Source organism: Mesorhizobium album (genome assembly GCF_033977205.1).
Taxonomy (GTDB): domain Bacteria; phylum Pseudomonadota; class Alphaproteobacteria; order Rhizobiales; family Rhizobiaceae; genus Mesorhizobium; species Mesorhizobium album.
Genome location: NZ_JAVIIW010000001.1, coordinates 339,764 through 381,941, shown reverse-complemented (window position 1 = coordinate 381,941; position 42,178 = coordinate 339,764). Strand labels below are relative to the sequence as shown.

Annotated in this window: 39 protein-coding genes and 1 pseudogene (1 of these 40 only partly in view); 24 read left to right on the top strand and 16 right to left on the bottom strand. The window is 62.8% G+C overall.

The features are described from left to right. From RFN28_RS01775 to RFN28_RS01765, 3 genes are all read left to right on the top strand, one after another. On the top strand, positions 1 to 1,075 hold a 1,075-nt coding region (locus RFN28_RS01775; RefSeq protein ID WP_320285632.1), incomplete at its 5' end, for an aldehyde dehydrogenase family protein. Positions 1,076 to 1,108: 33 nt separating this feature from the next. Continuing rightward, positions 1,109 to 1,669 (top strand): DUF1349 domain-containing protein, encoded by a 561-nt coding sequence (locus tag RFN28_RS01770; protein ID WP_320285631.1) that lies wholly within the window; start codon positions 1,109 to 1,111, stop codon positions 1,667 to 1,669. A 350-nt stretch (positions 1,670 to 2,019) separates the two neighbouring features. Then, positions 2,020 to 3,303: an O-antigen ligase family protein gene (locus RFN28_RS01765; RefSeq protein WP_320285630.1), complete on the top strand. Its 1,284-nt coding sequence runs from the start codon at positions 2,020 to 2,022 to the stop codon at positions 3,301 to 3,303. A gap of 161 nt (positions 3,304 to 3,464) precedes the next feature. Here RFN28_RS01765 and RFN28_RS01760 read toward each other — a convergent pair whose 3' ends face one another. From RFN28_RS01760 to RFN28_RS01750, 3 genes are all read right to left on the bottom strand, one after another. Then, complete coding sequence (locus RFN28_RS01760) at positions 3,465 to 4,559, bottom strand: acyltransferase family protein (protein ID WP_320285629.1); 1,095 nt, start codon at positions 4,557 to 4,559, stop codon at positions 3,465 to 3,467. Between the two features lie 114 nt (positions 4,560 to 4,673). Then, the gene (locus RFN28_RS01755; RefSeq protein WP_320285655.1) at positions 4,674 to 5,852 is read right to left on the bottom strand and encodes a polysaccharide biosynthesis/export family protein; all 1,179 of its coding nucleotides are present in this window, start codon (positions 5,850 to 5,852) and stop codon (positions 4,674 to 4,676) included. A gap of 182 nt (positions 5,853 to 6,034) precedes the next feature. Next, positions 6,035 to 6,712 (bottom strand): sugar transferase, encoded by a 678-nt coding sequence (locus RFN28_RS01750; protein ID WP_320285628.1) that lies wholly within the window; start codon positions 6,710 to 6,712, stop codon positions 6,035 to 6,037. A gap of 608 nt (positions 6,713 to 7,320) precedes the next feature. Here RFN28_RS01750 and RFN28_RS01745 point away from each other — a divergent pair. Next, positions 7,321 to 7,587: an exopolysaccharide production repressor protein gene (locus tag RFN28_RS01745; RefSeq protein ID WP_320285627.1), complete on the top strand. Its 267-nt coding sequence runs from the start codon at positions 7,321 to 7,323 to the stop codon at positions 7,585 to 7,587. Here the strand turns inward: RFN28_RS01745 and RFN28_RS01740 are convergent. From RFN28_RS01740 to RFN28_RS01715, 6 genes are all read right to left on the bottom strand, one after another. Continuing rightward, positions 7,558 to 9,459, bottom strand: a complete 1,902-nt coding sequence (locus RFN28_RS01740) for an ABC transporter ATP-binding protein (RefSeq protein WP_320285626.1) — start codon at positions 9,457 to 9,459, stop codon at positions 7,558 to 7,560. The genes RFN28_RS01745 and RFN28_RS01740 overlap by 30 nt on opposite strands. Positions 9,460 to 9,467: 8 nt before the next feature. Further along, positions 9,468 to 10,457 (bottom strand): phosphoenolpyruvate carboxykinase (ATP), encoded by a 990-nt coding sequence (locus RFN28_RS01735; protein ID WP_320285625.1) that lies wholly within the window; start codon positions 10,455 to 10,457, stop codon positions 9,468 to 9,470. After that, positions 10,454 to 12,376 carry a lasso peptide isopeptide bond-forming cyclase gene (locus RFN28_RS01730; protein ID WP_320285624.1) on the bottom strand — a complete coding sequence of 641 codons (1,923 nt, stop codon included), beginning with the start codon at positions 12,374 to 12,376 and terminating at the stop codon, positions 10,454 to 10,456. The genes RFN28_RS01735 and RFN28_RS01730 overlap by 4 nt, the downstream gene beginning before the upstream one ends. Positions 12,377 to 12,379: 3 nt before the next feature. Next, positions 12,380 to 12,796 (bottom strand): lasso peptide biosynthesis B2 protein, encoded by a 417-nt coding sequence (locus RFN28_RS01725; RefSeq protein WP_320285623.1) that lies wholly within the window; start codon positions 12,794 to 12,796, stop codon positions 12,380 to 12,382. Continuing rightward, positions 12,780 to 13,079 (bottom strand): PqqD family protein, encoded by a 300-nt coding sequence (locus RFN28_RS01720; protein ID WP_320285622.1) that lies wholly within the window; start codon positions 13,077 to 13,079, stop codon positions 12,780 to 12,782. Before RFN28_RS01720 ends, RFN28_RS01725 begins: the two co-directional genes overlap by 17 nt. A 157-nt stretch (positions 13,080 to 13,236) precedes the next feature. Beyond that, positions 13,237 to 13,389, bottom strand: coding sequence for a lasso peptide (locus RFN28_RS01715; RefSeq protein ID WP_320285621.1), 153 nt, complete (start codon positions 13,387 to 13,389; stop codon positions 13,237 to 13,239). Positions 13,390 to 13,886: 497 nt separating this feature from the next. On the opposite strand from RFN28_RS01715, the gene RFN28_RS01710 reads away from it, so the two are divergent. The 9 genes from RFN28_RS01710 to RFN28_RS01670 all read left to right on the top strand — a co-directional run bounded on the left by RFN28_RS01710 (position 13,887) and on the right by RFN28_RS01670 (position 24,579). Further along, on the top strand, positions 13,887 to 15,044 hold the full coding sequence (locus tag RFN28_RS01710) for a nucleotidyltransferase family protein (protein WP_320285620.1): 1,158 nt from the start codon (positions 13,887 to 13,889) through the stop codon (positions 15,042 to 15,044). A gap of 67 nt (positions 15,045 to 15,111) precedes the next feature. Then, positions 15,112 to 16,128 carry a glycosyltransferase family 2 protein gene (locus RFN28_RS01705; protein ID WP_320285619.1) on the top strand — a complete coding sequence of 339 codons (1,017 nt, stop codon included), beginning with the start codon at positions 15,112 to 15,114 and terminating at the stop codon, positions 16,126 to 16,128. A gap of 125 nt (positions 16,129 to 16,253) precedes the next feature. Next, positions 16,254 to 16,646 carry a hypothetical protein gene (locus RFN28_RS01700; RefSeq protein WP_320285618.1) on the top strand — a complete coding sequence of 131 codons (393 nt, stop codon included), beginning with the start codon at positions 16,254 to 16,256 and terminating at the stop codon, positions 16,644 to 16,646. Positions 16,647 to 16,780: 134 nt separating this feature from the next. Continuing rightward, the gene (gene exoK, locus RFN28_RS01695) at positions 16,781 to 17,650 is read left to right on the top strand and encodes an endo-1,3-1,4-beta-glycanase ExoK (RefSeq protein ID WP_430676978.1); all 870 of its coding nucleotides are present in this window, start codon (positions 16,781 to 16,783) and stop codon (positions 17,648 to 17,650) included. 132 nt (positions 17,651 to 17,782) lie between these two features. After that, positions 17,783 to 19,114, top strand: a complete 1,332-nt coding sequence (locus RFN28_RS01690; RefSeq protein ID WP_320285617.1) for a UDP-glucose dehydrogenase family protein — start codon at positions 17,783 to 17,785, stop codon at positions 19,112 to 19,114. 40 nt (positions 19,115 to 19,154) lie between these two features. Continuing rightward, entirely contained in the window at positions 19,155 to 20,237 is a 1,083-nt protein-coding gene (locus RFN28_RS01685; protein WP_320285616.1) for a glycosyltransferase, read from the top strand. A 174-nt stretch (positions 20,238 to 20,411) separates the two neighbouring features. Then, the gene (locus RFN28_RS01680) at positions 20,412 to 21,653 is read left to right on the top strand and encodes a glycosyltransferase (protein WP_320285615.1); all 1,242 of its coding nucleotides are present in this window, start codon (positions 20,412 to 20,414) and stop codon (positions 21,651 to 21,653) included. A 197-nt stretch (positions 21,654 to 21,850) separates the two neighbouring features. Continuing rightward, positions 21,851 to 23,116: a glycosyltransferase gene (locus tag RFN28_RS01675; RefSeq protein ID WP_320285614.1), complete on the top strand. Its 1,266-nt coding sequence runs from the start codon at positions 21,851 to 21,853 to the stop codon at positions 23,114 to 23,116. Further along, on the top strand, positions 23,113 to 24,579 hold the full coding sequence (locus tag RFN28_RS01670) for a lipopolysaccharide biosynthesis protein (protein ID WP_320285613.1): 1,467 nt from the start codon (positions 23,113 to 23,115) through the stop codon (positions 24,577 to 24,579). Before RFN28_RS01675 ends, RFN28_RS01670 begins: the two co-directional genes overlap by 4 nt. On the opposite strand, the gene RFN28_RS01665 is transcribed toward RFN28_RS01670, so the two are convergent. Beyond that, positions 24,475 to 25,860, bottom strand: coding sequence for a polysaccharide pyruvyl transferase family protein (locus RFN28_RS01665; protein ID WP_320285612.1), 1,386 nt, complete (start codon positions 25,858 to 25,860; stop codon positions 24,475 to 24,477). The genes RFN28_RS01670 and RFN28_RS01665 overlap by 105 nt on opposite strands. 275 nt (positions 25,861 to 26,135) lie before the next feature. Between RFN28_RS01665 and RFN28_RS01660 the strand changes: the two genes are divergently transcribed. From RFN28_RS01660 to RFN28_RS01635, 6 genes are all read left to right on the top strand, one after another. After that, entirely contained in the window at positions 26,136 to 27,308 is a 1,173-nt protein-coding gene (locus RFN28_RS01660; protein WP_320285611.1) for a glycosyltransferase family protein, read from the top strand. Between the two features lie 25 nt (positions 27,309 to 27,333). Beyond that, positions 27,334 to 28,323 (top strand): glycosyltransferase family 2 protein, encoded by a 990-nt coding sequence (locus RFN28_RS01655; protein WP_320285610.1) that lies wholly within the window; start codon positions 27,334 to 27,336, stop codon positions 28,321 to 28,323. Further along, complete coding sequence (locus tag RFN28_RS01650) at positions 28,320 to 29,258, top strand: glycosyltransferase family 2 protein (protein ID WP_320285609.1); 939 nt, start codon at positions 28,320 to 28,322, stop codon at positions 29,256 to 29,258. Before RFN28_RS01655 ends, RFN28_RS01650 begins: the two co-directional genes overlap by 4 nt. After that, positions 29,248 to 30,198 (top strand): glycosyltransferase family 2 protein, encoded by a 951-nt coding sequence (locus RFN28_RS01645; protein WP_320285608.1) that lies wholly within the window; start codon positions 29,248 to 29,250, stop codon positions 30,196 to 30,198. The genes RFN28_RS01650 and RFN28_RS01645 overlap by 11 nt, the downstream gene beginning before the upstream one ends. Positions 30,199 to 30,273: 75 nt before the next feature. Next, positions 30,274 to 31,170 carry a UTP--glucose-1-phosphate uridylyltransferase GalU gene (gene galU, locus RFN28_RS01640; RefSeq protein WP_127857925.1) on the top strand — a complete coding sequence of 299 codons (897 nt, stop codon included), beginning with the start codon at positions 30,274 to 30,276 and terminating at the stop codon, positions 31,168 to 31,170. Between the two features lie 167 nt (positions 31,171 to 31,337). Then, positions 31,338 to 33,722: a polysaccharide biosynthesis tyrosine autokinase gene (locus RFN28_RS01635; protein WP_320285607.1), complete on the top strand. Its 2,385-nt coding sequence runs from the start codon at positions 31,338 to 31,340 to the stop codon at positions 33,720 to 33,722. Between the two features lie 99 nt (positions 33,723 to 33,821). On the opposite strand, the gene RFN28_RS01630 is transcribed toward RFN28_RS01635, so the two are convergent. Further along, the gene (locus RFN28_RS01630; RefSeq protein WP_320285606.1) at positions 33,822 to 34,739 is read right to left on the bottom strand and encodes a LysR family transcriptional regulator; all 918 of its coding nucleotides are present in this window, start codon (positions 34,737 to 34,739) and stop codon (positions 33,822 to 33,824) included. A 167-nt stretch (positions 34,740 to 34,906) separates the two neighbouring features. Here RFN28_RS01630 and RFN28_RS01625 point away from each other — a divergent pair, with 167 nt between their 5' ends. Further along, positions 34,907 to 35,899, top strand: a complete 993-nt coding sequence (locus tag RFN28_RS01625; protein WP_320285605.1) for an NmrA/HSCARG family protein — start codon at positions 34,907 to 34,909, stop codon at positions 35,897 to 35,899. Positions 35,900 to 35,994: 95 nt separating this feature from the next. On the opposite strand, the gene RFN28_RS01620 is transcribed toward RFN28_RS01625, so the two are convergent. The 4 genes and pseudogenes from RFN28_RS01620 to RFN28_RS34810 all read right to left on the bottom strand — a co-directional run. Next, positions 35,995 to 36,729, bottom strand: coding sequence for a metallophosphoesterase family protein (locus RFN28_RS01620; RefSeq protein WP_320285604.1), 735 nt, complete (start codon positions 36,727 to 36,729; stop codon positions 35,995 to 35,997). A gap of 97 nt (positions 36,730 to 36,826) precedes the next feature. Then, positions 36,827 to 37,069: a hypothetical protein gene (locus RFN28_RS01615; protein ID WP_320285603.1), complete on the bottom strand. Its 243-nt coding sequence runs from the start codon at positions 37,067 to 37,069 to the stop codon at positions 36,827 to 36,829. Positions 37,070 to 37,251: 182 nt separating this feature from the next. Continuing rightward, complete coding sequence (locus tag RFN28_RS01610) at positions 37,252 to 38,970, bottom strand: AMP-binding protein (protein ID WP_430676995.1); 1,719 nt, start codon at positions 38,968 to 38,970, stop codon at positions 37,252 to 37,254. A 72-nt stretch (positions 38,971 to 39,042) separates the two neighbouring features. Next, positions 39,043 to 39,087: pseudogene (locus tag RFN28_RS34810) on the bottom strand (hypothetical protein); the annotation flags it as partial. Between the two features lie 436 nt (positions 39,088 to 39,523). On the opposite strand from RFN28_RS34810, the gene RFN28_RS01605 reads away from it, so the two are divergent. The 4 genes from RFN28_RS01605 to RFN28_RS01590 are packed head-to-tail and all read left to right on the top strand — an operon-like array spanning position 39,524 to position 41,545. Further along, entirely contained in the window at positions 39,524 to 39,805 is a 282-nt protein-coding gene (locus RFN28_RS01605) for a hypothetical protein (protein WP_320285601.1), read from the top strand. 32 nt (positions 39,806 to 39,837) lie between these two features. Then, positions 39,838 to 40,125: a PqqD family protein gene (locus tag RFN28_RS01600; protein WP_320285600.1), complete on the top strand. Its 288-nt coding sequence runs from the start codon at positions 39,838 to 39,840 to the stop codon at positions 40,123 to 40,125. After that, positions 40,125 to 40,559: a lasso peptide biosynthesis B2 protein gene (locus RFN28_RS01595; RefSeq protein WP_320285599.1), complete on the top strand. Its 435-nt coding sequence runs from the start codon at positions 40,125 to 40,127 to the stop codon at positions 40,557 to 40,559. Before RFN28_RS01600 ends, RFN28_RS01595 begins: the two co-directional genes overlap by 1 nt. Continuing rightward, on the top strand, positions 40,556 to 41,545 hold the full coding sequence (locus RFN28_RS01590) for a serine kinase (protein WP_320285598.1): 990 nt from the start codon (positions 40,556 to 40,558) through the stop codon (positions 41,543 to 41,545). The genes RFN28_RS01595 and RFN28_RS01590 overlap by 4 nt, the downstream gene beginning before the upstream one ends. A gap of 132 nt (positions 41,546 to 41,677) precedes the next feature. Here the strand turns inward: RFN28_RS01590 and RFN28_RS01585 are convergent, their stop codons facing one another. Next, positions 41,678 to 42,178: the 3' portion of a nucleotidyltransferase family protein gene (locus tag RFN28_RS01585; RefSeq protein WP_320285597.1), read on the bottom strand. Its footprint extends 525 nt past the window's final position; the window shows 501 of its 1,026 coding nt (coding positions 526-1,026); its start codon lies off the right edge, out of view; it ends in the stop codon at positions 41,678 to 41,680.

Here is a 42,178-nt window from a genome sequence, read left to right as displayed (position 1 = left end):
GGTGCCGAGTGTGCGGCCGGGTGTCGGCGTCGAGATGACCCGCGAAGGGGTCGGCGTCGTCGGCATCATCACGCCATGGAATTTCCCGATCGCCATCCCCGCCTGGAAGATTGCGCCTGCGCTCGCCTACGGCAACACCATCGTCTTCAAGCCGGCGGAGCTGGTCCCCGAAAGCGCCTGGACCATCGTGGACATCCTGCATCGCGCCGGATTGCCGAAAGGCGTGCTCAACCTGGTCATGGGCAAGGGATCGATCGTCGGCCAGGCCATGCTCGACAGCCCCGACGTCAACGCCATCTCCTTCACCGGCTCGGTCGGCACGGGAAAGCGCGTCGCCGCAGCAAGTGTGGAGCATATGCGCAAGTTTCAGCTTGAGATGGGCGGCAAGAACCCCCTCGTCGTGCTCGATGACGCGGACCTGGCCGTTGCTGTCGACTGCGCCATCAACGGCGCCTATTTCTCGACCGGTCAGCGCTGCACGGCGTCCTCGCGCCTGATCGTCACCGAAGGTATCCACGACCGCTTCGTCGATGCCATGAAGGAGCGCCTGGACAAGCTCGTCATCGGCGACGCGCTGGGTGCCAAGACGCAGATCGGTCCGGTCGTCGACCAGACGCAGCTGAAGCAGGATGAGGATTATATCGCCATCGGCCGCCAGGAAGGCGCCGAGCTCGCCTTCGGCGGCGAGCGGCTGGAGCGCGAGACGCCCGGATTCTATCTGAGGCCGGCGCTGTTCCTCGGCGCCACCAACGCCATGCGCATCTCGCGCGAGGAGATTTTTGGCCCTGTCGCCAACGTCATCCGCGTTAAGGACTATGACGAGGCGCTGGCAGTCGCCAACGACACACCGTTCGGCCTGACCTCCGGCATCTGCACGACGAGCCTCAAGCACGCGACGCATTTCAAGCGCAATTCCGAAGCCGGCATGGTGATGGTCAACCTGCCGACGGCCGGCGTCGATTTCCATGTGCCGTTCGGCGGCCGCAAGGGCTCGAGCTATGGCCCGCGCGAGCAGGGCCGCTACGCCATGGAGTTCTACACCACGGTGAAGACGGCCTATACATTCGCTGGCTAACTGGCTGGCACAACGATGTCGGACTTCGCCGGAATGGCCTGGCTCAACCCGCCGCCGCACCACGCGTTCGGCGACGGGACGCTCCATGTCCGCACCGGCAAGGAGACCGACTTCTGGCGCGAGACCTTCTACGGTTTCCGGCGCGACAACGGCCACTTCCTCTATCGGCCGGTCGCGGGCGACTTCAGTGCCGAGGTCACGGTCAAGGGCGACTACAGGGTGCTTTACGATCAGGCCGGGCTGATGCTGCGGCTGAGCGAAACGCACTGGATCAAAGCCGGCATCGAATATACGGACGGCCTCGCTTATTTCTCCGTCGTCGTTACCAACGACAGGTCCGACTGGTCGCTGGTCGGCATTTCCGCGGACCCGAACGGCGTCCGCATCCGCCTGACCCGTCACGCCGAGGCGCTCCGCATCCAGTATCTGGATGCCGCGGATGGCCACTGGAAGCCGGTACGACTGGCCTATTTCCCGGTCTCGCGGAGCGTCGATGTCGGGGTGATATGCTGCTCGCCGCAGCGCGAAGGTTTTGAGGTGACCTTCTCCGACTTTTCGGTCGGTCCGCCGATTTCCAGGCAATTGCACGACTGACCCGGGCAAAGTGGACTGTCCTTCCCGTTTCGACGGGAGCGTAAGACGGCACATCGCCTGACGCTCGGGGCCCGGCGGCTCGGCGGGATGCGCTGCTTGTTCTGGTTCTGCCAACGCTGAACTGCTTTAACGCCGCCGCCCCATTCCGGCCTTTTCGCAGTGCGATAAGCCTCCGATGGCCGTCTCTTTTGCCCGCGGCAACATTTTGGGTTGAGCCGCCGGCGCTGGAGCGATAGGTTATGCTGCAGTGCACAATGAGTTCCGGCCGGGCCGAACATTGGCTTGCGCCGGCGTTTGGCAATTCTACCGGACGCTGAACCGCTCCAGGGCTTAACGGACAAAAATCCGGCATGAAGATTCCGAAATCCATTCTGCTCGATCCGGAAGGCAACAAGGCCTATGGCGCCTTTGCCGTCATGGTTTCCGTCATTGCCTTTGCCTATTCCAGCAATTTCGGCCAGATCCTGATCCTCGCCTACTACGCGGTCTGGCTGCCGCTGCTCTTTGTCGACTATCGGCGCTTCACCTGGAAATTGTCGAGCGCCTGGCTGCCGTTGCTCTTCGCCGCCTATGTCTGCTTTTCGGTGTTCTGGTCGCAGGCTGCCGGCATCAGCGCGCGGGCGGCGGTGCAATATTCCTCGCATATCGTCTGCGCTTATGTCGCCGCGCGCACCATCAGCGTCCGAACGCTGGTGCTGGGCTCGCTGATTGGCATCTTCCTCGTCCTGCTCTATTCACTGAAAGTCAACGCTTACGCGTTGGACATAATCGACGGCACCGTCAATTTCGTCGGCGCTTTCTCCTCCAAGAACCAGGTCGGTTTCTTCTCCTCGCTCGGCATCTTCTTCTCCCTCATCTTCCTGGGGTTCTACCGGCGCAACTGGCTGAGCTTCTTCTGGACCGCACCGATCATCCTCTTGTCGGCATATATGCTGGCGATCGCCCACTCGGCGACCTCCGTCGCCTCGCTGCCGGCCGTGCTCGGCATCGTGGCGCTGCTAACCATGAGCAAGGTCCTGTCGCGCCGCTATCGCCGCGTGCTGTTCATTGTCGGCGGCGGCGCGCTGGTGGCCAGCGTGGTGGCTGCGCTGAACCTTGGCCTGCTGGACGTCGTGCTCGGCATCTTCGGCAAGGATTCGACGCTGACTGGCCGTACCTATCTCTGGCAGCAGGGTTGGGAGGCGGCGCAGCAACATCTGCTGCTTGGCTACGGCTATGCCGCCTACTGGGTGCAGGGCTTCGCCGACCCGGAACGCTTGTGGGCGGAGTTCTACATCACGACCCGCACCGGCTTCCATTTCCACAACACTTATATCGAGACCTTGGTCGAGACCGGCTTCGTCGGCGTCACCATGCTGGCGCTGATCATCCTGCGCGCCTTCTACGGCCATATCTCGAAGGTGGTGTTCGGCGCCTGGAAGGCCGATTCGGTTGTGCTTGCCGGCGCGGTCGGGCTGATGCTGATCCGCTCCTTCTTCGAGGTCGAGACACTCGGCCCCTATTTCATGGCCTCCTTCATCGTCTATTATGGCCTGTTCAAGCTGAGCCCGATGCCGGTTGCCCGGCGGCGGCGGGTCACCGTTCCGGTGGCGGATCAGAAGCCTGCGAACGGCCGCATGCCGGCTCCGATCTGATCGGCCGGGGCTATTGCAGGAATGTTGAGCAGGTTGCCGCTGGAATCGCGGAGAAGGTCCTGGAGCATTCCAGGAAAAGCGTGAAACGGTTTTCCGTCCGGAATTGCGTCAAAACAAGAGAGATAGAGCGGTTCTGCGGTTCCGTGAAACGGTGGACCGCTCTAGGCTACCGCGCGTGAGCGTTGCATTTGCCGCTGCAGGAAGCGGCGCAAGGGCTCGTCGTAGATGCGCGTGGCGATGTCGGCGATGACGATGACCGCGACGGCCATCACGACGCCGAACCAGGGATGGTGCGCGAACGGGTCGACCGATACGGCCTTGCCGGCGCCGGCGATGATCATCAGCATCGGCGTGTGGATGATGTAGATCGGATAGGAAATCCGCCCCAGCCAGCCGTAGAAGCCTGCCAGCGACGGAGCGGTCGGCGCCACGGCGCCGGTCACCACCATGATCGGGAAGACGATGGCGACGGAGGCGAGATCGTAGGCTACGCGCCCGCCGGCATTCGCGGGCGCGATAGCGAAGACGACCAGCGTGAAGAGGATCGCGGCCTCGACCCAAAAGCCGCGTCGCAGGAGGCCGAGGCTGCCCTGGTAGCGCGCCATCGACCGGCACAGCAGCACGCCCAGGAAGAAGGAGAACGATACGCGCGGCAGGCCGCTAATGATGGTCTTGCCGGTCATGCCGAAGTCGAGCGTGCCGGCGATCACCGAGGCGACGACCAGCAGCACGAGGCTGACCGCGACCAGCACCGTCAGCACGCGCCGCGACAGGAGGAAGAAGACGGCGACATAGGCGATGTTGACGATCAGCTCGAAGAACAGCGACCACGAGGCGGGGTTGAGCGGAAAGATGGTGTGGTAGGCATCGCCGACCAGCGGGATGAAGAACATGCCCGTCGTCAGCAGCGTGCCGATCTCGGCCATCGGCGTGTGTTCCGCTGGCATCAGCCTGTTCTTGATCAGCAGGTAGAAGCAGCCGAGCAGCGTGCCGGCGAGGTAGAGCGGATAGAGGCGTATCAGGCGGACGGCCAGGAAGCTGCCGAAGCCCATGCCGTTCTCGATCTTGCGGTCGTAGGCGTGGGCGATGACGAAGCCGCTGAGCAGGAAGAACAGGTCGACCGCGAGATAGCTCGACGGCAGCACCTTGCCGTCGGCAAGGAAGGGCGAGAAGTGATAGAGCATCACGCTGATCGCCGCCACGCCGCGGATGGCGTCGAGGTTGAGGTAGACGTGACGCGGAGCGACGGCTTTCATTTGATGCCTTCAAGCGGTTCAAACAGATCGCCCGCCCGCACCTTGGCGCGAACGAGCTTGTTCCTCCCGCCTCCGTCGCGCGGGCCGCCATGACGTGGCCCGGCGCGTGGAATTCTACTGGCTGGCCATCGGCGGGCCGGCCGTCGGCGCCAGCTTCACCTTGATCACGTCGCCTGGCAGCACCGGCGTGTCGTCCTTGGCGTCGACCTCGCTCGTTTTGCCGTCGACGACGCGCACCAGCGAGTAGAGGAGGTTCGGTTGTTGGCCGGTTGTGATCGCAGCTGCCGTGGCGGGATCCGACGCCTGGGCGATCAGTCCCTTCTGCATGCCCACTCTCAACGATGCCTCGTTCAGGTCGGCTTCGGTCTGCTGCCGATCGGCGGCGAGGCTCGAGCTCAGCTTATTGCGGGCATCGATGGCGTCCTGGGTCGCCTTGCTGATCGACTGTTTGGCTGTGAGGATGGCCGTTTCATAATCGAGGATCTTGCCCTGCAGGTCGGCCACCGACTGTTTCGAGTCGAACAGTCGGGCGTTGGCGATCAGACCCTTCTGCGCCAGCGGACCGATGCTGGCGAGTTGCTGCTGCGCCAGATCGACCTGCTGCTGCTGGTTGACGATCTTCTTCTGCAGCGATTCGATCTCGCCCTGCAGAACCCCTTTCAGGTCATCCAGCGCATCCAGCTTTAGCTTCAGCGCTTTCTGGTCGGACTGCAGGATCTGCATTTCGTCGGCAACGATGGCCTGCAGTCTCGGATCGCCCTCGACCTCCTTCGGAACGTCGAAGCTCGCCTTGCCGGCGAGGTCCGCATCGATGCGGGCGCGCTTGACGAGCAGCCGCACCCGCTGGTCGTCGTAGATATCGAAATTGCCCTTGGCGGTGATCAGGTCCTTGCCGAGTTGAGGACCGAAGTCGGCGCCGCGCCGGATACCGCCCGCGATGCTCACCGCCTTCAGCACGGTGAGGTCGGGCACATAAGGAAACTGGCCGGGATTCTGAACTTCGCCCGAAATGTAGAATGGCCGGAACTGCGCCATTTCGACGGAGGCTTCAGGCTTGTCGGGCAGCGCCAGCTTGCGCTGCAGGGCAAGCCCGATTGCCGCTGCGACCTCCGACGTCGTCTTGCCAGCCGCCTGCATCTCGCCGACAAACGGCACCGAGAGCGTGCCGGCCGGGCCGACCGAATAGTCACCGTTGATTGCCGACCAGTCGCGGAACGTGCCGTCGACCGTCTGCCATTCGGCGACGCGAATGTTGAGCTTGTCTTGCGGCCCGAGACGATAGTCTTCGGCCATCGCCGTGGTCGGGGCTGCTAGAGACAGGGCAAGCGCCACGGCCGCAAACCGGCTGGGCGCCTTGGAAAAGAGTCCGAAGGGGTGCTTTTTCAATGAACGTTTCCGATCCGCTTTGGCCCCATCCGCCCGATGAGATCACTGCCGGATGCCTGCCCTGGGGTTCGGCGGGCCAGGCATGGCGGTCAATAGCTGCCGCGCGACATCCACACGGCAGGCACGGTTTTGACGATGATGCGAATGTCCTCGACCATCGACCAGTTCTCGACATAGTGGCGATCGAAGGCGACGCGCGTGTCGTAGGACACGTCGTTGCGACCGCTCACCTGCCACAGCCCGGTGAGACCGGGGCGCGACTTCAGATAATAGACGGCGGCGCTGCCGTAGATCTCGAGCTCGTCGCGCACGACCGGGCGCGGTCCGACGAGGCTCATGTCGCCCTGCAGGATGTTGATGATCTGCGGCAGCTCGTCGAGGCTGAGCTTGCGCAGAACAGCGCCGACCCGCGTCACACGCGGATCGTTCTTCAGCTTACGCGTCGCGGCCCATTCGGCCGCGGCGTCCGGATTGGCGGCGAGGTGCGCGGCCAGCACCCGCTCGCCGTCCTGAACCATGGTGCGGAATTTGAGGCAGGCGAATATCCTTCCACCGCGACCGATTCGCTTGTGGCCATAGAAGATCGAACCGCCGTCGGAAAGCTTGACCAGCAGGGCGACCATCAGGAAGAGCGGGCTGAGCAGAACCAAGCCAGCCAGGGAACCGACGATATCGAAACTGCGTTTGAGCAGACCGCCGATGGGGGGTGGAAAATCAACGCCGGCCTGCGAAAAACCCGCATTAACCGACTTGGCGACGTCCCTCATGCAGAAGCTCCATACGTTGAACGAATGGTTTATGGCACGATACCAAAAAAATGCTGCAGCGCAACACACAATTTCCCATTCGCATGAAATGTTCGCGTCATGAATTGACCAAATAATAAACCTACCGTGCCCAAATTTTGGCCTTTGTGGCATGTTTATGACAAGGTGATGGGAATTTCGGGAAATGTAGTGCAGCTTTTGGGCTGTTTTTGGGCAGAGCATTCTTTGCTGCAGACAAACGGCGGTTGCAATCGGTCAGAATCACTCGCCTCGGTAAGTTGTTCGCGTAAAATACTAATTAATATTTTGGGTTCTACTATCGGGGATTTGGCCGTCGTGAATAGGTGGCGATGCTGCAGTGTGCGTCGCAGCATGGCAGAGTCGATCCCGCAAATTCATTGGATATCACCTGCGATCGGCATTGCCGCAAAGGTCTCGCCTTAATAGAGTCGCAAACTGTTTCTGTCATAGTCTGGATGGGTCGGAAAGGCCGGTAAGCAACCGGCCGAATTGGGCAGCCAGAAATAACTCTTTGGCGAAACGGGGAGTTACGCGGGTGGGTAAGTCGCAGCCTTTGCGTGCTCGTGTCGGATGAAGGACCGACGAGCATGTCTTTGCCAAAATTCATCGTCGGGATGATCTTCGCGCTCTCGATCGTTGCCGGCTGGTCTTATGTCGACGGCGCATCGCTTGGCACCATTCTCATGCGTGCCGTCATTTGCGCCGTCATCATCCAGGTAGGTTATTTCCTTCTGGTCTTTGCCATGATTGCAAGAAGCACGCCGACGCCCGCCGACAAGATCCGCGAGGCCGACCGCGGCATCAAGGTGGCCGAAGGCGAAAAGCTAACCGCCAGGCGCGGCAGCCTCCGCTGACCGTTCAGCCGGCGCCGGGAGCGGCGCACCGTCGGCCGGTGTTGCAGTTTCCCGTTCGGCTCGTTCGCCGGACAGCATCCTGGCCAGCCGGCTGCCGGACCTTGCTTTCAGTTGCCGATATTGCCCGACCTCGACGACGCGGCCGTTTTCGAGGGCCACGACCCAGTCGGCGAAAGCGATCATCGACGGCCGGTGCGCGATGGTGAGGATGGTCATCTCTCCCCGCAGCACGTCGATCGATTGGGCGACCAGCGACTGATTCTGCCAGTCGAGCGCGCTCGTCGCCTCGTCGAGGATGAGCAGCGAGGGCTTGCGCAGCAGCGCCCGCGCCAGCGCGACGCGCTGGCGTTCGCCGCCCGAGAGCCGGACGCCGCGGTCGCCCACCACCGTTTCCAGCCTGAGGTCGAGCCGCTCGACGAAATCGGCCGCATTCGCCTTCTTGAGCGCCGCCCAAAGCTCCTCATCGCCGGCCTGGGGCGCGGCAAGGCGCAGATTGGCGGCAACGGTATCGTGCAGCAGGAACACATCCTGCGGCACATAGGCCACCTGATCGCGCCAAGCCCTGCGGTTCTTGGTGGTGATCTCGACGCCGTCGGCCAGGATCCTGCCTTCGGTCGGCTCGAGCAGCCCAAGCAGCATGTCGGCTATCGTGCTCTTGCCCGAGCCGGACGGGCCGATCAGCGCCGTCACCTTGCCGGCGGGAAGCCCGAAGGTGATGCTGCTGACCACCGGCCGTCCATCGCTGTTGTTGCCATAGGCGAAGGACAAGTCGCGGATGTCGAGGCCGGTTTTGAGCGACAGCCCGCCGTCCTGCCCGCCATCGCCCGGCTCCATCTCGCGCTCGGCGTCGAAGCGCGCCTGCAGGGCCTGCATGGCGCCATAGGCCGGCAGGTTGATCAGCACCTGCTGCGCCTGCGTCTGCATCTCCATGAAGCGGGGCGCGACCCGCATGAAGACCAGAAGCAGCACGACGATCTCGGCGAGCGACAGATGGAAGCGCACCAGCGCGATATAGATGAACAGGCTGAGCCCGATCACGCTCGCCACCTGGAACAGCGCGGTGCCGATCGTGCTGTTGCGGACATAGGCGATGTTGTCGGCCTTCATCGTCTCCAGCGTCGCGCGGAGCTGCGCGAAATAGCTGGCCTCGACATTCAGGCTCTTGGCCACCTTGATACCGCCCAGGAACTCCGAGACCGTGCGGTACTGCTCCTGGCGGCGGCTGGTCAGCACGCGACCGTATGCGGTGGCGCGCGCCCGGAATGGCTGCAGCGCGATGAACAAAAGCACGCCGATGAGGATGGCGAAGTATGTCATCACCGGCGAGATGAACAGCGAGACCGCGAGATAGCCTGCGAGCAGGAGCGTCGTCTGGGCGAGCATCAGCAGCGAGAAGGCGGCAGCCTGCACCCGGTCGATATCGCCGGTCAGCGCATGGTCGAGATCGGAGCTGCGCATGCGGGTGAAGACGCCCCAGCGCGCCTTGCCGATGCTCTCGAACAGGTTCATGCGCACGCGGTTGACGAAGTCGTAGAGCAGCCGCGCCATGTAGAGCGATTTGAAGCGGTTGAACATTGCTTGCAGCGCCACCAGTCCGACGAGCAGGCAGAGCACCGTGGCCAGCGACAGCGTTCCGCCGGGCGCAAGCCAGCGAAGCGCGCCCGGCACCCGCACGGCAAAATCCTGGTCGGCATTGCCGATCAGATGCAGGAGCGGGATGAGCAACAGGATCGAGAGGCCTTCGGTCAGGCTTCCCAGAATCAGGAAGGCCAGCGCCGTGACTGTGCGCCGTCCGCCGATTTGCGCCATCACGCCGCCGAAGCCGGCGACGTCCCGCAAAAGCGGCAGGCGAAGTTTTGTGGACCAGGCCATGCCTCTGCTCACCTCGCCTGCGCGCCGGTTGCCAGATCGCGCTCGACCAGGGCAACGGCTTCATCGATCCGCTCCAGGCCGTCCGGCACTTCGAGACGGCGGACGCCGATCCCGGCGGCAAGCTGCGCGCATTGACTGAGATGCGTGGACGCGCGATCGCCCACCAGCGCCTGCCGGCCGAACCGGGTGACATAGGAGAATTTGATGATCGCCGGCAGGGCGGCGGCACCCGGCAGCGGCGCGATAGCCGCCCGCTCGCCGCGCTCCAGCACGTAGGTTCGGGCCGCCGGCACGGCTCCACCGGAGAATCCTTCGCACAGGCGATGCTGCGCCTTTTCGATTTGCGGATGAACCTGAGGGCGCACTTCCGCTTGTTCAATTCTGATGGCGTCGGTGGCATCCGTTGCGAGCTTGAGCTGCGGGAAACCGGGCAGGATCAACGGCCGGGAGGAGTTGGACAGGTCCAGCGCGACCACATCGTCGGTAAGCAGAAGGTGACCGGCGCGGATCATCGCGCCCGCGGTGGTCGACTTGCCGGCACCCTTGTCGCCCATGAAGATCACGCTTTGGCCGCCCACGGCGGTCGCGCTGGCATGGAGGATGAGCAGGCCGCGCTGATGCAGAAGCAGTGCCAGCACAGGTCCCAGAAGCGGGAAGGCGAGCAGCGGATCGTCGATGTCCGGCTCCGGATCGACATCGATCCTGGAAGCATCGCTGATCAGGAAGGTGCCGACGGCTTGCCAGGAGAGATACTGGCGCGTCGGTTCGAAACGAAAGGCGGTTCCTCCCTCCGCCGCGGGTCTGGGAAAGTCGATCGGCCCGACTGCGATCACGATGTCGGGCTCCGCGGGCATCGCCGGTTGCAGCTCCGGCAGCGCCACCTCCGAACTGATCGTCAGACCATAGGCCTTGTAGAAGCGGCGAACGCGCCCGCTCCGGCCTTCGGCGCCGATATCGGGTTCCGGCCGGGTGGCGAGGGGAGCGATTGAAACATTCATGCGAGGCTCCCCGTCGGCTGGACCTGCCGCAGCCAGAGCGACAGCGAGATCGAGCGCCAGACATATTGGACGTCGAGCAGCGCGGCTTCGTCAGGCTTGTTGAGCAGCCTCGCATAGGCGGCGTTGACCTCGCCCAGATCGACATAGGGCGCGATGCGGTCGCCTTCCGACACCAGCATCTTGTCCATGAGGTCGCGATGGTTGCGGAGCATGCCTTTGACCAGGATGGCGGTGAAATCGATCTTGTCCCGCCGCCACTGCACTGCCGGCGGCAGCACGCCTTCCATGGCGCGGCGCAGCACAAGGCGGCCGAAGCCGTAATGCAGCTTTTCCTCGCCGGGCAGCGCCAGGCAGAACTCGACCAGCGGCTTGTCCCAGAACGGATAGCGCGGCTCGACGCCGAAATTGGCCGCCGCCTTGTCGAGCACTTCGAAAGCATGCGGCACCAGCCCGGTCGAGAGCACCCAGCGATGGGTTAGCGCCTCGCTGGCGCTGACGCTGGAGGGCATGTAGCCGGCCCGGTGGAAGCGCTCGACCAGGTCGGTTCGCCTGGCAAGCTCGGCGTTGACCAGGCCGCCCCAGGCCGGTCCGCGTGCAGGCGCTGCGGGCTCCAGCCGTAACCGGGAAAGAAGCCGGTTCATCCGGCTTCTCCATCTCGCGATCCGACATGCGGGTCCGTAGATGGCCAGGAACCGGAAATACATGGCGAGCATGCCTACGCCGTAGGTGTCGGCGGCGCCGTGAAGCTCGCGCCAAAGCGCCAGCCATCGGCCCTCATTGGCAAGCTCATGCAGCAGCCCATATCCATGTGAAACAACCTCGTCGCCACCATGGCCGTCGAGCAGCACCTTTACCCCGTTGGTGCCGGCGGTCCGGTAGATGCTGCGTGTCAGCGACAGGCCGGGCGCCAGGAACGTTCCTTCCTGCTCCTCCAGGATGCGCTCGAACTCGGCGAAGGGCGCATAGTTGCCGACAGCGATCAGCGTGCTGTCGAGCTGGTGCTGACCCAGCACCACATCGATGAAGGGCTTCTCATCCATCGCCGAGCCCGTCTCGAAGACCAGCGAAAAGGTTTTCAGCTTCGGCCTGCGCTCCGCAGCCGCGTGCTGGCCGGCGACGGAGACGATCGAGGATGAATCGAGGCCGCCGCTCAGCATCGCGCCCACGGCCGATGTGTCACGCATCCGGTTCCGCACCGACTGGGAGAAGAGATGCCTGAATTCCTCGGCCGCGTCCGAGCGCAGCGGCCTTGGCGAAGGCTCGATCTGCCAGTAGGGGCGAAGGATCACCTGACTGTCCGTCACCGTAAGGGTGTGGCGGGCCGGCAAGCGGAAGATTGCGGCATAATGGGTCGACTGCGGATCGTCGGGCAATCCGGCAAGGAAGCCGGAGATCTGATGCTCGCTGATGCGCGTGCCGACCCCATCTAGGGCCAGCAGAGGGCCAATCTCCGAGGCAAACGCGAAGCGTTTGGCGGTCGCGTGATAATAGAATGGCTTGATGCCGAAATGGTCGCGCGCGCAGAACAGCGCCCGGCGCTCGGCATCCCAGATCGCGAAGGCGAAATCGCCCTGCAGATAGGTCGCACAGGTCTCGCCCCATCTGAGATAGGCGCCCATAAAAAGCGTCGCGTCGGCGACTGACCGGTCGTGTATGCCGAGCCGCGCCAAGAGCTCGTCGCGGTTGTCCAGCCGGCAATCGGCCGTGATGGCGAGGTTGCCACCGGCCATCGTCAGCGGGCCCGGTCCGCTCTCGCCGGTCGTGTCGAGCCAGGCATGGCCAAGCACCGCGTTCCTATCCGTCCACCACGAGCTGCCGTCGCGGGCGCGGTGGCGCATGCGCGAAAGCATTTGCTGGATGTCGGCTGATCCGGGGGGCTTGCCGTCTTGCCTCAGCAGAATTCCGGCGATGCCGCTCATGGCCTATTGCCCGTGATCGACGAGATGGGCGAAGCCGTTGATCGAGCCGCCGAGCACGATGTGGTCGCCACTGATCAGCCACGCATGCGCGTTGAGTTCGGCGCCGCTGTTGCGCTCGATGCCGATACAGATCTTCGAGGCATTGCCCTGACGAGCAAGCAGATAGTGTCCCGCGAGGGCCTGGGTGAGGCAGCTTGCGCCAGGCACGAAACGGGCGGCGGCGGCAACACCCCAAGCGACGCGCCGCAGATCGGCGATATCAGCGTCATTCCTCGCATCCAGCCGCGTCACCAGGCTGCGGATGCGGTTATAGGAGGAGAGCGTCAGCCCGAGCCGCACGGCGCCGACCACTGCCAGGCAGCGTGCCAGAAACAGCATCTGAGGGCCGCTGAGCGAGCGGAGCCTAAACCAGTTCCTCATGATGGAGCCTCGCAAGTCCGGCTTCGATCAGCCCCTTGAGCAGGCCTTCGACATCGGCATTGCAGCGCTCGGCATCGACATCGTAGCGCGCCAGCATGGCGCTTCTGATGTCGAGGATCGATCGGGGCTCCTGGATCAGCTCCCAAATGTAGGCGCCGACGCCGTTCAGGCTATAGTAGATGTTGGATTTGAGATGGAGCAGCGCCAGTCCGTCGCCGAATTCGCAGGCCACCGCATCGCCGGTTGCGACTACGCGGTCATGGTCCGATGGGTTCCGGTGCATCCTAAAACCTCGCTGTGAACGCCACGCGTCTTGTGACCTGGACCGGGACCGGTTGCCTGCGATCGCCCGGCCAGGAAGCCGGGGGACATGTCCCCCGGCTCACCGTTAAAGGGGCGTCCGGGGCCCCGACAACGACAAGCTCCGGGCGCCAGCAAGCTCAGGAGAAGGTGAGCTGGTCGAACGGCGTGCCCGCCGGGAAAGACGCATCGAGCGACGTCGTACCACCACCGCCCTGCGTGATCGTTTCGATCGAACCATGAACCGTCAGGCTGGGGGTCTCGTACTCTTGCTTCTCAACATTCTGTTCCATTCTACTCTCCAACTAAGACTGGAAGCGGCTTGAGAATGCCGCCAGCATATTGCTATGCCGCAAAGCGATTGCTGCATGGCAACATTTATGAGTCAAGCCTGATTTACCGCGTATTCATCAATTGTCGGTTGTGTTCGACTTTGTCGGTGATGAAGCGGCAGGCATTTTCATTTCGGGCGGACGCCATCGGAAAGTTCAGCGTTGCGTCTTTGCTGACTAAATAAGCGCATGTTTTAACTACGGTAATTTCATTTGGCCACATGCGCATCTCGCAACTGCGAAGAAGATGCTGCAGAAAATATCGGGTTGTCGGCTTCCCCAACAGCTATCCGAACTGTCTCCAAAAGTGATCAGTTATGCGACGAATCTAACGCATCGGTTGCGGGGCCGAGGTGACTTCGGAGCTCGCCGGGCGGCCGTTCCGATTTTTGGCGATGCTTTTCTTCGCAGTTGCGGTATAAACGCCGCGGGCGGTTTTGCGGAGAACAACATCGGGCATGGCCGTGCATGATGCTTCCTACGACAGGCTGCGCGCGGCCGGCTGCTCCGACGAAGTCGCCTATGTGCAAGCCTGCCTGCGGCTGTTCTTCAATCCGGCCGCGTGCGCTGCCGACCACGGCGCCATACCGGCTCCGGCAATCTCCGTCGCCAACGTTGCCGACATTGCCAGGTTGAACAAGGTCGCAGTCTTCGTGCTCAAGGCTCTGGCGCGCGGGGCGACCGGCACCGTGCCGCCCGAGCTGCACGCATGGCTCGATGGCTATCGCCGCCGCACCATGTCGATGAACGCCGCCTGCATCGGCGACACGATCGCCATCCATCAGGTGTTGCAGGGCAGGCAGATCGAGTTCGTCTTCCTCAAGGGGCCGCTCCAGCAGCGCCTGCTCTACGGCGACCATTTCATCAAGCCGTCCGGCGATGTCGACATATTAGTTTCGCCGGCCGGTTTCTCCGCCGCTCGCGAAGCCCTCCGCTCGGCAGGCTACGAGGTCGCGGGCAAGTCCCGCTCGGTCTGGTGGGTGCGCTTCCTCGGCGAGCAGCATATGGTGCGCGACGATGGGGCGCGGGCCGCCACGGTCGACCTCCATCATCGGCTGCAGCAGCCGGGTTCGCCGAGCCCCCGCGATGTCGACGGCTTCCTGCGCCGCAAGCGCGAGATCGAGCTTGCCGGAACCGCCATGCCCCTGATTTCGGCGCCCGACACCTTGCTCTTGTCCTGCATCAGCGTTGCCAAGGCCTTCTTCAATCGCGAGCCTTGCGCCGGCTATGTCTGCGACGTCAGGGCCGCCGCCAGCCGGCTGAGCGAGGCCGAGCAGCAGATGGCGCTCGACCACGCCGCCGAACAGGGCCTGGCAGACACCCTGCTGCTTGGCCTGCGCGCGGCCGATGTTCTGCTTGGCGGCACCGCCACGCTGCTTTCGGATCGCGCCGCCCGCATCCTGGCGCGCATTGGCAATGCCGACCTCGTCCACATGGTGATCGCGCCTTGGCTGTCGTCGCTGCGCTGGCCGCAACGGCGCACGGTGCTGTGGGAGCTTTGCGGCCGCGAACCCGTGCGCTATCTGGCCGAAGCCGGCTGGGCAGCCTCCGCCGATCTCAGCCGGCGCATCTTCGAGCGGCCGGACGCCGTCGCGCCCGTGCGGAGCAACGGATGAGACAGGTTTCGCATTCGACATCTCGGGCAGGGGATTGGCTGGCACTCATGCAATCGAAAGGTGAATCATGCCCGTGACGACCCCAAGGGTCTGCGTCATCATCGCCGCCCGCAACGCGGCGCGCACCATACCGGTCGCCATCGCCTCGGCTTTGCGCGAGGCGGAGGTGGCGGAAGTCGTTGTGGTCGACGACGCCTCCACCGATGACACGCAGCACGTGGCGCGCGCCGCCGACGATGGCAGCGGCCGGCTCAAGGTGATGCGTCTCGATGTAAATCAGGGTCCGTCCTTTGCCCGCAACGCGGCGATCAAGGCGTCCACGTCGCCCTTCATCAGCATCCTCGATGCCGACGATTTCTTCCTCGAGGGCCGCTTCCGCCGGCTGTTCGCCGGCCCCGACTGGGATTTCGCTGCCGACAACATCATGCTGATCAGGGACAATGCCGTGACCGATCCTGCCAAGGTCGCGGCTCCGTCCTTTGCGCCCGAACCGCAATTCCTCGATTTCGAGCGTTTCGTCGAAGGCAACATTTCCCGCCGCCGCGTCCTGCGCGGCGAGCTTGGCTTCCTCAAGCCGGTGATCAGCAGGGCGTTCCTCGATCGTCACGGGCTGCGCTACGACGAGAATCTGCGGCTCGGCGAGGATTACGAGCTCTATGCGCGCGCAGTCGCCTGCGGGGCGCGTTTCAAGGTCATCAAGTCCTGCGGCTACGGCGCGATCGTTCGCGCCGATTCGCTGAGCGGCCGCCACAGGACGCAGGATCTGAAGCGCCTCGCCGACGCCGACCTGGCGCTGCTGGCGCTCAAAAATCTGCCGGAAGGCTCGAAGGCCGCGTTGCGGCGCCACGAGCGCCATGTGCGCGACAAATACCGGCTGCGCAATTTCCTCGACGTGAAGGCGGAGCGCGGCCTGGTATCGGCCGCTGCCTATGCCTTTGCCAGCCAGTCCAATCTGATCCCCATCGTTCGCGGCGTAGCCGCCGACAAGCTGGAGGCGTTGTTCCGACGCGCCGGCATTGCTGCAAAGCAGCAAGTGCCGACGACGCGCTTCCTGATGTCGGCGACAAGTGCCGCAAAAGAGTAATCCCGACGAAGGCCCGGCGCTGGGGTCGTTCCCAAAAAAATCCGCTTTCCGAAACTACGAGGTTGCCTACATGTCTCGACAATGGCACTCTATGTTGCGGTGCACAATTTCGAAAGGCCGATCGGATGGCTTCGATTTTTGGCTTCAGATCCAGGGATCCGGCCCGTGACCGGCAGACTGATCTCCAGCGGTTCGACCGTCTGGCGAAGCTGTTCGACCAGATCGGTGCGGAGATCGAGGCGGAGAAGACCGGGCTCGAGAATCGCTATCGCTCGACGGCGGCCAATGCGGCCTTCCTGGTCGAGGCAATGGAGAACGGCTCCGCCTCGACAGATAAGTCGTCGGACGTGAGCGCGATGACCGGCGCGATCCTGAATTACGAGCGGCGCATCGCCGAGCTCGCTCGCCAGAAAGGCTTGATGAAGGAACTGCGTCATTCGCTCGACGCGATTGTCGACGATGGTGACGGTCGGTCCGGTTCGCAGGCCGGGCAGGCGATGCCTGCGGGAAGAAGCTGACGTCGCAGCCAAAGCGGCGCCGTCATCGGTACGAGACACTGAAGGAGTTCTGAAGGGCGGAGGATCAAAGCGGCTCGCTGGAAGCGACCGGGAGTGACTTTGGGTTGGGGCGGACAACACAAGGTGAGTTTGTTATGAACGCAGTTCCAAATACTACCGCCGCGGCGGCCAACGGCATGTCGCGCGCGCACTCGAATGGGCCGGCGAGCCTTTGGCTAAGTCTGGCCGGCGCGCTGTTGGCGGTCGCGGCCGCTTTTGTGGCGGCCCCGCATTCGGCGCATGCGCAGGACATGCAGAGCGCGCCGTCATTCGTCGACAATTTCTCGAATTTTGACCGTTCGCGCTGGTATGTCTCCGACGGCTGGAGCAACGGCGCCCACCAGAACTGCATCTGGTCGAAGGATCTGGTCCGGCTTTCCGACGGCGTGCTTTCGCTCAGCTTCGAAAAGCGCAAGTTTAAGGACCGCGAGTTCGCCTGCGCCGAGATCCAGACCAAGCAGCGCTACGGCTACGGCGTCTATGAGGCGCGGATGAAGACCGATAGCGGTTCCGGCCTCAACGCGGCCTTCTTCACCTATATCGGACCGCAGGACAAGAAGCCCTGGGATGAGATCGACTTCGAGGTGCTGACCAAGGATCCGTCGAAGGTCCAGGTCAACAGCTACATCCAGGGCAAGCCGAAGAACGGCAAGCTGGTCGATGTCGAAGGCGGCGCCGACAAGGGCTTCAACGACTACGGCTTCGTCTGGGAAAAGGACCGGCTGCGCTGGTACGTCAACGGCAAGCTGGTCAATGAAGTGACCAATCCGGACGAATTGCCGACCAATCCGCAGAAGATATTCTTCAGCCTGTGGGGCAGCGACAAGCTGACCAACTGGATGGGCGCCTTCGCCGATCCCGGCCGCAAGGTGACCATGCAGGTCAAGCGCATCGCTTTCACAGCTCTCGGCCAGCCGTGCCAGTTCCCGGAATCGCTGGCATGCACCATAACTAACAGCAACTAGGCATGATCCCAGAACCGGGAACCGGTTTTTGGGATAAGATCATGCAGAACATCTAGGCCCATGGAGGGCCTGGGGACCATCCGAACCGGCCGGGCCGTTTTGCGGCCCGGCCTTGAACAGGAAAAGAACCGAATGAACTTGACGGTGTTTGGAATTGGCTATGTCGGTCTCGTCCAGGCCGCGGTGCTCGCCGAGGTCGGGCACGAGGTGATGTGCGTCGATATCGACGAAGCGAAGGTGGAGCGGCTCAACCAGGGCCTCATCCCGATTTTCGAACCCGGGCTGGAAGCCCTCGTCAAGGAGAACCATGCCGCCGGCCGCATCCGCTTCACCACCGATGCGGCCGCGGCGGTCAAGCACGGCCAGATCCAGATGATCGCTGTCGGCACGCCGCCCGGCGAGGACGGCTCGGCCGACCTGAAATATGTGCTCGCCGTCGCCGAGGCCATCGGCCGCGAGATGGACGAACCCAAGATCATCGTCGGCAAATCGACCGTGCCGGTCGGCACCTGCGAGAAGATCAAGGGCAAGGTCGCCGAGACGCTCAAGGCGCGCGGCCGCGAGGACCTGAAATTCGATGTCGCATCGAACCCGGAGTTCCTTAAGGAGGGTTCGGCCGTCGCCGATTGCATGAAGCCGGACCGCATCATCGTCGGAACGTCCAGCGAGGACACCGAGGCGGTGATGCGCGAGCTCTACGCGCCGTTCAACCGCAACCACGAAAAGATGATCGTGATGGACGTGCGCAGCGCCGAGTTCACCAAATATGCGGCCAACTGCATGCTGGCGACCAAGATCAGCTTCATGAACGAGATGGCCAACCTCGCCGAACAGCTCGGCGCCGACATTGAAGAAGTGCGCAAGGGCATCGGCAGCGATCCGCGCATCGGCTATCACTTCATCTATCCCGGCCTCGGCTACGGCGGCTCCTGCTTTCCCAAGGACGTGCGCGCGCTGATCAAGACCGCCGAGGGCGTCAAGTTCGACGCCAAGCTGCTGCGCGCCGTCGAGGAGCGCAACAACGCGCAGAAATCGGTGCTGTTCGAGAAGGTCAACCGCTACTTCCAGGGCAATCTCAGGGGCAAGACGTTTGCGCTGTGGGGCTTGGCTTTCAAGCCGAACACCGACGACATGCGCGAGGCTCCGTCGCGTACCCTGATGGAGGCGCTGTGGACGGCCGGCGCCAAGGTACAGGCCTACGACCCGGAGGCCATGCAGGAATGCCAGGCCATCTACGGCCTGCGCGAGGACCTCCTGCTCTGCGGTACCAAGGAAGCGGCCGTGCGCGGCGCCGACGCGCTTCTGATCTGCACGGAATGGAAGAACTTTAGGGCTCCTTCCTTCGACGCGCTCAAGGACGCGCTGACCACGCCGGTCATCTTCGACGGCCGCAACCTCTACGACCCGAGGGTCATCGCGCGCTACGGCATCGAATACCACTCGATCGGCAGGATGGCGGCATGACGGCCTGGCTACGGGGCCGGCACAAGAAGGAGCCTGAATCATGAAAGTTCTGTTCGCGGGTGGTACCGGCTACACGCCACAATTCAGCGGCGGTGTTCAGTCGAGCACGCATCATCTGGTCGAGCAGTTGCGCGAGCATGGTCATGAAGCCTCGGTGCTGGCGGCTTTGTTTGGAGACGGCATCTTCGGCTTCAAGGCGCGCGCCAAGATGAAGCTGCTCCGCCAGCGCGCGGTGATCGACACGTTTCCGGGGTACCCGGTGGTGCGTGCATGGTTTCCCTGGGAAGCGGCAGGCTTCGCTGTCAAGCGATTGCAGCCCGATGTCGCGGTTGTTCAGTGCCACAACTCCGTGCCAATCGGCAAAGAACTGCAGGCCCTTGGCGTACCATTGGTCGTGTACCTGCGGAACGTCGAATTCCACGAATTGGCCGGAGATCTGCGCGAATTGCGATCCGCGCTCTACATTGCCAATTCCGAGTTCACCGCCCGCGCGTACCAGGAGAAGTTCGGCATCGAATCGACGGTAATTCCACCCACGATCAACCCCGCATTCTACAGCACGCCGACGACCGGTGAATTTGTGACGATGATCAACCCTTACAACGAGAAGGGTTTCGAACTGGCCGTCCAAATTGCCCGCGAATGCGATGAAATACCGTTTCTGTTTGTCGAAAGCTGGATGCTCGATGACGAGCACCGCGCCGAGATCGAACGGATACTCGCCCCGCTCGGCAACGCCAAATTGGAGAGCCGTACCAACGATATGAAGACTGTTTATGGCCGTACGAGGATCCTTCTTGCTCCCAGCAAATGGGAAGAGGCCTGGGGCAGGGTCGCGTCCGAGGCACATTGCAGCGGCATTCCCGTCGTCGGATCCCGGCGAGGCGGCCTTCCGGAAGCGATCGGCGACGGCGGGGTGGTGCTGGATTACGATGCGCCGCTGGCGGACTGGGTGGCCGCGGTTCGGCGGTTGTGGAGCGACAAGGTCGAGTACGAAAGAGCGTCGTCAGCGGCGCGCCTGTTTTCGGAGCGGCCGCAGCTGAATCCCGACCGCCAGTTTGCTACGTTCATGGACGTCTTGAACAGCGCTGCGCAAAGGCAGGGTCTGCGCAAAGCCTCGTGAGCTGACACCTGGTCCCAATCGCGTGAAATTGATGCTGCAGCGCGCAGAAAGTCCATGCTGCAGTGCAATAATTTTGTAGCGCTTTGTTAGCCCTCGTGTATCTTATAGCTCTCCAGGCAACACTGGCTCGGCGGGACTGAAAGTTCAGCCGACCCGATTCCGTGCAGGCGGCTTATGCGCGTTGGTTTTATCGTCGGCGAGTTTCCGCTGCTCTCCGAAACATTCGTCATAGACCAGATGGCCGGTCTGGTTGAGCGCGGGTTTGAAATAGAGGTCCTGTGCAACAGGGTGAGGCGTGATGACCGCATCGATCGGCAGAGCGAGCCGATGGTCACACTGCTTGGAGCTACGCGTCGCTGGTGGGGTTGGGCCGCTGGCCTCAGCGGACTGGTCGCTCGCCTGCCAGCGCGGCTGCGATACAAGGTTTCAACTGTGCTCGACATGCTTTTCGCGCGTCGGCTGAACCGCTGCGATGTTATTGTCGCGCATTTCGGACAGAATGGAGAAAGAGCAGCCTCGCTCAAGAAATGGCGGGTCCTTAGACCACCTGTCATAACCATCTTCCATGGTGCCGACGTAGCCATCCCGTCCCACAACTCATTGCTCGCATCTCAGTACGCGGGGCTTATCAGGCATGGGGCCTTGAACCTCACGGTCAACGAGCTCTTTCGCGATATGCTTCTGGCTGCGGGCGCTTCCCAGTCGAGCACCGCGGTCCATCATATGGGAATCAGCCCTCACGAGATCAGCTACGACTGGCAATCCTGGGAAGGCACCCAGCCAGTCGTGACGACCGTTTGTCGCTTGGTGGAAAAAAAGGGCGTCGAGTTTGCTTTACGCGCCCTTGCTGCCTTGGAGGCTTCCCGTCCAGAGATAGACTGGCGCTATCATATCATCGGCGACGGTCCGTTGCGGACAAGTCTGGAACGGCTTGCCTCGGAACTGGGCCTGGCACACCGAGTGACATTCATGGGTAGCCTGCCGCATCGTGAGGTCAAGCGCCACCTTCGATCGGCGCACCTATTCCTGCTGCCAAGTGTGACCGCGGGCGACGGGGATATGGAAGGCATTCCGGTTGCCCTCATGGAAGCGATGGCCGCAGGCTTGATTGCGGTCAGCACCTATCATTCCGGCATTCCCGAACTGATCGAAGACGGAGCGACCGGTTTTCTCGCGCCCGAGAGGGACGCCGAAGCGCTCGCCGCCAAGCTCGCCTGGGTGTTCGACCATCCACGAGAATGCGAGGACGTGGCGCTCGCCGCACGTCGCAAGGTGGAGGATCAGTTCAACGCCGATGTGTTGAACGGTCGTTTCGCACAGATCTTGGCCCAAGCGGCTATGCAAGCGCCCACACGGACATCCGGCCCCCCAATCGGCATCGCCGAGCCGTCGGGAAGTAATCCCGGCACCGCCTGAACAGCTGGCAATCGGCCTGAGCTACGATCGAGAGAATGCTCAGCCGAAAAATGTTGCAGTGCAGCAATGCCTGTACTAGAAATGCGGACGGGTGGGCCAACAGCGGTCGAGTTTATGCTGCATGCTCTGTGCCTCAGGCACGACTTCCACCCCGTTACCGCCGCCACTGACTTTTTCAGGACGGCCAAAACCGTCGCTTGCAACCTGACAACCAGGTTCTGATGGCCTGGAGAGAGCTAGCCTCTGTTGACGATGGGTTGTCCGATCAGCTTCGGCGTGAGCACGGACTGCCTGTGAGGATCTGCTTCGTTGTCGACAAGTTTCCCTCCCTCTCTGAGACTTTTGTCCTCGACCAGATAGCAGGATGTCTCGAGCATGGCATGGAAGTCGGGGTCGTCTGCAACCAGACGACCTTCGGCAAGGACGCCCATGTCGACGATCAACGCTGGCGAGATTTGCCCGGAAGGGTCGTGTGCTGGTGGGGCGGGCTCGGGCGTTACAGGCCCTTGCTCAGGAAATGGTCAGGCAAGTTTTGGGACAAGCTCTCGACTGCAATCGATCTGTTTCATGCACGTAAATTGCGGAAGGCCGACGTTATCGTCGCGCATTTCGGGACCAACGGCTTGCGGGTGGCCCGCGTCATCAAGCGTGGCCGCATTGCCGCGCCGCTGGTGACAATCTTCCACGGCAACGACGTTGGCGGGCCGATGCACGACAACACTCTCGGGCGCTACAAAACGGTGTTCGAAAACGGCGTTCTCCAGATGCCGGTGAATGCCTTCTTTCGCGACGCGCTGATCGGCACCGGTGCCTCGCCTGCGCAGGTCTTGGTGCACCATATGGGCGTCCGGCCTGGCGAGATAGAGTACCGGTGGCGATCTTGGGAAAGCGAGCCGCTGTCGTTCATTTCGGTCTGCCGCCTGACCGAAAAGAAGGGCATCGAATATGCGCTTCGCGCGCTGGCCAGGCTGCCCCGCCGTGACTGGAATTATTCGGTGATTGGCGCCGGCGAACTGCTGAAGCAACTGAAACGGCTGGCCAACGAGCTCGGAATCGCCGAGCGCGTAAATTTCCTCGGTGCCAGGCCGCACGTAGAGGTCAAGCAACGGTTGCGGGATGCCCATGTTTTCGTGTTGCCCAGTGTGGGCGCTTACGACGGCGATCTCGAAGGCATACCAGTCGCTCTGATGGAAGCAATGGCCGCCGGACTGACGGTCGTCAGCAGCTATCATTCGGGAATACCCGAACTGATCGAGGACCAGAAAACAGGTTTCCTCGCGCCGGAACGCGATGTTGCAGCGCTGGCCGCCAAACTCGCCTGGATCGCCGACAATCCCAAGCCATGCGAGCCGATCGCGATCGCGGCCCGACGGAAGATAGAAGCGGATTTCAACGCGGATGTGCTGAACCAGCGCTTCGCACGGATCGCGACGGAACTGGCCGGAATGAAAGCACCCCGATGAACGCAAACCCCCCTCTTCCCCAGTTCGGACGCGTCGCCCTGCGTGGTGGGCTGGTTACAGCCGGCGCGCAAGGCTTCAAGATGGTGATCCAATTCCTGTCGGTCATCATCCTGGCTCGTCTGCTGCTGCCGGAAGATTTCGGCCTTGTGGCGTCGGTCGGACCGATCGTCGCTTTCGTCGGGCTGCTGCAGAATCTCGGACTGCAGCAGGCCCTTGTCCAGCGCAAGGACATCAGCGACAAGCAGCTCAACCAGGTATTCTGGATCAGCGCGCTGGTCGGATTGGGCAGTGCCGTGGTGGTGGCGGCGTTGGCGCCGGCAATCGCGGCGTTCTACGGCGACCAGCGCATGCTTGGCATCACCATCGCGTCTGCCTTGCCGCTGCTTCTCGGCAGCATCGCGGCGGTTCCGCTCGCGCTCATGAACCGCCATCTCCAGTTTGGACAGCTTGCATTCAATGATGTGATAACGGCGGCTGCCGGGCTGGTGGCCGCGGCCGTCGCGGCCTGGGCGGGAATGGGATACTGGTCGCTGGTACTGGGGCCGGCAGTAGCGGCGGTAGTTGCCCTCGGAGCCGCATGGCAGGTGGCGCGCTGGACGCCATCGCGTCCGGATTTCAGGGTCGATGGCGAAATCTTGTCGTTCGGCGCCAATCTGACCGGATTCAATCTCGTCAACTTCTTTTCGCGCAATCTCGACAATATTCTGATCGGAAAATATTCCGGCGCGGTCGAACTCGGCTATTACGACAGAGCCTACAAGCTGCTCCTGTTTCCGCTCCAGAACATCACCCAGCCGCTGACGCGCGTGATGGTGCCGCTGCTCAGCCGCATTCATGAAGACAAACCTCGGTTTCGCGACCTCTACGTGCGGACTAATTGGATGCTGGCAGCGGTGACCATGCCTGGCATCGCGGCACTGACATTGACCTCCGAACAAGTGGTCGCGCTCCTCTTCGGACCGCGCTGGGCCGCCGTTGCGCCGATCTTCGCATGGCTGGGCATAGCCAGCCTGATGCAATCCGTCTCAAGCACAACCGGTTGGATTTTCATTTGCCAGGGCAAGACCAAGGCAATGTTCCAATGGGGTATATACTCATCGCTCACGACGGTGGCCTCTTTCATTGTTGGCCTGCATTGGGGTGCCGTCGGCGTCGCTGCCGCCTATGCGATCAGCGGCTACGTTCTGCGCGTTCCGGTGCTGGCGGTATTGGTGCACCGCGTCGGGCCGGTGACGGCCGCCGACTTCTTGCTCATGCAGGGCCTCTTCCTTGCGTCGTCGCTGCTGGCCTGGCTCGCCTATATGGTCCTTCCGGCATCGCTTGTCGGCCAGTCGGACCTTCTCGCCGTGATCCTGGCTCTAGGCCTCAATTACGCGCTTGCTTTCATCCTCATGATTCTCTTCCCTCAGTCGCGGAGGATTCTGCTCGCCACGCTTGCCAACGTTGTTCGCAACGTGCGCTGAGACGTTTTCCAAAACAGGCTTCAACAGAGCCGCGGCCGACATCGCCGAAGCATGCTCTTCGAGCACGGCCTTGAGGGTCGTGCGGCGATAATGGTCGAGCTTGCCGGCAAACCTGCCGAGCTTTTCGGCGGCCTCCGGGGGAGTGACAGTGTCGATATCGAGCACCAGGTCGGCTACCCCGATGCGCTTGGCAACTTCCTTCGTTTTGAATTCGTAGGCAATCGGAAGCACCGGCGTTCCCACGCAGAGCGACATGATCATCATGTGCATGCGGGTGGCCACGACGAAATCGAAGCCCTTGACCAACGCCATCAGCTGTTCGGGGGTGTGGAACGAAGCGTCCACGCTGACATGTCTCGCAATCGCGGGGTCGAGGCCGGCGATAATCGCGCGCGCAGTCTTGGAATCGTCATGGGCGTATTCCGGCACGCCCTGGCAGGTGGAGACAAAAGTCACCTCCTTGCCTTGGTCCCGGACCAGGATGGTTGCGATCTCGCGTACTGACTCGATGTAGCGGCGCATGCCGCCTTCGCCATCGTTCACGTAGTTCCAATGACGCACGGAGATGCCGACCCGCCCAGTCTCGGCCGGAGGTTCAGGGGAAGCCAGCTTCCTTGCGATGCCGTCGCTGTCGGCAAGCGCGAACACGGCGTCGGCCACGACGTGGCATTTGCGCGGCTCTTTGACCATATCCACTATGTGGTTTTTGGAGCGCTCGTCGCGCAGCAGGATGAGCGGGCTCCGATCGAAGATTGGGCTCAGTTCGCGCCGATTGTAAGTGTTCTTGAACGGACCGAGGGACTGCGTGAAGAACACAGGGTCTTTGCCGAGGATCGCATCGAAGCGAAACTGGTTCAGGCGCCGTTCAAGATTATAGTTCTCGACCAGATAGGTGCCGCCTGTCGTGATCACGAGATCGGCTTCTTGATAGATATCCAGACTGCGTCGATCGGATGAGCTGAAGAAGACGCGCCCGAGAGCGCTGTTTGGGCCAAATTGCCGCAGTACCGTGCGAACGATCCGGTTGTAGAGCGGCTTGAGCCGGTCTTTCAATCCGCTCCCCGAGGGATAGCGGAAGAGTGATTCAGACAGGAGCTTGTTAAATTCCAGATCCGCATAGTCGTTCTTTGGATATAGCCTTGACGCGACTTCGGGCTGGCTGTCGAAGACGAAGAGCTTTAAGCCGTCGCCGGCAACGGTCCTCAGGATGTGGCGAATCGCCAGCAGGATCGCTGCGTCTCCTGTATTCAGGCAGACCGTGTTCTCGACGATGATCTTCATCGCATCTCCTCATCTTTGGGCAGGTTGCTGTAAGGTGGCGGCCCCTTGTCGCCCAAAATGCCGGTACATGGATCCGTTCTGACTGGCTGGCGCGCCTATGCGGCACCTATGACCAACTGATCGCCGACGGTCTTCAAGGCGCCAGATTAGCGTACGATTTTTGCAGCGCAACAAAAAGTGGCGCTTACCTTGCTACGCCGCACCAAAAATGTTGCGATGCAGCAAAAGCTGTACTAGCATTCTTATGGGTGGCGGGCCCAACGCGGTCTAGTTTCATGCTGCATGTCTTGTACCTTGTGCATGACATATCCGACCCGGCAGTTCGTCGCAGGGTCAAAATGCTCAAGGCAGGCGGCGCCGGGATCACCCTGGCGGGTTTCCGTCGCACTAGCGGTCCGATCGCCGAGATCGAGGGCCTCGAGCCGGTCGACCTCGGCCCGACGCGTGATGGCCGATTCGCGCAGCGTATCGGCGCGGTGGCAAAGGCCGCGGTCTCGATCGGCGCCAAGCTTGGTGCCGTGCCACAGCCCGATCTCATCATCGCGCGCAACCTCGAAATGCTGGCACTGGCCCGCCGCGCGAGACACGCTTTCGGCGCAAGCGTGCCGATCGTCTACGAATGCCTGGACATCCATCGGCTGGTGCTGCGCAACGACCTGATCGGCAAGACGCTGCGCGGCGCCGAACGCCATCTCGCCCGCGACGTGAAGCTTTTGGTGACCAGTTCCCCTGCCTTCATTGCCAACTATTTCGAGCCATTCGGGCAAATCGCCGCACCGGTCGAGCTGATCGAGAACAAGTATTTCGACACCCTGCCGGTGCCGGTGGATCATCGGCGCGAGGATGACGGCCCGGCGGCGCCGCCCTGGCGCATCGGCTGGTTCGGCGCGCTCAGATGCCGCCGTTCGCTGGAGCTTCTGGCCGAGTTCACCCGCCGGCAGAACGGACGCTTCGAAGTGGTGCTCAGGGGCCGCCCGGCGCTGTCCGAATTCCCGGACTTCCACGCCTTCGTCGAGGCTGAGCCCTGGCTGTCCTTTCGCGGTCCCTATCGCAATCCGGAGGACATGGCTGCGATCTACCGGGAGGTGCATTTCTCCTGGGCGATCGATTTTTTCGAGCAGGGCCAGAATTCCGAATGGCTGCTCCCCAACCGCCTCTACGAAGGCTGCCGTTTCGGCGCCGTGCCGGTTTCGATGGCGAGCACCGAAACCGGCCGTTTCCTCAAGCGGCAGGACATCGGGGTGCTCCTGTCCGAGGCCACGCCCGAAGGGCTCGAGGCCGAGCTGGGCCGGATGGGTCAGGAGCGCTTTGGCGGGCTGAAGTCCCGTGTGCTGGCCCGCAATCCGAGAACCTGGAGCTACGATCGCAGCGACTGTCTGGCATTCGTCGACAAGCTGCGCGATCTGGCCGCCACCCCTGGCGCCTTCGCAGCAGGGGCGCTCGCATAGCATGGCGAAGGGAATGCAAACACCGATGACACCGACCGCGGCATCGAGCCTGATCGTCATTCCGTGCCTCAACGAGGCCGTCCATATCGGCGCGCTGCTCGAGCAATTGCGGCCGGCGGCGGCAAGGCTCGGCGCGCGCATCGTTGTCGCCGACGGCGGCAGCACGGACGGCACCCAAGACATCGTCGAAGAGGCCGCGGCCGAGGATCCGCGGGTCATCCTGCTTGCCAATCCAAAGCGCATCCAGAGCGCCGCCATCAACCTTGCCGTGGCGACGTTTGGCGACGGTGCCGACTATCTCATCCGCATCGACGCGCATGGCGGCTATCCCGCCGACTACTGCGACAGGTTGGTCGAGGAAGCGCTTGCCACAGACGCCGATTCGGTCGTGGTGTCGATGCTGACCAGCGGCACCGGCGCGGTGCAGAAAGCGGTTGCCGCGGCGCAGAATTCCAAGCTTGGCACCGGCGGCTCGAAGCACCGCCACATGTCGGCCGGCGAATGGGTTGACCACGGCCATCATGCGCTGATGCGCATCGCCGCCTTCAAGGCTGTCGGCGGCTATGACGAGAGCTTCAGCCACAACGAGGACGCCGAGCTGGACCATCGGCTCCGCCTGGCCGGCTACCGCATCTGGATGAGCGGCAGGACGCAGATGGTCTACTATCCGCGCGCCACGCTTAAGGGGCTCTTTTTCCAGTATCTTGGCTATGGCCGCGGCCGCGCCAAGAACGTGTTGAAGCACCGCATGGTGCCGAAGCTGCGGCAAATGATCCCGCTGCTGGTCGCGCCGGTCGTTCTCCTGGCGTTCTTCTCCCTCTTCCACTGGCTGGCGGCCGTGCCATTCCTGCTTTGGGCTGCCGTGTGCCTTGGCTATGGCGCCGTGACCGCCATCCGCCAGCGCAATTCGGGCATAGCGCTGGCCGGCGTTTCGGCGATGGTCATGCATCTCGGCTGGTCCCTCGGCTTCTGGCAGCAGCTTCTCACGCCGCGATCGCAGCGGAAGGCGGCATGATGGCCGGCCGCTCGATCGACATCTGCATCTGCACCTTCCGCCGGCCGGAGCTTGCCGACACGCTGCGCTCCATTGCCGCGCTGGAGAAGCCGGCCGGCTTCGAGATCGGCGTCGTCGTCGCCGACAACGATGAGGAGCCGAGCGCGCAACCGTTAGTGAAGGCATTGGCTGAGCAGCTTAAGCTGCCGATCCGCTATCGCCACGCGCCGGCCCGCAACATTTCGATCGCCCGCAATGCCTGCCTCGATGCCAGCGTTTCGGACTTCGTCGCCTTCATTGACGACGACGAGACGGCTTCGCCGGGCTGGCTCGTCGAGCTGATGGCGACGGCCGACGCCACGCGCGCCACCACCGTGCTCGGGCCGGTTCGCGCGAACTATCTTGCGGATGCGCCCGACTGGATGCGCAAGGGTGATTTCCATTCGACCTTGCCCGTCTGGGTGCGTGGCGAGATCCGCACCGGCTATACCTGCAACGTCCTGCTCAGGATGACCGATGAGAGCCTGCGCTACCGGCGCTTCAGCCTGGCGCGCGGCCAGACCGGCGGCGAGGACACCGAATTCTTCGATTCGGTGGTCAAGACCGGTGGACGCATCGCCTTTGCCCCGCAGGCCTTTGTCGACGAGGTGGTGCCGCGCTCGAGAGCCGCTTTCGACTGGCTGCGCCGCCGCCGCTTCCGCTTCGGGCAGACACATGGCCATCTCATCGGGCGCAACACCGCCGGCCTGCGCCGCGCCGGCCAGGTCGGTCTCGCCTCCGCCAAGGCTGCCTATTGCTTTGGCATGGCGCTTTTGACGGCGACAAGTCCGGTGCGACGGAACCGCAGCATGCTGCGCGGCATTATGCATGTCGGCGTCGTCAGCGGCTTGGTCGGCGTTCGCGAGATCCGCCAGTACGGCCTAAACCCACAGGAAGGGGACAAGCGTGCAGCCTGACGTGAGCTTCGTCATCGCCGCTTACAATGCCGAGGCGACCCTCGACCGGGCGATTGCCGGCGCGATGGCGCAGCACGGGGTTTCCGTCGAGGTCATCGTCGTCGACGACCGGTCGGGCGACCGCACGCTCGATGTCGCGCGCGCCTATCCCGAAGATATTGTGCGAGTGGTCGCGCTTCCCGCCAACCGAGGGCCCGGCGGCGCCAGGAATGTCGGGCTCGATCTGGCCCGCGGGCGCTGGGTGGCGGTGCTCGATTCCGACGATGCCGTCCTGCCCGGCAGGCTGGCGGCCATGATCGTGCGGGCGGAGAAGGCGGGTGCCGAGATCGCGGTAGACAATGTCCAGGTCGTGCGCGAGGACGGCACGCCCGACGACATCATGTTCCCGACCGGGTATCTCGAGGAACTCGGCGAGATATCGCTTGCCGACTACATCGCCGGCAACGTCGTCTTCGAGTCGCGCTTCAATCTCGGTTATCTGAAGCCGATCTTCCAGCGTCGTTTCCTCGACGAAAACCGGCTTCGCTACGACGAGAAGCTGCGCATCGGCGAAGACTACATTCTGCTGGCAAGCGCGCTGGCCAAGGGCGGCCGCTGCGTGGTCGAGCCGGCCACCGGTTATGTCTACCACATCCGCACCGGTTCGATCTCGCGGGTGCTCGAATTGCATCATGTCGAGGCGATGGCAAAAGCGGATGCAGCCTTCGCCGCTGCGCACTTCATGGACGAGCCCGCCAAGACGGCCTTCGCGAGGCGCAGCCGCAGTCTGCGCAAGGCGGCCTCGTTCCTGTCATTGGTCCAGCACATCAAGGCGCGTGCGCCGCTCAAGGCGATACGCACGGCGCTCAGCGATCCGGCCGCGGTCAGGCATATCAGCATGCCGATCGCGGTCCGGCTGAGAAGGGTTGCGGCACAGTTTGCCGTGGGGGCGGGGAGGTGAAGCATGCGGGCGAATGGAATAAATTTTCATAGCCGGCGATAGGTTTGAGATCGATCTCCTCAGAAGGAATATGCGATGCAGAAAGTCAGGAAGGCAGTCATACCAGTGGCAGGGCTCGGAACGCGGTTCCTGCCGGCAACCAAGTCGATGCCCAAGGAAATGCTGCCCGTCGTCGACAAGCCTGTCGTGCAATATGCGGTGGACGAGGCGTTCGAGGCCGGCATCGAGCACATCGTCTTCGTCACCGGCCGCAACAAGGCGGTCATCGAGGATTATTTCGACCTGCACCCTGAACTGATCGGGACGCTCGAGCAGACCGGCAAGAAGGCGCAGCTCCAATCGCTGGAAAGCCTGCTGCCCGTGGCCGGCGCCACCAGCTTCATCCGCCAGCAGTCGCCGCACGGTCTCGGCCATGCCGTATGGTGCGCCCGCGACGTGATCGGCAACGAGCCCTTCGCCCTGCTGCTCCCCGACATGGTGTCGTTTGGCGCGCCGGGCTGCCTCGCCGAAACCGTCGACCTCTATCAGCGAACCGGCGGCAACGTCATCGCCGTCGAACGCTGCGATCCTTCGGAAACCGGCAAATACGGCATCGTCGGCCGCGGCGCCGAGGTGGCCTCAGGCTTCGAAGTGACCGCCATGGTCGAGAAGCCGGCTCCCGCCAACGCGCCGTCGAACTTCTACATCAACGGCCGCTATATCCTGCAGCCGGAGATATTCGCCCTGCTCGGCACCCAACAGCGCGGCGCCGGCAACGAGATCCAGCTCACCGACGCCATGGTTCGACTGGCCGAGAGCCAGCCGTTCTATGCCCAGCCCTTCAACGGCCGCATGTTCGATTGCGGCTCCAAGGAGGGCTTCATCGAGGCCACCATCGCCTTTGCTCTGGCGCGCGACGACATGAAGGGACCGGTCTTCGAAATGCTGCAGCAATTCGTCCGGTCGCACGAGCGCCGGGAAGTAGCCGCATAATGCCCAAATTTTGGGTGCATATGCGCAATCGCGATGGCGCAACATCCGCGCAAGCGCCTGGCCTTTCCGGCCGGGCGCCCCGTGGCACGAATGTTGCGTGGTCTTTTCTGGTAACGACGCCACTCTTCGAAGGCCGGTAGCGCCTGCAACCTGGAATTGGACCGAAGATGAATTATGCCAATTTTCCTCTCGACAAGAGGATACCATTGCCCAGCACCGAAGCGGAAAAGGGCGAAGACTTCATCGATGTCGAGCGTCTGCTTGGCATGGCGGCCCGGCAGGCCAAGGTGGTGGCGGTCTGCGCCGTCATCGGCCTGTTCCTGGGCGTGATCTATCTGCAGACCACGCCTAAGCAATTCACGTCGGTCGCGAGCGTGCTGATCGACGAAGGCCTGAACAAGGTCGTGGACGACATATCGGCGGCCAGTGCAACGCAGCAGACAGACGCGACAATCCTCAGCCAGATAGAGATTCTCAACTCGGCGCGGCTGGCGTCGGTGGTGGTCGACAAGCTGAAACTCGACCAGAACGACGAGTTCATGTACCCGCCGCAATCGGCCCTTGCGAAGGGTATCGGTTTTCTGCGCGGCGTGGTTGCCTATTTTCGCGGCGGCTCCAGCACGGATGACATTCCCGGGATCCAGAATGTCGACGCCGCCACACGCCAGGCAATGATCGCCGTCGCGCGGCATGATTATGCGGTTCTCAAGCTGCAGACCGAGTTGACGGCGGATCGCAACGGCCGCAGCAACGTCATTACCTTGGGCTATCAGTCGACAAATCCGGCTCTCGCCACCGCCATCACCAAGGCCTATGCCGATGCCTATCTCGCCGATCAGCTCAATGCCAGCTTCGACGCCACCGAGCGCGCGGCCGTCTGGTTGCAGGGCAGGCTGAACGAGCTCCGCCAAAGCTCGCAACAGGCCGCCATGGAGGTCGAGAAATTCAGGGCCGAGCACGGGCTGTCCGCCAACAGCGACGGCCAGTTGCTGAGCGGCAAGCAGTTGTCCGACCTCAATGCCCAGCTCATTGTCGCGCAGGCCGATACGGCGCGCGCCAGCGCGCGCTACCAGCAATACAAGGCGATCGTCGACAGCGGCTCCGAGAATGCTTTCAACGATTCGGCGATTGCGTCAGATCAGCCGAGCAGCTCGGTCATCATAGCGCTGAAGACCCGTTATCTCGCCATCTCCAAGCGGCTGCAGGATGTCGAGGCGAATTACGGCAAGGACCATCCCCAGGCCGTGGCGCTCACCAAGGAGAAGGCCGATGTGTCGGCGCAGATCTTCGGGCAGCTGAAGCAGATCACCGAAAGCTACCGCAACGACTTCCAGGTGGCGCAGGCGCGCGAGACCGAGCTGAAACAGAAGATCGCGACCGCCGCCGGCCAGAGCTCGGCCGACAATGAATCGCAGGTGAGGCTCAGAGAGCTCGACCAGCAGGCGCAGGCGCTCTCCACGCTCTACCAGACTTTCCTCAGCCGCTATCAGGAGGCCTCGCAGCAGCAATCCTTCCCGGTCGGCAAGGTCCGCATCATCTCGGATGCGAACATGCCGCTTGCCGCGTCAAGTCCGCGCACCCTCAGGGTCATGGCGCTCTCGCTGGTGCTTGGCCTTATGCTCGGCGCCGGCTTCGGCGGCCTCAACGAATTCAACGAGCGCTTCTTCCGCACCGGCGAGGATGTTCGCGACCGCGTCGGCCTGAAGTTCCTCGGCTATCTGCCGACGATCGGCGGCGGCAAAGCCAAGGACACGAAGCCGGACGATTTGCCGGCCGACGGCAAGGTCACCAGCCTGTCGGCCGCCGAGAGACGGGCGCGCATGCGGGTGAGCCTCGACGCGCCGGCCTCGATGTTCGCCGAGACGCTCCGCAACGCCAAGATCGCTTTCGATGTGGTGATGGAGGACAAGGGCAGCCGGGTGGTCGGCGTCATCTCCATCCTGCCAGGCGAAGGCAAATCGACGGTGGCGGCAAATCTTGCCGGTCTGCTCGCGGCCAATGGTGCCAAGACCCTGCTGATCGACGGCGACCTGCGCAATCCCGGCCTCAGCCGTAGCCTCGGCATGGAGTCCGAGCACGGGCTGATGGAAGCGGTGGTCAATGGCCAGACCTGGCAATCGGTCGGCAAGGTCGACCGTCAGACCAAGCTTGCAATCATCCCCGCCGTGCTGCGCGGCCAGTTCTCGCACACCGGCGAGCTGCTGGGTTCGGCCGGCATGCGGCGCTTCATCGAAAACGCCAAGGAGACGTTCGAATACATCATCGTCGACCTGCCGCCGCTCGGCCCGGTGGTCGACGCCAAGGCCTTCGCGCCGCTGGTCGACGGCTTCGTGCTCGTCACCGAATGGGGCCGCACGCCTCGCGCCATGGTGCGCTCGATGTTGGAATCGGAGCCCTACATCGCCGACAAGGTCGTCGGCGCGGTGCTCAACAAGGTCGATCTGAAGAAGCTGTCGAAATACGGCTCGTTCGGTGGTTCGGAAAAATTCTTCGACCGCTACTCGAGCTATTACCTGGAGAAATCGGACGCGCGCGCCAAGCAGGCCGCCTAATGCATGTCGCCCAAAAGTGCTCGGTGGTTTTGGGCAACGACATGTGTAAAAACAAAGACCCGAAGCGCGTCGCCTGAATCCGCTTCAGCGCAACGCGCGTTAGCTCTGACCATCGCGCGCCTGGGACGAGGATTGACGCGCGACAAGTGAGACAACAGCTTCACGGATCCAGCGTTGGCCGCAGTGTCCGTGATTGCGCTCATGCCACACCATTCCCACTGTAAAGCCTTCAACCGAGAAGGGACAGTCCATCACTTCAAGCCGGTCCGCAGAGTCGCGTACGAGCCGTTCCGGGACCAGCGCTACGAAGTCTGATTGAGACACGATCTCGGGGACAAACAGGAATGACGCCGAAGAGAGGACCACGTTACGCTTGTGTCCGAAAGCAGCCAAAGCGCTGTCGAACGGCGTCACGAAGCTACCCCCCTCCAAGGATACGATCACTTGCTCTAGCTCGGCAAATTCAGCGACCGTGATTCCATGGCGCAGCCGCGGATGCTTTCGGCGGCCGATGAGCACATAGCGCTCATCGAACAGATGGCGGGTGCGAAGACTTGGCGAGGCGGCCTGAGGCGTCATGAGCGCCAAATCCACATCGCCGCGCGCCATCTGCGCTTCTAACTGCGGCAGGTCCAGATTGCGGATAGCGACGCGAACACCGGGCGCTCGCGTCCTGAGCTCCACAACGAGCGGCTTGACCACTGCCGCTTGCAGATAGTCTGTACAAGCGATTGCGAAGGTTAGGTTGGCCTTCGCCGGATCGAAGTTCCTGTGCGAGGCGACCGTGGCGCGAACTTGATCGAGGGCTTGGCGCAACGGATCGAGCAGCTCCATTGCTTTGACCGTCGGCGTCATACCTCGCTGGGCAGGAATTAGCAGCAGGTCATCGAACTCGCGCCTGAGACGGTTCAGCTGGGCGCTTACCGCTGGCTGGCTCAGGTGCAGTCGGGCAGCCGCCTTGGTGACGTTCCGCTCGACCAGCAGCGTCTCCAGGGTAACCAATAGATTGAGGTCCAAGCGCTTGGTATCCATAGAATGGATAGTAGCCGAACATTTTTATGATTTCCAATATAGCTCGCATCAGCCTTGACTTGCGGCCAAGGCCGACGCGCGGCGCCCGTCAACGGGCCGTGGTGGAGGTCGGGGGCGGAAGCGGTTTCCGCCCTCAAACCGGGATGACCAGCATGAGCCAAGCCGATACTGTCAAACCTCTGATTACCGTTGTTGGTGCCTCGAGCAAGCAAGGCCGTAGCGTCGCCAATTCCTTGCTCGACAGCGGGCGCTACCGGGTACGCGCCCTGACGCGGCGCCTCGACAGCCAACCCGCGCAGGCTTTGGCGAAGAAGGGTGCCGAAGTCGTGATGGCGCCCCTTGAACTCGGCAAGCAGGCTGAGCTGACTGAAGCAATGAAAGGCTCAGTTGGGGCGTTCTTGATGACGCCGCCCATCGTCAAGGTGCCGCCGACGGAACCCGAACTTGACCTGGGCAAGGAGTTGGCCGATGCGGCGGTGGCCGCTGGCGTCGAGAACGTAGTGTTCAGCGGACTGGAAAATGTTGAAGCCATCACCGGCGGCACCAAGTGGGCGCCGCATTTCACGGACAAGGCAAAGGTAGAGGACTATATTCGCGACTTGCCCGTCCGCAGCTCGTTTGTGTATCTGGCGTTTTACTACACCAATTTTCTGGAATACTACGTGCCGCAGGGCGGAGAGGATGGCATCACGTTCGCCATATACTTGCCGCCAGACATCCCCATGCCGTTCTGTGATCCGCTCACTGCGGCCGGCCCAGCGGTGCGCGAGATCTTTGACCACCCGGCGCGATACGCTGGCGAAGTTCTGCCTGTGATCGGCCAGTTTATCTCGGCGCAGCAAATGGTGGACACGTTTGTGCAGGTCACCGGAAAGCGAGCGCGCTATGCCACTGCCTATTCGCGTGAAGACTTGTTACGCCATTTTCCGAGCTTCGCCGGCAACGAGCATCTCGTGCGCGAGTTGGTGGGTATGGTCGAATACGTCGTCGAATATGGCTACTACGCCCCTGCGCGCGATCTGACCTGGAGTCGGAAAATCGATCCGGAAGCTGTGACTTGGGAACAGTTCCTCAGACGCAGCAAATGGCAAGGCGACCTGCTGTCCTTTGGCGCCGCTACAGATGCCGAGTTTGCGCCGACCTGAGACGAACTGTGCTTGCGTCATGAAGGCGGCGTGGAGCGTTTCGCCTTCCGGAGTTAATACTCGGAGCCGTCCGAACTGCTCTTAGGAACTCTCCCTCAATCCTTGTTCGACAGCAGCCGGCCATATTTGCCGACGATTCTGAGGGCGGTCAGGCGTCCGCTCTGGAAGGCGCCGGTGTCGATGTCGAGCCGGCGTCCGTCGAGCTTCGGAACGTCGACGATGGTGTGTCCATGCACCACCCAGCGGTCGAGGCTATGCGCGGCGCGGAAGAATTCCTCGCGGATGTTGAGCAGGTCGGCCTCATCCTGCGCTTCGAGCGCGATTCCCGGCCTGATGCCGGCATGGACGAAGACGAATTTTTCCGAACAGACCATCACCGGCAGCGTGCGCATGAAGGCGACGTGGCTGGCGGGGATAGTCTCGCGAATGCGCTCGTCCACCTCATCGCCCGAGTCGTAGAGGTTTGCGAGCCGCTCCGGATCGACGCCATAGGAGAACAGCGTTTCCCGTCCGCCGACGCGAAGCCACGGCTCCCGCGACAGGTGGCCGTCGAGATAGGCAAGCATTGCTACCTCATGGTTTCCGGCCAGGCAGACGCGCATGAAGCCTTTTGGCGGCGGCGCCATCAGATGCTCGATCACGCGCCGCGAATTTGGTCCCCGATCGACATAGTCGCCGAGCATGATGATCATCTTGCGGCCACGGAAAGCCTGCGCGTCGAACCCGATTTTGTGCTCCAGCGTGCGCAGCTCGTCATGGCAGCCATGCACGTCGCCAATCGCGTAGACCACCGTGTCCCGCATATCCATCACCAGGCGTTCGCGCGGCAAGGGCCGGGGTCGTCTCGATCGTTGGAACAGGCTCACGGATTTAGGCTCGGTGCTCGCACGTGCATTGCGCCACATGGGCGCGGGCCAAGCCTCGATATCAGCCGAACGCAAACATTTCCACACTGGCTGGCAATGCATTGTTGATGCAAGAGCTTTCGCCATGTCGCTGGCTCAGGTGGCCTTCAGCCGGTAGCGGATAACTGAGCGACCACGCCATCAGCGCCACTGCCGCGAGGAAGATGATGATCGGCGGCGCGTCCGCCGAAAGTCGTCTTGTGCTGAGCCATGCCTTGCCTTGGGAATGGCCCCCCAGGACAAACTTTAGGGTCTGTTGCTGCATTGCACAACAGGCGATTGCAATGCGGGAAGAATTCGTGAGATCGCCCGACGCTGCAATTCGATCCCGAGGCTGCGCGACGGCTAGAGCAATTCCAGGAAAAGTGTGAAACGGTTTTCCGTCCGGAATTGCGTCAAAACAAAGGGATAGAGCGGTTTGCCGTTTCTGTGAAACGGTGAACCGCTCTAGATCCCGATGCCGCGTCCCTTGAGCGCCGTTGAGATCTCGTCGAGGATGGCAGGATCGTCGATGGTCGCCGGCATGGCCCATTCCTCCTTGTCGGCGATCTTCTGCATCGTGCCGCGCAGGATCTTGCCGGAGCGCGTCTTCGGAAGCCGCTTGATCGTCACCACCGTCTTGAAGGCGGCGACCGGGCCGATCCTTTCGCGCACCAGGCCCACCACCTCGCTTTCGATGGCGCCGGTGTCGCGCGACACACCGGCATTGAGCACGACGAAGCCGAGCGGCACCTGGCCCTTCATGGCGTCGGCGATGCCGATCACCGCGCATTCGGCGACGTCCGGATGCGCGGCCAGCACCTCCTCCATGGCTCCCGTCGAGAGCCGATGGCCGGCGACGTTGATGATGTCGTCGGTGCGGGCCATGACATAGAGGTAGCCGTCCTCGTCGATCATGCCGGCGTCGGCCGTCTTGTAGAAGCCGGGGAATTCCTCGAGATAGGCCTGTCGGAAGCGGGTGTCGGCGTTCCACAGCGTCGGCAGGCAGCCCGCCGGCAGCGGCAGCTTGACCACGACATTGCCGAGCGTGCCGCGCGGCACCTCATGGCCGGCATCGTCGAGCACGCGGATATCGTAGCCGGGCATCGGCACGCCGGGCGAGCCGTATTTCACCGGCAAAAGCCCGAGCCCGGCCGGGTTGATGGTCATCGGTGATCCGGTTTCGGTCTGCCACCAATGGTCGATCACCGGACGGTTGAGCTTCTGCTCCGCCCATTTGATGGTTTCGGGGTCTGCGCGTTCGCCGGCGAGGAACAGGGTGCGGAACTTCGACAGGTCGTATTTCGGCACGAAGTCGCCCTGGGGATCCTGCCCCTTGATGGCGCGGAAGGCGGTCGGCGCCGTGAAAAGCGCCACCACGCCATGCTCCGATATCACCCGCCAGTAGGTGCCGGCGTCCGGCGTGCCGATCGGCTTGCCTTCGAAGAGCACGCTGGTCGCGCCATGCAGCAGCGGTCCGTAGACGATGTAGGAATGGCCAACCACCCACCCGACATCGGAGGCCGCCCAGAACACTTCGCCCGGCTTGACGCCGAACTCGTTGTCCATCGTCCATTCCAGCGCGACCATATGGCCGCCATTGTCGCGCACGATGCCCTTCGGCTGGCCGGTCGTGCCCGAGGTATAGATGATGTAGAGCGGGTCGGTGGCTAGAACCGGCACGCAATCGACATTGGCGCCGGCCGCGCGCTCGCGGGCGACCGCGTCGGCATAGTCGATGTCGAAATTGTCCGTCATCTCGCAGCGCAGTTGGTCGCGCTGCAGGATGAGGCAAGCGTCGGGCTTGTGCTTGGACATCTCGATCGCCTTGTCGAGCAGCGGCTTGTAGGCGACCACGCGGCCGGGCTCCAGGCCGCAGGACGCCGAGATGATCAGCTTCGGCTTGGCGTCGTCGATGCGGGTGGCGAGCTCATGCGAGGCGAAGCCGCCGAAGACCACCGAATGCACGGCGCCGATGCGCGCCGAGGCGAGCATGGCAATCGCCGCCTCCGCCACCATCGGCATGTAGATGATGATGCGGTCGCCTTTGCCGATGCCGCGGTTCTTCAGCACCGAGGCGAGCGCGACCACCTCGCGCTTCAGTTCGGCATAGGTGAATTTCCGGATCGTGCCGGTGATGGCGCTGTCGTGGATCAGCGCCAGCTGGTAGGCGCGGCCTCCCGCCACGTGGCGGTCGATGGCGTTGAAGCAGGTGTTGCAGGTGGCACCAATGAACCAGCGGCCATAGACGCCGGCCGTTGGATCGAAGACTTTTTCGGCCGGCGAATACCAGTCGATGGCCTTGGCTGCCTCGGCCCAGAACCCTACGGGGTCGCGTTTCCAGTCCGCATAGACTTCATGGTAGCGCGATGCCATCGACTTTCCTCCCCGGGAACGATTTGCCGTCTCGCAATAGACTAAGCCGCTTCCCTCAGCCATGTCTTCCTGCAATTTGGTCGACTTGGCCAGCAAAGCCGTCCGGCGGCGCGTCCGGTTGGAGCGTCGTTCCGCTTGCCCGGGATGTGAGACGGCTTAAAGCGGCAGTGCCGCGAGCATCAGCCCGACGCCGCCGGCGATCAGAATGGCGGCCGCCAATGCCTTCCGGTGGCGCTCGAAAGTCGTCGGAGCCCGGTCCCAGTTGTAACGCATACTGTTCACTCCCCCAGAAACGCCGCTGGTTTTTAGCTTACCTTGGGGCAGGAAGGCAACACTTTGCCGGAAACGCGTCACAGTATTGACAATGCTGGGCGCCGATTGTCATTTGCAGCCGTCAACTTATGGCGGGGATACCTGTGAAGAAAAAGTACGAAAAGCCTGTATTGAACAGGCGCGAGAAGCTGTCGGCTGTGACAGCAGTACCTGCGAGCTCAACGAACTTCGACTGATATTCGGTGCTACCGTGGCAAGCCTGCTTCGATCGATCGAAGCAGGCTTGATTTTTTGGCGAGAGAGCCGGATGGACACATCGCCAAATGCGCCGCGGCTTTCGCTGGCAATGGACAGTGTCGCGCTGCCGCGCTAATTCCTCTCCGGCAATTGGTCTGGAGCGGGCGCATGGTCGAAATTGCCTTTGAAACGGTTCTGCGGATGGCGGATGACGCCTCCGTCCAGCATGTCGGCGACGGCGCCGTCGTGCTTCTGGCGCGCAGCGGCCAGCTCTACACCTGCAACGGCACCACCGAAGCCTTCCTCGACAAGGTCGACGGCGCGCGCAGCCTCGATCAGATCGTCGATCTGCTGTCGGACGAATTCGAGGTCGACAAGGCGACGCTCGACGAGGACATGGCGGCGCTGGCCGCCGAGCTGGTGACGGAAGGCATCCTCACCGACGCGGACGCGTGATGGCCGACGGACCGTTCCTGCGCGCCCTGTTCCGCGCTCATCTCTGGCTCAGCGCCCGGCTGATGCCGGGGCTGATCGGCCAGCGCGATCTCGAGACGGTGCTGAAATGGGCGCCGCTTGACGCGCCCACGCCCTATCGCGGCCTGCCTTCGGCCTACATCGTCGCCCGCGTCAACCGCACGGTCCGCCATCCCTGGCTGATGCGCGACCGCAGGTGCCTGCGGGAAGGGCTGCTGGGTTTCCGCTTCCTGCGCATGGCCGGGTTCGATCCCGAGCTGCGCTTCGGCGTCGATTCGAAGTCCATGCAGGCGCCGCGCCTGTCGGCGCATTGCTGGGTCTGCCTCGACGGCAAACCGGTGGTCAGCGACAGCCTGCCCGGCATGGTCGAGATCTATCGCCATCATGCCCACACTGCCGGGGCGCGCGCCGCTTGACCGGTGCTGCAACCACTTTCCGTTATGACCTCGATGGCCAGGTCATCGGCATATCGGCGTCGCGCGCCGAGCTCTGGCCGAGCTTCGACCTGATGCTCGGCGCCTTGCGTGTCAGCGAATCCGTCGAAGCCGGTTTTCCAGTGAACATTGTCGAGACATCGGCCCTGCCCGAGAACCCCGAAGGGAAAGTAGCCTTCGACGGCGACGTTCCGCTGGACGGCCATTGCCGACTGATCGACGGCGGAGATGTCGTCCATCTGATCTTTCCCGGCCTGCAGATGGCTTCCATCCATGCCGATGAAGGCTGGGCCGAAATCCGCGTCCATCCCGGCAGCACGGTCAAATGGACGCTGCTGATGACGGTTCTGGATGCCGCGCTCGATGCCGGCGGACAGCATATGCTCCATACCGCCGGTCTGACGTTGCCCGACCACAACGCGCTCGTGCTGATCCATGCGCCGAGCGGCACCGGCAAGTCGACGACGTCCATGGCGCTTGCTTCGCAAGGCTTCGGCCTCTGCTCGGACGATGCCATGATCCTGCGGGCGACACCGGATGGCACCACGGCCTGGGGCATGCCGCGCAAGGCGAAGATCCACCGCAACACCGCGGCGATGCTGCCATTCCTCTCACCCTGCCTCGGAGACATATGGGACGCCGAGGGCGAGCAGGCCGTTTCGCTGGAGCGTCTGAGCGAGATCATCCGCATCGAAGATGTTCGCGCCAGACCCGTCGCCGCGCTTTTGCATCTGGCGCGCTCAGCGGATGGCAAAACCCGGCTGATACCCATGGCTAGGACCGATGCGATGGTGGCGCTCGCCACCGACAATGTCAGGACCGGCATGACCGGCCTCCTGCCGATGCAGAAGCGTCGGATGGCAACGATCGCGGCACTGGTCAAGGCGGTCCCCACCTTCACCCTGGAAGTCGGCTCAAGCCCGACCGACGCAGCGGCGCTGATCCGCGCCGTGCTGGATCAGGCCTGAGAGCAATTCCAGGAAGTGTGCAACGGTTTTCCGTCCGGAATTGCGTGAAAACAAAGAGATAGAGCGGTTCGGCGTTTCCGTGAAACGGTGAACCGCTCTAGACGGATACCTTCCATCCCGCAGAGCGGGTTCTCAGGCCGGATAGGGTCGCGACCGGGCCAGCCGCTGCACCCAGCGGAAGGCATCGCGGCTGAGGCGCGAGCGCATCTTTTCCCTGGAATTCACGCGAAGCAGCATGTTGCCGGTGATCAACCATTTGGCGAGCCGTATCGAGAGATCGGGCTTGATGCGGTTGGCAAGCGCGATCGCGCGCGGCTCCTCGAACAGCCGCCCGGTCACGTTGAGAACGGTCGCCAGCTCGAGTTCGATGCCGGTCATGCGCGCAGCCTCGAGCAGGCGCGCTTCCGCTTCCGGCGATCGCAGCGCGCGCACGCCCTGCAGCACATCGACGCAAAGCTGCAGCCGGTGGAATTTGTGGCCGCCGGCAGCGTGAACGATGGCGATGGTGAGCAGCGACGCCGGCGTGTTGGTCTCGCCGCCGTCGATGACCTGCAACTCGCGGAACCCGAGCGACAGGCGCCGCCGCATGCCGGAATCGTGGACCAGGTTGCCGTGCAGCTCGATCAGCAGGCT

Coding starts and splice junctions, on each gene's coding strand:
- exoK (WP_430676978.1), top strand. CDS start 16,781: ATGAACGCAGTTCCAAATACTACCGCCGCGGCGGCCAACGGCATGTCG.
- RFN28_RS01595 (WP_320285599.1), top strand. CDS start 40,125: ATGGCCGACGGACCGTTCCTGCGCGCCCTGTTCCGCGCTCATCTCTGG.
- RFN28_RS01720 (WP_320285622.1), bottom strand. CDS start 13,079: ATGCACCGGAACCCATCGGACCATGACCGCGTAGTCGCAACCGGCGAT.
- RFN28_RS01710 (WP_320285620.1), top strand. CDS start 13,887: ATGGCCGTGCATGATGCTTCCTACGACAGGCTGCGCGCGGCCGGCTGC.
- RFN28_RS01755 (WP_320285655.1), bottom strand. CDS start 5,852: ATGGCCGAAGACTATCGTCTCGGGCCGCAAGACAAGCTCAACATTCGC.
- RFN28_RS01735 (WP_320285625.1), bottom strand. CDS start 10,457: ATGAATGTTTCAATCGCTCCCCTCGCCACCCGGCCGGAACCCGATATC.
- RFN28_RS01730 (WP_320285624.1), bottom strand. CDS start 12,376: ATGAGCGGCATCGCCGGAATTCTGCTGAGGCAAGACGGCAAGCCCCCC.
- RFN28_RS01660 (WP_320285611.1), top strand. CDS start 26,136: ATGCTGCATGTCTTGTACCTTGTGCATGACATATCCGACCCGGCAGTT.
- RFN28_RS01770 (WP_320285631.1), top strand. CDS start 1,109: ATGGCCTGGCTCAACCCGCCGCCGCACCACGCGTTCGGCGACGGGACG.
- RFN28_RS01650 (WP_320285609.1), top strand. CDS start 28,320: ATGATGGCCGGCCGCTCGATCGACATCTGCATCTGCACCTTCCGCCGG.
- RFN28_RS01690 (WP_320285617.1), top strand. CDS start 17,783: ATGAACTTGACGGTGTTTGGAATTGGCTATGTCGGTCTCGTCCAGGCC.
- RFN28_RS01655 (WP_320285610.1), top strand. CDS start 27,334: ATGACACCGACCGCGGCATCGAGCCTGATCGTCATTCCGTGCCTCAAC.
- RFN28_RS01635 (WP_320285607.1), top strand. CDS start 31,338: ATGAATTATGCCAATTTTCCTCTCGACAAGAGGATACCATTGCCCAGC.
- RFN28_RS01600 (WP_320285600.1), top strand. CDS start 39,838: ATGGTCGAAATTGCCTTTGAAACGGTTCTGCGGATGGCGGATGACGCC.
- RFN28_RS01765 (WP_320285630.1), top strand. CDS start 2,020: ATGAAGATTCCGAAATCCATTCTGCTCGATCCGGAAGGCAACAAGGCC.
- RFN28_RS01750 (WP_320285628.1), bottom strand. CDS start 6,712: ATGAGGGACGTCGCCAAGTCGGTTAATGCGGGTTTTTCGCAGGCCGGC.
- RFN28_RS01625 (WP_320285605.1), top strand. CDS start 34,907: ATGAGCCAAGCCGATACTGTCAAACCTCTGATTACCGTTGTTGGTGCC.
- RFN28_RS01680 (WP_320285615.1), top strand. CDS start 20,412: ATGCGCGTTGGTTTTATCGTCGGCGAGTTTCCGCTGCTCTCCGAAACA.
- RFN28_RS01700 (WP_320285618.1), top strand. CDS start 16,254: ATGGCTTCGATTTTTGGCTTCAGATCCAGGGATCCGGCCCGTGACCGG.
- RFN28_RS01605 (WP_320285601.1), top strand. CDS start 39,524: ATGCTGGGCGCCGATTGTCATTTGCAGCCGTCAACTTATGGCGGGGAT.
- RFN28_RS01705 (WP_320285619.1), top strand. CDS start 15,112: ATGCCCGTGACGACCCCAAGGGTCTGCGTCATCATCGCCGCCCGCAAC.
- RFN28_RS01670 (WP_320285613.1), top strand. CDS start 23,113: ATGAACGCAAACCCCCCTCTTCCCCAGTTCGGACGCGTCGCCCTGCGT.
- RFN28_RS01725 (WP_320285623.1), bottom strand. CDS start 12,796: ATGAGGAACTGGTTTAGGCTCCGCTCGCTCAGCGGCCCTCAGATGCTG.
- RFN28_RS01715 (WP_320285621.1), bottom strand. CDS start 13,389: ATGGAACAGAATGTTGAGAAGCAAGAGTACGAGACCCCCAGCCTGACG.
- RFN28_RS01665 (WP_320285612.1), bottom strand. CDS start 25,860: ATGAAGATCATCGTCGAGAACACGGTCTGCCTGAATACAGGAGACGCA.
- RFN28_RS01740 (WP_320285626.1), bottom strand. CDS start 9,459: ATGGCCTGGTCCACAAAACTTCGCCTGCCGCTTTTGCGGGACGTCGCC.
- RFN28_RS01760 (WP_320285629.1), bottom strand. CDS start 4,559: ATGAAAGCCGTCGCTCCGCGTCACGTCTACCTCAACCTCGACGCCATC.
- RFN28_RS01745 (WP_320285627.1), top strand. CDS start 7,321: ATGTCTTTGCCAAAATTCATCGTCGGGATGATCTTCGCGCTCTCGATC.
- RFN28_RS01615 (WP_320285603.1), bottom strand. CDS start 37,069: ATGCAGCAACAGACCCTAAAGTTTGTCCTGGGGGGCCATTCCCAAGGC.
- RFN28_RS01685 (WP_320285616.1), top strand. CDS start 19,155: ATGAAAGTTCTGTTCGCGGGTGGTACCGGCTACACGCCACAATTCAGC.
- galU (WP_127857925.1), top strand. CDS start 30,274: ATGCAGAAAGTCAGGAAGGCAGTCATACCAGTGGCAGGGCTCGGAACG.